This window comes from Aquimarina hainanensis (assembly GCF_042684685.1).
GTDB lineage: Bacteria > Bacteroidota > Bacteroidia > Flavobacteriales > Flavobacteriaceae > Aquimarina > Aquimarina hainanensis.
The window spans coordinates 461,372-519,042 of sequence record NZ_JBHULX010000001.1; the positions used below are offsets into that span (position 1 = coordinate 461,372).

Annotated in this window: 53 protein-coding genes and 1 tRNA gene (2 of these 54 running past the window's edge); 28 read left to right on the forward strand and 26 right to left on the reverse strand. The window is 35.0% G+C overall.

The annotated features are described in order from the left end of the window. Positions 1-277: the 3' portion of a carbon-nitrogen hydrolase family protein gene (locus ACFSTE_RS02060; protein ID WP_176027796.1), read on the forward strand. The gene continues 680 nt to the left of window position 1, outside the view; the window shows 277 of its 957 coding nt (coding positions 681-957); the start codon falls outside the window, past its left edge; the stop codon is at positions 275-277. A gap of 48 nt (positions 278-325) precedes the next feature. After that, positions 326-1,165: a pseudouridine synthase gene (locus tag ACFSTE_RS02065; protein ID WP_378258230.1), complete on the forward strand. Its 840-nt coding sequence runs from the start codon at positions 326-328 to the stop codon at positions 1,163-1,165. A gap of 645 nt (positions 1,166-1,810) precedes the next feature. Here ACFSTE_RS02065 and ACFSTE_RS02070 read toward each other — a convergent pair. The 6 genes from ACFSTE_RS02070 to ACFSTE_RS02095 all read right to left on the reverse strand — a co-directional run bounded on the left by ACFSTE_RS02070 (position 1,811) and on the right by ACFSTE_RS02095 (position 8,899). After that, positions 1,811-3,187, reverse strand: a complete 1,377-nt coding sequence (locus ACFSTE_RS02070; protein WP_378258232.1) for a glycosyltransferase 87 family protein — start codon at positions 3,185-3,187, stop codon at positions 1,811-1,813. Next, a complete protein-coding gene (locus tag ACFSTE_RS02075; protein WP_378258234.1) occupies positions 3,184-4,656 on the reverse strand; it encodes a cellulose synthase family protein in 1,473 nt (490 codons plus the stop codon). Before ACFSTE_RS02075 ends, ACFSTE_RS02070 begins: the two co-directional genes overlap by 4 nt. Beyond that, the gene (locus ACFSTE_RS02080; protein ID WP_176027792.1) at positions 4,656-5,348 is read right to left on the reverse strand and encodes a glycosyltransferase family 2 protein; all 693 of its coding nucleotides are present in this window, start codon (positions 5,346-5,348) and stop codon (positions 4,656-4,658) included. Before ACFSTE_RS02080 ends, ACFSTE_RS02075 begins: the two co-directional genes overlap by 1 nt. Continuing rightward, positions 5,349-5,849 carry a toxin-antitoxin system YwqK family antitoxin gene (locus tag ACFSTE_RS02085; RefSeq protein WP_378258236.1) on the reverse strand — a complete coding sequence of 167 codons (501 nt, stop codon included), beginning with the start codon at positions 5,847-5,849 and terminating at the stop codon, positions 5,349-5,351. Positions 5,850-5,956: 107 nt separating this feature from the next. Then, positions 5,957-7,555, reverse strand: coding sequence for a 4Fe-4S binding protein (locus tag ACFSTE_RS02090; RefSeq protein ID WP_378258238.1), 1,599 nt, complete (start codon positions 7,553-7,555; stop codon positions 5,957-5,959). A gap of 45 nt (positions 7,556-7,600) precedes the next feature. Next, complete coding sequence (locus ACFSTE_RS02095; RefSeq protein WP_176027789.1) at positions 7,601-8,899, reverse strand: NAD(P)/FAD-dependent oxidoreductase; 1,299 nt, start codon at positions 8,897-8,899, stop codon at positions 7,601-7,603. A gap of 300 nt (positions 8,900-9,199) precedes the next feature. Between ACFSTE_RS02095 and ACFSTE_RS02100 the strand changes: the two genes are divergently transcribed. The 5 genes from ACFSTE_RS02100 (at position 9,200) to ACFSTE_RS02120 (ending at position 14,092) form a co-directional block, all read left to right on the forward strand. Continuing rightward, complete coding sequence (locus ACFSTE_RS02100) at positions 9,200-9,910, forward strand: DUF547 domain-containing protein (RefSeq protein ID WP_176027788.1); 711 nt, start codon at positions 9,200-9,202, stop codon at positions 9,908-9,910. A 120-nt stretch (positions 9,911-10,030) separates the two neighbouring features. Further along, entirely contained in the window at positions 10,031-10,903 is an 873-nt protein-coding gene (locus tag ACFSTE_RS02105; RefSeq protein WP_176027787.1) for a hypothetical protein, read from the forward strand. A 120-nt stretch (positions 10,904-11,023) separates the two neighbouring features. Continuing rightward, entirely contained in the window at positions 11,024-12,028 is a 1,005-nt protein-coding gene (locus ACFSTE_RS02110; RefSeq protein ID WP_378258241.1) for a glycoside hydrolase family 113, read from the forward strand. Between the two features lie 55 nt (positions 12,029-12,083). Continuing rightward, on the forward strand, positions 12,084-12,836 hold the full coding sequence (locus tag ACFSTE_RS02115) for a hypothetical protein (RefSeq protein ID WP_254884104.1): 753 nt from the start codon (positions 12,084-12,086) through the stop codon (positions 12,834-12,836). 5 nt (positions 12,837-12,841) lie between these two features. After that, the gene (locus ACFSTE_RS02120; protein WP_176027785.1) at positions 12,842-14,092 is read left to right on the forward strand and encodes a POTRA domain-containing protein; all 1,251 of its coding nucleotides are present in this window, start codon (positions 12,842-12,844) and stop codon (positions 14,090-14,092) included. Here ACFSTE_RS02120 and ACFSTE_RS02125 read toward each other — a convergent pair. The 3 genes from ACFSTE_RS02125 to ACFSTE_RS02135 are packed head-to-tail and all read right to left on the reverse strand — an operon-like array spanning position 14,089 to position 16,440. Beyond that, positions 14,089-14,805 (reverse strand): TIGR04283 family arsenosugar biosynthesis glycosyltransferase, encoded by a 717-nt coding sequence (locus ACFSTE_RS02125; protein WP_176031037.1) that lies wholly within the window; start codon positions 14,803-14,805, stop codon positions 14,089-14,091. The genes ACFSTE_RS02120 and ACFSTE_RS02125 overlap by 4 nt on opposite strands. A gap of 29 nt (positions 14,806-14,834) precedes the next feature. Then, positions 14,835-15,548, reverse strand: a complete 714-nt coding sequence (locus ACFSTE_RS02130; RefSeq protein WP_176027784.1) for a DUF547 domain-containing protein — start codon at positions 15,546-15,548, stop codon at positions 14,835-14,837. Further along, a complete protein-coding gene (locus ACFSTE_RS02135) occupies positions 15,535-16,440 on the reverse strand; it encodes a sterol desaturase family protein (protein WP_378258244.1) in 906 nt (301 codons plus the stop codon). The genes ACFSTE_RS02130 and ACFSTE_RS02135 overlap by 14 nt, the downstream gene beginning before the upstream one ends. 267 nt (positions 16,441-16,707) lie before the next feature. On the opposite strand from ACFSTE_RS02135, the gene ACFSTE_RS02140 reads away from it, so the two are divergent. After that, positions 16,708-17,028 (forward strand): putative quinol monooxygenase, encoded by a 321-nt coding sequence (locus ACFSTE_RS02140; protein ID WP_176027782.1) that lies wholly within the window; start codon positions 16,708-16,710, stop codon positions 17,026-17,028. Here the strand turns inward: ACFSTE_RS02140 and ACFSTE_RS02145 are convergent. Further along, positions 17,012-18,052, reverse strand: a complete 1,041-nt coding sequence (locus tag ACFSTE_RS02145) for a hypothetical protein (RefSeq protein WP_378258246.1) — start codon at positions 18,050-18,052, stop codon at positions 17,012-17,014. The two genes, ACFSTE_RS02140 and ACFSTE_RS02145, sit on opposite strands and share 17 nt — an antisense overlap. A gap of 321 nt (positions 18,053-18,373) precedes the next feature. Between ACFSTE_RS02145 and ACFSTE_RS02150 the strand changes: the two genes are divergently transcribed. The 5 genes from ACFSTE_RS02150 (at position 18,374) to ACFSTE_RS02170 (ending at position 23,595) form a co-directional block, all read left to right on the forward strand. Beyond that, entirely contained in the window at positions 18,374-19,735 is a 1,362-nt protein-coding gene (locus tag ACFSTE_RS02150; RefSeq protein ID WP_378258248.1) for a class I tRNA ligase family protein, read from the forward strand. A 73-nt stretch (positions 19,736-19,808) separates the two neighbouring features. Next, positions 19,809-21,068 (forward strand): lysine N(6)-hydroxylase/L-ornithine N(5)-oxygenase family protein, encoded by a 1,260-nt coding sequence (locus ACFSTE_RS02155; protein WP_378258250.1) that lies wholly within the window; start codon positions 19,809-19,811, stop codon positions 21,066-21,068. A gap of 3 nt (positions 21,069-21,071) precedes the next feature. After that, a complete protein-coding gene (locus tag ACFSTE_RS02160) occupies positions 21,072-21,392 on the forward strand; it encodes a cupin domain-containing protein (protein ID WP_176027778.1) in 321 nt (106 codons plus the stop codon). Beyond that, positions 21,389-22,417 carry an FAD-dependent oxidoreductase gene (locus ACFSTE_RS02165; protein ID WP_378258252.1) on the forward strand — a complete coding sequence of 343 codons (1,029 nt, stop codon included), beginning with the start codon at positions 21,389-21,391 and terminating at the stop codon, positions 22,415-22,417. Before ACFSTE_RS02160 ends, ACFSTE_RS02165 begins: the two co-directional genes overlap by 4 nt. After that, the gene (locus ACFSTE_RS02170; RefSeq protein WP_176027776.1) at positions 22,414-23,595 is read left to right on the forward strand and encodes an MFS transporter; all 1,182 of its coding nucleotides are present in this window, start codon (positions 22,414-22,416) and stop codon (positions 23,593-23,595) included. The genes ACFSTE_RS02165 and ACFSTE_RS02170 overlap by 4 nt, the downstream gene beginning before the upstream one ends. A gap of 111 nt (positions 23,596-23,706) precedes the next feature. On the opposite strand, the gene ACFSTE_RS02175 is transcribed toward ACFSTE_RS02170, so the two are convergent. From ACFSTE_RS02175 to ACFSTE_RS02205, 7 genes are all read right to left on the reverse strand, one after another. Continuing rightward, a complete protein-coding gene (locus ACFSTE_RS02175; RefSeq protein ID WP_378258254.1) occupies positions 23,707-24,729 on the reverse strand; it encodes an inorganic phosphate transporter in 1,023 nt (340 codons plus the stop codon). A gap of 168 nt (positions 24,730-24,897) precedes the next feature. Beyond that, on the reverse strand, positions 24,898-25,869 hold the full coding sequence (arsM, locus tag ACFSTE_RS02180; protein WP_176027774.1) for an arsenosugar biosynthesis arsenite methyltransferase ArsM: 972 nt from the start codon (positions 25,867-25,869) through the stop codon (positions 24,898-24,900). 56 nt (positions 25,870-25,925) lie between these two features. Then, a complete protein-coding gene (locus ACFSTE_RS02185) occupies positions 25,926-26,738 on the reverse strand; it encodes a purine-nucleoside phosphorylase (protein ID WP_378258256.1) in 813 nt (270 codons plus the stop codon). Next, positions 26,735-27,385 (reverse strand): TIGR04282 family arsenosugar biosynthesis glycosyltransferase, encoded by a 651-nt coding sequence (locus ACFSTE_RS02190; protein WP_378258258.1) that lies wholly within the window; start codon positions 27,383-27,385, stop codon positions 26,735-26,737. The genes ACFSTE_RS02185 and ACFSTE_RS02190 overlap by 4 nt, the downstream gene beginning before the upstream one ends. Beyond that, positions 27,355-27,855, reverse strand: a complete 501-nt coding sequence (locus tag ACFSTE_RS02195; RefSeq protein WP_378258260.1) for a rhodanese-like domain-containing protein — start codon at positions 27,853-27,855, stop codon at positions 27,355-27,357. The genes ACFSTE_RS02190 and ACFSTE_RS02195 overlap by 31 nt, the downstream gene beginning before the upstream one ends. Before the next feature lie 11 nt (positions 27,856-27,866). Then, complete coding sequence (gene arsS / locus ACFSTE_RS02200) at positions 27,867-28,919, reverse strand: arsenosugar biosynthesis radical SAM (seleno)protein ArsS (protein ID WP_176027770.1); 1,053 nt, start codon at positions 28,917-28,919, stop codon at positions 27,867-27,869. A gap of 43 nt (positions 28,920-28,962) precedes the next feature. After that, positions 28,963-29,298, reverse strand: a complete 336-nt coding sequence (locus ACFSTE_RS02205) for an arsenosugar biosynthesis-associated peroxidase-like protein (RefSeq protein WP_176027769.1) — start codon at positions 29,296-29,298, stop codon at positions 28,963-28,965. A 233-nt stretch (positions 29,299-29,531) separates the two neighbouring features. Between ACFSTE_RS02205 and ACFSTE_RS02210 the strand changes: the two genes are divergently transcribed. Beyond that, the gene (locus ACFSTE_RS02210; RefSeq protein ID WP_378258262.1) at positions 29,532-31,202 is read left to right on the forward strand and encodes a glycerol-3-phosphate dehydrogenase/oxidase; all 1,671 of its coding nucleotides are present in this window, start codon (positions 29,532-29,534) and stop codon (positions 31,200-31,202) included. A gap of 12 nt (positions 31,203-31,214) precedes the next feature. Here ACFSTE_RS02210 and ACFSTE_RS02215 read toward each other — a convergent pair whose 3' ends face one another. Next, entirely contained in the window at positions 31,215-32,051 is an 837-nt protein-coding gene (locus ACFSTE_RS02215; protein ID WP_378258264.1) for a phosphatase PAP2 family protein, read from the reverse strand. A 183-nt stretch (positions 32,052-32,234) separates the two neighbouring features. Beyond that, a complete protein-coding gene (locus ACFSTE_RS02220; RefSeq protein ID WP_176027766.1) occupies positions 32,235-32,795 on the reverse strand; it encodes an RNA polymerase sigma factor in 561 nt (186 codons plus the stop codon). A gap of 90 nt (positions 32,796-32,885) precedes the next feature. On the opposite strand from ACFSTE_RS02220, the gene ACFSTE_RS02225 reads away from it, so the two are divergent. From ACFSTE_RS02225 to ACFSTE_RS02235, 3 genes are all read left to right on the forward strand, one after another. Beyond that, a complete protein-coding gene (locus ACFSTE_RS02225) occupies positions 32,886-34,040 on the forward strand; it encodes a FecR family protein (protein ID WP_378258266.1) in 1,155 nt (384 codons plus the stop codon). A 134-nt stretch (positions 34,041-34,174) separates the two neighbouring features. Further along, complete coding sequence (locus ACFSTE_RS02230) at positions 34,175-37,519, forward strand: SusC/RagA family TonB-linked outer membrane protein (protein WP_378258268.1); 3,345 nt, start codon at positions 34,175-34,177, stop codon at positions 37,517-37,519. A gap of 14 nt (positions 37,520-37,533) precedes the next feature. Beyond that, positions 37,534-38,916 carry a RagB/SusD family nutrient uptake outer membrane protein gene (locus ACFSTE_RS02235; RefSeq protein WP_176027763.1) on the forward strand — a complete coding sequence of 461 codons (1,383 nt, stop codon included), beginning with the start codon at positions 37,534-37,536 and terminating at the stop codon, positions 38,914-38,916. Between the two features lie 19 nt (positions 38,917-38,935). On the opposite strand, the gene ACFSTE_RS02240 is transcribed toward ACFSTE_RS02235, so the two are convergent. From ACFSTE_RS02240 to msrB, 4 genes are all read right to left on the reverse strand, one after another. Beyond that, entirely contained in the window at positions 38,936-39,475 is a 540-nt protein-coding gene (locus ACFSTE_RS02240; RefSeq protein ID WP_378258270.1) for a peptide-methionine (S)-S-oxide reductase, read from the reverse strand. A gap of 9 nt (positions 39,476-39,484) precedes the next feature. Then, positions 39,485-41,059 carry a protein adenylyltransferase SelO gene (locus ACFSTE_RS02245; protein ID WP_378258272.1) on the reverse strand — a complete coding sequence of 525 codons (1,575 nt, stop codon included), beginning with the start codon at positions 41,057-41,059 and terminating at the stop codon, positions 39,485-39,487. 93 nt (positions 41,060-41,152) lie between these two features. Further along, the gene (gene msrA, locus ACFSTE_RS02250) at positions 41,153-41,695 is read right to left on the reverse strand and encodes a peptide-methionine (S)-S-oxide reductase MsrA (protein ID WP_378258274.1); all 543 of its coding nucleotides are present in this window, start codon (positions 41,693-41,695) and stop codon (positions 41,153-41,155) included. Beyond that, entirely contained in the window at positions 41,688-42,137 is a 450-nt protein-coding gene (gene msrB / locus ACFSTE_RS02255) for a peptide-methionine (R)-S-oxide reductase MsrB (protein WP_176027759.1), read from the reverse strand. The genes msrA and msrB overlap by 8 nt, the downstream gene beginning before the upstream one ends. Before the next feature lie 704 nt (positions 42,138-42,841). Between msrB and ACFSTE_RS02260 the strand changes: the two genes are divergently transcribed. Next, entirely contained in the window at positions 42,842-43,717 is an 876-nt protein-coding gene (locus ACFSTE_RS02260) for a sterol desaturase family protein (RefSeq protein ID WP_176027758.1), read from the forward strand. A gap of 168 nt (positions 43,718-43,885) precedes the next feature. Here ACFSTE_RS02260 and ACFSTE_RS02265 read toward each other — a convergent pair. After that, positions 43,886-43,958 (reverse strand) — tRNA-Phe (locus tag ACFSTE_RS02265). 101 nt (positions 43,959-44,059) lie between these two features. On the opposite strand from ACFSTE_RS02265, the gene ACFSTE_RS02270 reads away from it, so the two are divergent. The 8 genes from ACFSTE_RS02270 to ACFSTE_RS02305 all read left to right on the forward strand — a co-directional run bounded on the left by ACFSTE_RS02270 (position 44,060) and on the right by ACFSTE_RS02305 (position 52,523). Next, positions 44,060-44,791 carry a type III pantothenate kinase gene (locus ACFSTE_RS02270; RefSeq protein ID WP_378258280.1) on the forward strand — a complete coding sequence of 244 codons (732 nt, stop codon included), beginning with the start codon at positions 44,060-44,062 and terminating at the stop codon, positions 44,789-44,791. Continuing rightward, the gene (locus tag ACFSTE_RS02275) at positions 44,788-46,029 is read left to right on the forward strand and encodes an OmpP1/FadL family transporter (RefSeq protein ID WP_378258282.1); all 1,242 of its coding nucleotides are present in this window, start codon (positions 44,788-44,790) and stop codon (positions 46,027-46,029) included. Before ACFSTE_RS02270 ends, ACFSTE_RS02275 begins: the two co-directional genes overlap by 4 nt. 17 nt (positions 46,030-46,046) lie before the next feature. After that, positions 46,047-47,417: a tetratricopeptide repeat protein gene (locus tag ACFSTE_RS02280; protein WP_378258284.1), complete on the forward strand. Its 1,371-nt coding sequence runs from the start codon at positions 46,047-46,049 to the stop codon at positions 47,415-47,417. Continuing rightward, positions 47,417-47,974 carry an LPS export ABC transporter periplasmic protein LptC gene (gene lptC / locus ACFSTE_RS02285; RefSeq protein WP_176027754.1) on the forward strand — a complete coding sequence of 186 codons (558 nt, stop codon included), beginning with the start codon at positions 47,417-47,419 and terminating at the stop codon, positions 47,972-47,974. The genes ACFSTE_RS02280 and lptC overlap by 1 nt, the downstream gene beginning before the upstream one ends. 6 nt (positions 47,975-47,980) lie before the next feature. Next, a complete protein-coding gene (locus tag ACFSTE_RS02290) occupies positions 47,981-48,178 on the forward strand; it encodes a hypothetical protein (RefSeq protein ID WP_254884103.1) in 198 nt (65 codons plus the stop codon). 3 nt (positions 48,179-48,181) lie between these two features. Continuing rightward, positions 48,182-49,450 carry a hemolysin family protein gene (locus ACFSTE_RS02295; protein ID WP_378258287.1) on the forward strand — a complete coding sequence of 423 codons (1,269 nt, stop codon included), beginning with the start codon at positions 48,182-48,184 and terminating at the stop codon, positions 49,448-49,450. Between the two features lie 184 nt (positions 49,451-49,634). Next, positions 49,635-50,288, forward strand: coding sequence for a lysoplasmalogenase (locus tag ACFSTE_RS02300; RefSeq protein WP_378297943.1), 654 nt, complete (start codon positions 49,635-49,637; stop codon positions 50,286-50,288). Between the two features lie 114 nt (positions 50,289-50,402). Then, positions 50,403-52,523, forward strand: a complete 2,121-nt coding sequence (locus tag ACFSTE_RS02305) for a peptidylprolyl isomerase (protein WP_176027751.1) — start codon at positions 50,403-50,405, stop codon at positions 52,521-52,523. A gap of 85 nt (positions 52,524-52,608) precedes the next feature. Here the strand turns inward: ACFSTE_RS02305 and galE are convergent, their stop codons facing one another. Further along, on the reverse strand, positions 52,609-53,625 hold the full coding sequence (gene galE, locus ACFSTE_RS02310; RefSeq protein WP_176027750.1) for a UDP-glucose 4-epimerase GalE: 1,017 nt from the start codon (positions 53,623-53,625) through the stop codon (positions 52,609-52,611). 48 nt (positions 53,626-53,673) lie between these two features. Further along, the gene (locus ACFSTE_RS02315; protein WP_176027749.1) at positions 53,674-54,129 is read right to left on the reverse strand and encodes a GAF domain-containing protein; all 456 of its coding nucleotides are present in this window, start codon (positions 54,127-54,129) and stop codon (positions 53,674-53,676) included. 146 nt (positions 54,130-54,275) lie between these two features. Between ACFSTE_RS02315 and ACFSTE_RS02320 the strand changes: the two genes are divergently transcribed. Beyond that, positions 54,276-54,686 carry an HYC_CC_PP family protein gene (locus ACFSTE_RS02320; RefSeq protein ID WP_176027748.1) on the forward strand — a complete coding sequence of 137 codons (411 nt, stop codon included), beginning with the start codon at positions 54,276-54,278 and terminating at the stop codon, positions 54,684-54,686. Between the two features lie 119 nt (positions 54,687-54,805). Then, positions 54,806-57,671, forward strand: partial view of an efflux RND transporter permease subunit gene (locus ACFSTE_RS02325; protein ID WP_378258293.1) — the 5' portion only. It continues 860 nt past the right edge of the window; the window shows 2,866 of its 3,726 coding nt (coding positions 1-2,866); the start codon lies at positions 54,806-54,808; its stop codon lies beyond the right edge, outside the window.

Consider the following 57,671-nt stretch of genomic DNA (forward strand, 5'->3'; position numbering starts at 1 on the left):
AGCTATTCCTCAGACGATTCCTCATGCTGATTATATTCGAGAAAAAGCCCCGGAGCTTCTTAGTAATGGAGGTTCGTGTATTGCAGGACCTGACGGAGAGTGGGTAGTACCTCCGGTAATTAACTCGGAAGGATTATTGGTGGAAACAATTGATTTTGGCAGGGTGTATGAAGAGCGCCAGAACTTTGACCCTGTAGGACATTATTCGAGACCGGATATTACAAAATTACATATAAACAGGGATCGTCAATGTACTGTATCCTTTGAAGGAGAATAATTATTAATTCTAAAAAGGAATAGAGTATCTTTGCACAAAATTTAAGATATGAATCGCGGAGGTAATTCAGGGAGTAGAAAGAATAACGGAAGACAAGGAAGAACACCAAAAGGGAAATTTGGAGGGAGAAATACAGCTCCTGATAAGAAAACAAATACAAAACAAGGCAAGGCTTCGGAGAAAGAAGAAATTCGACTCAATAAATTTGTAGCTAATTCCGGAGTGTGTTCAAGAAGAGAAGCTGATTTGTATATTCAGACGGGAAGTGTTTGGGTTAATGGTGCTCCTGTTACAGAAATGGGATATAAAGTAAAATTAACAGATGAGGTGAAGTTTGATGGAAGGTTAATTACCCCTGAGAAAAAAGAATATATCTTATTGAATAAGCCTAAAGGGTTTTCTACAACCACTAGTCTGGAGAGAAATAAAACGGTAATGGAATTGGTAGCTAATGCTAGTAAAGCCAGATTAAAACCAGTAGGAAGACTAGAAAGAAATACGACAGGGTTATTGTTATTTACAAATGATGTGGATCTGGAAAAGAAATTAACACATCATAAGAGTAATGTGAGGAAGATATTTCATGTAGAATTGGATCGCAACCTGAAATTTGATGATCTTCAGGATATTAAAGAAGGGGTTAAATTAAAAGAAGGGTTCATTAAAGCGGATGAAATTTCTTATGTAGATGGTGCTTCGAAAAAAGAAATAGGGATAGAAATTAAATCTTCTAAAAATGGAATTATTCGCAAGCTGTTTGAGCATTTTAATTACGATGTAATTCGATTAGACAGAGTTGTTTTTTCTGGACTAACCAAGAAAGATCTTCCAAGAGGTCATTGGAGAAAATTGACGGTACAAGAAGTGATTAATCTTAAGAATATGTAAGTTTTAGTACACAGTATAATTTAATTAAAAAAGAGGTTCTTCTATTAGTAGAAAAACCTCTTTTTGTTTTTCTTCATTCATAACATTATGAATAGAAGATATTTTTTAGTCGCTATTTCCTAGTTGTTTGAATTAGATATTATTGTGTTTGTTTGTGTAGGTTAAGGGGACAAAAAAAGACAATTTTTCACATCCTAATTAGTAATCAACTATCGGAGTTATCGACTAAAAAAATACTAGGGGGTTAAAAAGCTCTTTATAGTAAAAATCGAATACGAAATATGAAGTCTTATTTCTTGAAAGTCAGTGTTTTTTTTCTTGCTGCAGGGGCGATGCATTTAGTTGAGTTTTTGAGTTCTGGGGGGCAAATCTATAATGTTTTTTTCTCTAATCTAGTAAAATGTTAAAAATTAACGATTAATTATGTTTTTTGTGATTTTGTCTGATTATAAGTTTTGTTGTATACTGCTATGTTTCAGAGGGATTTCTTAAAATTAAGTTATAAAATACAAACCATAAAAGTGCTGGTTTTTGGATTTGTTTAACGGCTATAATTACTTGTAAATATTTTGAATTCAGGTTTTTATATGTTTTTATTGATCAATAAAAATACATAAACGCGTTTTTGTTCTAAACTAAGGGTAATTAATTAGTGGCTTTAGGTTTGAAAAAGACAGAAGAACTAATAAAAGATTCATACACGAATACACTGATAACCAAAATGTATTCTATAGCCACCATCCATAGGTTTTCTTTAAATCCAAGATCTGTATAAGCAGTATAACTAAGAATGATCAAAAAAGACCAGACGATTGGAAATCGATAGGGAGTAAAAATACAAAGAAAAAGAGGCACTGCGATATACCATGGATGTACTGTGGTAGACAGGAAATAGTATACACTAATACTGATCAACATGGCAGTGATAAGAGGTATTGTTTCCTTGTTTTTTCTAAAAAAAGAAAGGATTAATAAAAGACAAAGAAAGACAAGAGGGAGGATTTTTCCTGCTGTAGCAATAATATTCCATCCGATTGTTTGGTATCCAATCCATCGAATTATATAATAGATACTCGCATTGAATTCAAAATTTTGGAACCATAAAGCAATAGTAGTGCTAAAATTCTGAATAAATGTTTTGGATAAAAAAGGAATAAAAAGAAGAAGGGTGCTAATGAGCACAACACTGTAAAACCCACAGAGTTTTAGAAAACCGAAGAGGCGTTTTTTTTCACTAAAAAAATACTTTTGAAAAAATAAAGGAAGAAACAATAGTGGAATTAGTTTAACAGAAACAGATAATGCTAAAACGATGCCTGCCCAAAACCATTTATTTTGTACTATTAGATACAATGACCAGACGATAAAAAATATCATCAATGCTTCAAAATGGAGGTTGCCTGTTAATTCGATAATAATAAATGGGTTGAGGATATACCAGAAAATGCGATTTTCCTGAAGATGAAGCTTTTTTAATAGCTTTCTACCTATAAAGAAAATACCGATATCAGCACTTATTAATATAAGCCGGAATACAATAGCAGCTCCTAAAATGCTATTAGGAGATAGTAAAGCAGCAATAGCATATGCTAATTGGCTTATAGGAGGATAATTCGTAAAATGACTTCCATTTAATGGTCCCATTCCCTGGTATAACTCTATAGCTTGTGCTACGGGTGAATTCCCTGCTTTAATCCAGGTTTCTGGTAAACTTAAATAAGGATTCATTCCTTCTAACAACATTCTCCCATCCCAAATAAAGCGATAAAAATCCTGAGAGAGATTCGGGGTTGCAAATAAAAATATAACCCTAAATAAGAGCGCAGTAAAGGCTAGTAATTTGTAATCCCCTTTATGTAACTGAAAGATTTTATAAGAAAGGAAGAAAAGGGCACCCCATAAACTGAATACTTTTACAAAATCAGTTCGTAGCGTTGTATAGGCAAAACTGTAGTACAGTATAGCGCAAGTGAGAATAAGAACAAGTGAAGATTTGTTATATTTCCACAAGCGTGTAATCACAGTTTAGACGTAACAGATTTAAAAAATACAAAACCAAATCCCAAAAATAGCATGATATGAAATAAAAACAGACCGAAATCCTGTAGCTTAAAAGCACTGTATAAAGCAAAACCAAAATATCCGGTTAGTAAAGCTTCCAATATGGTATTGGCAGATATGTTTTTGTTGATATATTTATTCCCTTTCCAGGAATCTTTTAAAGAATTGATATTAAACTTTGGGGTGCGAACGAATTCACTCTTTTTTCCAAAATGTCCTTCCAAAACAGCTTTGGAATTATGAACAGAGAATCCCATTGCAATGGAGAAAAATGTGAAGAACATTTTGACATATTCTATAAAATTCCAAAAACCACTTCCGTGTATTTTTTTAAACGTGTACCAATAACAGAAAAAGAAAATAACAGTGCTTAGTGCAAAAGATGCAATCACATTAAAATACCAGGCAAACATAGGGTTATTGTTCTTAATGTATAATATAGGAACGCTGAGTATAGCTACTAATAAGACTAATAGAAACATACTGCTGTTCAGCAAGTGAAAAAAACTATGAAATTTTGTTTTAAACGGAACTGTTTTGTCTTTAAGAAGTTTCCAGTATAATTTTTGAAAATTCTCAGCAGCTCCTTTATTCCATCTAAATTGTTGTGATCTGGCAGCACTGATAACTACCGGCAATTCTGCAGGAGTTTCTACTTCTTCCAGGTACTTGAACTTCCATTTCTTTAATTGCGCTCTATAGCTGAGATCCAGGTCTTCTGTCAGGGTGTCTCCTTGCCAGTTTCCGGCATCTTCTATACATGTTTTTCTCCAGGCTCCCGCGGTACCATTAAAATTAATAAAATGATCTTTGTGATTACGCCCTACTTGTTCCATTGTAAAGTGAAAATCCAGTGCAAAAGCCTGAATCTTGGTAAGAATGGAATAGTCGCGGTTGATATGTCCCCATCGGGTTTGTACAACACCAATATTCTCATCCTTGAAATAAGGAATTGTTTTCTGTAACCAATTTTTTTCCGGAAGGAAGTCAGCATCAAAAATAGCGATAAACTCTCCTTTAGCTATTTTTAGCCCCTCTTTTAGAGCACCTGCTTTAAAGCCAGATCGATCTTCTCTTCGGATATGTTTAATATCCAGCCCTTGTCGCTGTAGTTTTTCGATATGCTTAGCTGTCGTAGTGACAGATTCATCTGTAGAGTCATCAAGAACTTGTATTTCCAGCTTATCTTTTGGGTATTCCAATAAGGCAATATTGTCCAGTAAGCGAGACATTACATAGAGTTCATTGTAGACAGGAAGCTGAATCGTTACCAGAGGGATTTCCTCTTCTCTGGTAAAGTCAAATACAGGGGCATTATCTTTTTGCTTTCTCGCTTTGAGATAATTGAACAATAGATTTAATTGCGCTAAACTGTATAAGAATATGATGAGTAACGCAATTGTGTAAATAATAATAATGGCAATATCCATTACGAAAAACTGTATTTAAAAATCCAACTTAAAATCTTAACGCCTGCAAAGATAGCACCTTTTATGGTTCCTGAAACTTTTGAGACACCAATTCTCTTTTTGTAAGGTACTGATACTTCGGTATAGGTGTATTTTTTTCTTAACACTTTTAACTGCATTTCTACAGTCCATCCATAGGTTTTATCCTCCATTTCTAAGGAGAGAAGTTTGTCATACTTAATTGCTCTAAAAGGACCAAGATCAGTGAAACGCGCATTGAAGAATAATTTCATAAGTCTAGTAGCAAGCCAGTTTCCGAATATCTGAGGGAATGTCATAGAACCTGCCTCTCGTAATTTCTTATCCCGGGCTCCGATAACCATATCAATGTCGTCATGAATTATAGGAGCTACAATAGTCGTTAGCTCAGCCGGATAATCACTGTAATCCCCATCTAGAAAGACAATGATATCTGTTTTTTCTTTTGAAGCGGCGATATAATCCATTCCTTTTAGACAGGCATAGCCATAACCCATCTGTTCTTCTCTCAATACAGTTGCTCCAGCTTGTTTAGCTACTTTTTCTGTTTGGTCGGTAGAGCGATTGCTTACCACAATAACTTCAGAAACCACTTCAGGAATTTCCTGAATTACATGCGCAATAGATTCCTCCTCGTTATAAGCGGGAATGATAACTTTTATAGTTGGATTCATTTATAGAAAAGCATTGGGATTGTCCTTTCTGAAAGAATACACATCTGTCCATTCTCCCATTTTTTGATCATTGATGTATTTTTCTGCTTTAAACAATTCATCATTTTTGAAAATCAGACAAAACCCATTTTTTTTATTGTTTTGATACTGGTATTTTTTTGTGATCCTAATAGTACTGTTATTGTCGGCAATATCGTAAATAATCCACCACTTTTCGGCTTTGTTATCGATAAAATGCCCTTCTTTGACTAGTTGGCGATCTTTTGTATAAAAATACCAATATCCATTCTTTTTGTCGTTTTTATAATCTCCCTTTTTTTTGATCTGCCCATTGGGGTAATAATAGATCCAGTATTTTGTTTTTGTAGCCCCCATAATCCATCCTTCTGCTTTTAGCATCCCGGATTCATAATATTCTTTGATATACTGTTTTTTTACCGTCAGGTTTTTTTCTAATGGGGCAAAAGAAAGTAAGCAAGCTATTATTATTCTTAAAATCATCAGTGAAAGGTTTTATAGAGCTTTCTTAGACGAGAAGAAATAAAAATGCTAACAAGAAAACTTCAAAATAATGCAAACTCATTACTGTTAATATAGGGTGTTTCGGATTATTTGTTATTTACGTAATTCATTAGATCGATATCATTTCCTAATAGAATTTCATTAGAATTGATTCTTCCGTTTAGGGAATCGTTTTCCAGTTTTAATACTCCTCGTGGGCAAACTGCAGAACAAACGCCGCATCCTACACAACTGGATCGAACAATGTTTTCTCCTTTTTGTGCATAAGAGCGCACATCAATTCCCATTTCACAATAGGTGGAGCAATTTCCACATGAAATACATTGTCCTCCATTGGTGGTAATCCTGAATTTGGAAAATAATCGTTGCTGAAACCCTAGAATTGCAGCCATAGGACATCCGAATCTGCACCAGGATCGATTCCCCAGAATAGGGTAGAACCCTGTTCCGATTACTCCTGAAAAAATAGATCCGATAAACAGCCCGTAAGTAGCGCGTAGGGTTTCGGATTTTATAAAGAAAATGGTAGTGTCGCTATTAAAAAAGTGAATACCGAATAAAGCAGCCAGAACCACAAAATATCCAATCGCTCCGTATCGGGCATCTTTGCCTAGTTCATTTCTTTTGAAAATCATTACTAAAGCGAAAACAATTGTCAAAATAGCAGCAACACTTAGCAGGAATACCGTCTTGGTAAACCAATATTTGGTATCATCGTAGCCCAGATAGGTACTTACCACGGCAGTGGTCATGATAACAACAAAGACTAAAACAGTATGGATTAACCAGCGTTCTAATTTCCAGGCGCTTAATTTTTTGCTGGATAGTTGTCTAAAAGCATCTCCGGTTGTTTCTGCGAGACCTCCACATCCACAAACCCAGGAGCAATACCATCTTTTTCCGAATTTATAGGTTAGTATTGGTGTAATAATAAAAATTGAAACAACACCAAAAATCAAAAGCGAAAGCCCGATTGTTCCTGCATTGATAAATTCATCAATTCGATACTGTTCGAAGTTATAATAATTCAAAGGCCATACATTCTTTAGGTCGTAATAAGGCAGCTTAAAAGTGTCTGAATTTAAACGTGCCATAAATTCTGGAATCAAGAAAGCAAACCCTAATTGAAAAAACATTACAGAAACAGTTCGTAATTGTTGATACCTGTTATGTCTGTATTTTAAAATAAACTTATACCCAAAAGCGAGAATTGATACAGTATATAATGTACCATATACAAACCACTGGCTGGCTGGGTTACCACTTAATAGTTTACTCAAAGGATCGAATAATCCGATTAAACCACTATTTGGAGCTCCATCCGTTCCTTGTCCTAGGAAGTGAGGGTAAAAATAAAGTACAATATAAAAGGTAGTTAATGCGACCCCTGTAAGCCAACCGATAACACCTCTGGAAGAGATTGATTTAAACCAGACTCCGTCATTTTTTATTCCTTCTGGTTTGGTTAGATAGGCATCATTAGCGTATATGATTGTTCCCAGGGTTATTAGAGCCAGTGATAGTGTTAAGAAAATCCCCTGGTTCGGAAAATTGGTGTTTGCTAGTGCTAGTATCAGAATAAATAATCCGATAAAGCCAATGCTCAAGGCGATTTTTTGTTTGGTAGAAACGCCTTTGGCATCAGGAGAAGCCAAGGACATACTATGTTCTAGTTTATTACTCATATTCAGTATTTTTTTCGAATCTTCTGGGGTAGAAGAGGTATATTTTTAAACAACTCGTAATTGATTTTTATAGGAAGCAAAGATTTCATCTTCAAAAGAAGAAAAGAATTCAGGGTCAAAATTTGCTTCTTTTAGGTGTGACAATACATAGTCTGCAGACCTTTTTTCGGTTAACCAGCGATCAAAGACTTCATGTCTCATGCGAATTCCAAATGTGTTGATTCCAAGGAATTCATTAGTCTCTTTGTGATAAGACATTGTAATACATTTGGTGTTGTCTGTATGTTTCCAGTGAAATTGTTGTTCGTATTCTTTTGGTTTGGCGAAAACCCATCCGTATGTTTGGTATTCGATATCCAGAAATTTAGCACTGTTAAACCAGTGTCCAGGTTTGTATTGGATTTTATTACCGCAAATAGTTTGTGCTACGGTTTCCCCCATCATTCTTCCGGTATACCATACAGCTTCTATAGGGCGTCTATTGCCAATGGCTTCATGTTGTTCAGCACAGTCTCCGATGGCATACACATCCGGGATGTTTGTTTCTAAATATCTATTGACCTTAACTCCTCTTCCTAATTCAATTCCAGAATCTTTGAGGAAATCGATATTAGGAGATACACCGGCAGTAAGACCGACCATATCACAGTCAATCACTTCTCCTGTTTCTTGTATAACTACTGCTTTTGCTTTTCCGTGTTCATCAGCAATTATTTCTTTGAGGTTAGAAGAAAGCCTCAGGTCGATATGATGATCGATAATATGACGATTGATCATTTCGCTTTCTCCTTTAGGAAGTACGCCATTCCAGAAACTTGATTCACGAACTAAAAATGTCACGGGAATATTTCTGGATCGTAGCATTTCTGCTAGTTCTATCCCAATGAGTCCGCCTCCTACGATCACGGCTCTTTTGCATACTTGATTATTAGGAGCGTAATGTTCAATTTTTTCCAGGTCTTGTTTGTGATACATACCCATCACACCGTCTAAATCCTGTCCGGGCCAGCCAAATTTATTAGGTTTGGATCCGGTAGCGATGATCAGTGTATCATATGACAGACGTTCTCCATTTTTAAATTCAATTTCTTTTTGATCCGGAAGTACTCGCTGCACGAAACCATTTTTTAGTTCAATTCGATTCTTCTTCCAGAACCAATCTTCATAAGGTTGTGTATGCTCAAACTTCATATGCCCCATGTATATATACATAAGTGCTGTTCGAGAAAAGAAATATTTTGTTTCAGCAGAGATGATAGTGATTTTCTTATCTGATTTTTTTCGGATATGCCTAGCGGCAGTTACACCAGAAATCCCATTGCCAATAATTACTACATGTTTCATAAGCATTCATGTTGGTAGGTTTTGTTATCTTAGAGAAGAGGTTTCTTCCATCTAGTCTGTCGTATATAAAGGTAATAACTTATCTAGCGCAAATAATTTAGAATGGGTCTAAAAACTGAGTGTTTTGTAAGGGTTGTACTAGTATTTCGAACGTGATATTTTTTGCAAATAAATAAAAAAAACTTGTAAGTAGCCTGTGGGATTCACGACTGAATGCTCAGTAATAAGATTCAAAACTTTAGAACTTATTACAAGTGATATAATTGGAAAAGAATTAATAAAAAATATAAAACCCAATCTATGAAAAAAATAGTCTTTACTATACTTATTATGTGTATGCATTTTGGTTTTTCACAGGAGAATCAAGCGTTTTTTTCTAAAGCAGATGCATTTTTTAAAACTTATGTTTCTAATGGACGAGTTAATTATAAAGCTATTAAAGAAAACCCTGCCAGTTTGGATGAGCTGATTTCTTTGGCAGCAAATAGTAAAGTAAGTACTTCTAATGCCAAGGAGTATCAAGCTTTCTATATCAACGCTTATAATGTAGCTGTGATTAAAGGAATAGTGACGAAATATCCGGTAAAATCGCCGTTGGACATAAAAGGTTTTTTTGATAAAAACACCTATACATTAGGAGGAAAGAAAATTACTCTAAATGATGTAGAGAATGTATTACTTCGAAAGAATTTCCCAAAAGAAGCTCGTTTTCATTTTGTACTGGTATGTGCAGGTTTAGGATGTCCTCCTATTATATCAGAAGCTTATACCCCTGATCTCTTAGAGAAGCAGTTACAAAGACAAGCGGTAAAGGCATTAAATAACCCCTCTTTTATCAAGGTAAAAGGGAATAAAGTGCAGTTGTCTCAGATTTTTGAGTGGTACAAGGAAGACTTTACTCATGAAGGAAACGAGATCACTTATATCAATAAGTTCAGAAAAGAACCATTACCAGTAAAAGCAAAAGTTTCATATTATCCTTATAACTGGTCGTTGAACAAAGTAAAATAATCCATATCTTATATATAATATAAAAAGCACTTCTTTTTTGTAAAATAAGGAGGAGAGTAACTGTAGCCCTTTACTAATAAAAAAACAGAAGTAAAGAATACATAAAAACACGAAAAACAGATGAAGAAAATAATTATCACTACCATAAGCCTTTTTTTAGTAACCTTAGGAGTTGCCCAAGAAGAAGAAGGATCCGTTATCCAGACATTGACACCATCTAAATTAATAGGAAAAGGACAATATGATCTGAAATGGTTTAATAACTTATATACACAAACCAAGTCGGCAAATTCTAATGGAGATGTCTCTAAAAATGAACCAAGAGCGACTTTCTTTACCTCTACATTGGAAGCATATACTGGATTAGGAAATAACAAAAGATGGAATGCAGGGCTAATCTTAGAGTTTAGATCTAATGTGGTGGCAGACAGAAATGCATTGGATGTGTTTAAATTTGATGGAGAAAGAGGAACTGCTCGATCAGGATTGACCTCCATAGCACCTTCTGTGAAATTTGTACCACTAGCTTCTGTAACAAACTTCTCTATTCAGAGTTCATTGTTTATTCCATTGGTGGATAATGAGGTGGAAGATGGTGTGTTTTTTGATCAAAAAGGATATACATGGCAGAATCGTTTTTTCTATGATTATACATTTACAGGAAACAAATTTCAGATTTTTGGAGAGTTGAATAGTGAATTTAATTTTGGGAAAGAAGGAGAGAGTTTTGCTAATAATAGCCTTCGTTTGACACCAGGAGTATTCCTGAGTTATTTCCCCAGCGCTAAGTTTACTGTTCTTGGATTAGTACAGCATTCTCAGTTAATCGATTTAGGCAATGAATTCGAACAAGATTTTACTGCTGTTGGAGGGGGAGCAAAATACCAATTGACTAAAGAATTAAATATAGAAGCGCTCTACACAAATTTTGTAAGAGGAAATGATACTGGATTAGGAGAAACATTTAACATCGGGTTGCGAGCTGTTTTTTAATCCGTAACTGTTTAAAAAAAAATAATTTCAGGAAGATAGTAGATGGATAGAGAACAGATGTTGTTGATTCCAACTGAAAAAAAGTGTACTTTACATGGCGCATTATAAGCGCGTAATGATATGAAATATATGTCTTTATTGTTGATCTGTGCTTTGTTTTTCAATTGTACAGGTCAACAGTCTTTTAAAATAAATGGAGTTAGTTTTGTTGCTTCCAGTACTCCGATTTCTGAAGCAGAAGTAACCCCTTTAGTAGCTGTAAATGCCAATTGGGCAGCGGTAATGCCGTTTGGGTTTTTAAAATCGTTGGAAGCACCTGTAATACAGTACAATGTTGATCGACAGTGGTGGGGAGAGAAAGTAGAAGGGGCAAGAGAGACAATTCGCTTGTTGAAGAAGCAACATATAAAAGTAATGTTAAAACCTCAGATATGGGTGTGGCATGGAGAGTTTACAGGAAATATTTCTATGGCAACAGAGAAAGACTGGCAAGCGCTGGAGAAGTCCTATGCAGCTTTTATTCTATGTTATGCAAAATTAGCAGAAGAGATGGAGGTTCCGGTATTTTGTATAGGAACAGAATTGCATTCTTTTGTACAGCAAAGACCCCAGTATTGGGAACAACTTATAGAAGATATAAAAACGATATATACAGGTAAGTTGACATATGCAGAGAACTGGGATCAATATCAAAAAGTTCCTTTTTGGAATCAGATAGACTTTATAGGAATTGATGCTTACTTTCCTCTGTCCGCATCTGAAACTCCAACGGTTGAAGAATTACGAAAAGGATGGAAGAAGTATAAAAAAGAAATGAAAACACTCTATGACCAAAGCGGTAAACCGGTTCTTTTTACCGAATATGGATATAGAAGTATTAACTACACTGCAAAGCAACCATGGGATTCAAGTAGCGTAGAAGGAGCAGTAAATCTTATTGCTCAGCAAAATGCATTACAGGTGATTTATGAAGAGTTCTGGAATGAACCCTGGTTTTTAGGTGGTTTTTTATGGAAATGGTATCATAATCATACTGCCGTAGGAGGGATGGATAATAATCGTTTTACGATTCAAAACAAACCCGCAGAAAAGACAATAAAAGAACTGTATAAAATAAACCAATAATTATAGTGTCGGTATGAATTAGTGAAGTATAACACTGTACCGGATAAAAAGACAGATGAATCGAGTTACATATATAGCAGTTTTGTGTAGTATCATAAGTAGTATATTAAGTGGGTGTACTGATGATGATGCAGTGATTGAAGAGAAAGAAAATTTGTTGATGAGTTTAGTGTCAAAATACCCATTAAAGAAAGATAATGTAATTGCTTGTGCAGCTTCTGATGCCTTAGAAAAAGATAAGGTATATGTGTATTTTTACCCCAGAGAAGGGGTTACAAATATCAGATATTATGAAACTCCAGATACTTCATATAATAAAAATGAATACAGTCATTACAGAGAGGTTAAGACAGACCAATCTGATGTGTTTAATGGATATTTGAAGCGATTCGAACGGGAAACAACTAAAGAAAAATGGGTGATTGTTAGTTTTATGGAGCAAGATACTTTGCATATTTCTAATCCGATACGATTAAAACATCAATCAACCCCTACCACATATACTGATGCGATACAAATAGAGGTAACGTCTTCTTCTATGCCCGTTTTTTCATGGCCTCAATTCGAAAATGAAGACAATAAAATATTTTTTCAGGTGGTTTCTGATAGAGAAAATAACCTGCTCTCAGGAACCTATACATTCGATACCCATTTTCAGTATTATAATACAGACAATGTTGTGTTGAATATTACGAGAGAACTCCCTCCTCCAGAACTTCTTCCATCAATGTCTTATTCCATTACTCTAATGGGAGTCAGTGAAGATAACTGGGTTAATTTATTTGCACAAAACCGTTTTACCCCATAAAACTCATGAAATACTTTTGGTTTTTACTTATAGTAGTGATTTCTTTTTCTGGATTTAGTCAAGAAAATAAAGTCTCTTCTTTCGAGATTCAAGGAAATAAAAAAACGAAAACAGCGGCTATAGCCAGACTGTGCGAAATACAACAAGGAGCACCACTGGATTCTATTGTTTTAGAGGAAGATATTAAACGATTAAAGCAGTTGCCATCCATATCTCATGCATATTATACAGTAGAAAAAGGAGGAAAGGTGACGTATGGAATTGAAGAAAATTTTACGACCATTCCTACAGCTAATATTTATACCACAAATGATGATGAGTTTGCATTTCGTATCGGGTTATATGATTTTAATGTATTAGGTCGTAATATTATTTTTGGAGGGTTTTATCAAAATGATATTTATAATTCATTTGGAGTCAATCTCAGAATGCCATTTTTATTTAGTAGAAAAGCAGGATTAGCAATTAATTATCAAAATCTGACAACTCAGGAACCTGTATATCTAGATACGGGTACTGCCGATTATAAATACAATAATACTTCACATGAACTATTGGGGTTATATCGGTTTAATTTTCAAAACAGAATTGCAGTTGGGGTTAATTATTTCAAGGAGGAGTATGACTATAAAAGAGGAGCGACAAGTGATCAGGTTCCATTGACATATAGTATAGATAAAATTTTGTTTAAATCAATTTATGAATATAATAATCTGGACTATTATTATCAGTATGTTGCTGGTTTTAAGAGTATTCTTAACCTGCAATATGTAGTGAATTTAAAAAAAGAGGTAATTCCTGATTTTATTATCGGATGGAATGACTTTCTTTATTATAGCAGGGTTAAGGAAAAAGGAAATCTGGCATTTAGACTTCGGGTAGGGTTATCCACAAATGATACATCCCCTTTTGCCCCTTTTGCGGTAGATAACAATATTAATATTCGAGGAGTAGGGAATACTATAGATAGAGGAACAGGTGCTATTGTTCTGAATTCAGAGTACAGACATACACTATATGAGAAGGATTGGTTTGTATTACAGAGTAATATTTTTGTCGATGGAGGAACCTGGCGTAATCCAGGAGGGACATTTGATGATTTTGTAGAGAAAGATAATATAAGGATATATCCCGGACTTGGGTTACGATTTATCCATAAACGTATTTTTAATGCTATTTTTAGAATTGATTATGGATATGGGGTAACAGAAGGGGCTACACATGGATTGGTATTTGGGATTGGACAATACTTCTAACCAGTAATGTGTTTTTTGTAGTATTGATACAGAGCTTCAGGAGAGGCTCCTAACCATTTTTTGACATAAATAGCCCAAAAGTGATACTGTAGTTTCCATACCCCATTGGTATGATATTTTCTGGCGGATGTAATAAGCCATTTCTGGATAACAACAAATTCATTACGTGCATATAACTTATTAATTAGGTCATTGTCTTCGTAGATCGTATATGCTTCATTATACCTTCCTAATTCTTCGAATAATTCCCGGGTAATAAATTGACTTTGGTCTCCGCCTCTGCATGCTCTGTATTTGAATTTTGTAAGCCATCCGGCAAGACGAAGCCACCAGTGAGTATCATCGAACTTCATTCTGAAACACCCTGCTAGTTTTTGTTGCTGTACCTGTTCTATAATATGTTGGTCATATGCTGTGGGAGGAAACGAATCAGCATGAAGGAAATATAAAATAGCTCCTCTGGATAAGGCAGCAGCAGTATTCATTTGTCTGGCGCGCCCTTTTGCAGAGGAGATTAGTTGAATCAATCTGTCATTCCGAGATTTTTTAAATGCAGTAATCACTGCCTGTGAACCATCTGTACTACCCCCATCAGCAATAAGAATTTCTTGTATGTTCTCTTTTTTATAGGCAGATGATAGTAAGTGATCTAATAATGAATCAATAGTAGAAGCTTCGTTTAGAATAGGAATGATGATTGATATTTTCAATATACAGAAATTACGATGTAAAGCTATATAAATTATTCATTTAAACTCCAATCATAGGTCTTATATCCTTTTTTAGATTGGTTGATGATTTTGGTAGTAGCATATTTATTGATAAAATCTACGACATTTTTTCCATCAATTTTAAAATCTTTTTTATACCAGGAAAAGATTTTAGAAACACTGACTACATCTTCTGTTATTGTATTTCTAAGAGGGTCGTTTATGAACTTTTTAGTTTGATTTTCCAGGGCACTTTCTACATTAGCTCCTGTATAGGCTCTATTCCATACTACAGGACAAGAAAAAGAAGCACAGTTTATAGCAAAATGAATTCTGGGATCATTCATTTTTCTGAGAATTTTGTGTTCCAGGTCATTAAGACTGTACCATTCTCCATTGATTTTGAAAAACTTTTTATTCCAGGGGTCTTTGATGTCTTTAATACTTGAAATAGGGTAGCTGTCAATTACCAGTTTAATGGTATAAGCATTATAGGCATTAATCCAATATGCCAATTTTTCCTCTTTGCTCCATTGTTCTGTAGGAGGATTTTGAGATAAAAGAGTAAAATATTCATATAATTGAGAACTATCTTTCATAAAACCGCCGTAGTTTACTTTCCCATCTTTAGTGACGTTGAGAAGTAAGATTTGATCCCAAATAGAATGATCAAATTTAGTTTGTGCTTTTGACTGGAAGGTCAATAAAAATAGTGATACAAATATAACTGCTCTAGGGGCTTTCATTCTTTTTAAACTTTAAGTTAATAGGATACATTTCTTGGGATATAAAATCCTTAGGGAATGTTTCATCCCCTTCAAATCCCAGCTCTATGTTTTTCCCGTCTTCCGGGATATAGCTGGTTTTGAATAAGTAATCCCAAATACTTAAAGTTAGTCCAAAATTTATACCATACCTTACGGAGGGAGGCATTTTTTTTGCGTGATGCCAGATGTGCATCTTCGGGTTATTCAAGATGTATTTTAGAATTCCGTAATCCCATCCCAGATTCGCATGATTTATATGACCGATGATGAGGGCAAAAAAATGAACCAGGGCAACATCCTGTGCTTTGTAATCCCCTATAATAGCAATAGGAATATACAGGATTGATTTATAAACAACTGGCTCCATCCAATGATATCGAAGATGTGCAGAAAATCCCATTTGTTTTACGGAATGATGTACTTTATGAAAATTCCATAAAAAGGGAATTCGATGTAATAAACGATGCGTATTCCATTGAATAAAGTCACTGATTAAGAAAAAGATGAATAAACCAATAGGCTTAGGAAGTATATTAGTGTCAAACAATTGAATATCTGTTATAGAAAGATGTATGCTTTTTAGCAGTTCATCAAAAAGAGTAATGGCTGTATTCGATAAGGCAATAAGAATAATAAGGTTGAGCAAAAAGAAATTAAAAAACATATAAAATGTATCCAGCCAGAAATCTTTTCTAAAAATAGCTTGGTCTTTCCTCCAGGGGAAAATAAGCTCTAACCCCCAAACAATTAGTGAAATTAGAATCAATCCATAAAAATAATTATCCCAATCGTTCTGAAGCAGGATTTCATTTTTTAGATATTGCCAGTATCCCGAGTATGAATCAGAGATAATTTGAAGGTATTTTTTCACAAGGATAAAGATACGGAATCACTAGAAAATCAATAGGGATTACTGTTAGGTGTATGTTGTTGATATTCAGTATTTTTTAGTATATTAGAGTATGAGATGTGTTGTAAGGCATTGATGCTTACATTTTTTTAACGTTAATGAATCTTCTTCCCCCTGTATTATAGTATTTGATATTTTTTAGCAGTGAAATGAGTACAAGTAATGTTGTATAAGAGTTTGTGCATAGTGTACAGACAGGTACAAATGGTTCAATTTTAATAATTATATATGGATATTTTATTGAAAGAGGGGTACTTTATTACCGCAGAGATAAAGATTAAAGATTTAACAAAAACAGTTATTGCGCGTAGGGCTTTGTCCAATTTACAAAAAGCCTCTCTAATGGAAGCCGGTTGTAGCTTGTTTAGTGTACAGCAGGTTTTTAATGATCCTAGTCGGTTTATTCTTAGAGAACGGTTTGACGATGAGGAAGCATTTAAAAAGCATTTTGAATATTCACATACTAAATATTACTTGGAGCAGAACTTAACAGAGGTTGTACAATATTTTCAGATGGATGTTCCTGTAGCTCCTATTTCTTCCGAATAGTATTTTTTACTTCTAGAATGTAGTTAATTACTGATTGAGAAGGGTTTTTATAAGCTAGAAGCTGACGTATTTCGGGCTGATATGCATGAAGAAATAACAGATCACTCTGGGAAATGTAAAAAGAAGTATGTTTTTCTTTAGAGAAAGAGGTGTTTTTGTACTTGGTTTCTAATTTCCGGTATGTGTGATTCCATTGATATTCAATATATATACTGTCTTTAGCGATAGGGTGTTTGATAAGCGGGTTTTCTGAATCAACTAACTGTTGTTGGTATTCTATGTGCATAGTTAAGGGCGTCGTCTTGCTGATTTTGGAATGTAATTCGATAATTCTCGAACTCCAGGGAGGTTGAAGATTAGCAATAGCAATTTCGCTTAATATAGGACGTAAACCATTCTTTTCATATTGATAAAAGTTAAAATGATATTCCCAGGTACCTGATCCGCTTATTTGATTTTGTGTATAATAAATGATTGTTTTTTTTGAAATATGGTCGGTATAAAATTGAATATCCAATGCATAACGATGGGATATGTGATGTCTGGAAAGCAATGTGTCTTCTGAAAAAAAATAAACATCGCTTTCTCTGCTTATATTAGAATCGTTAAGAGCGATGGCATATTGCGTTATTACTTCCTTTTTCTGACCTAATGTAAAGAAAGTTATGGGGATTGCTCCGTGTTGTATATAAGTACTATCGATTGGGATATTTCCAAAAATACTTTTAACGACTGTAATAGGCATTTCTTTATTCTTAATGGCTTGTTGTAGCTTTTCGAAATCAGATGGGGACAAAATTTTATTAATGTTTCGCTGATTAAGATGAATAGAATCTGTAGTAGCGGTGATTTCGTCGATTAATTTTTTTGTATTCAATGACCGGATACTATCTAAAAAAAATAAGGCTTCTTGTTTTTTTGAGTTTTGAACCCAAAACTTTTCAGAGGTTTTTGTACGCTCCGGATAGAATAATAAAGATATTGTCAAAAGAAAAAAAGAAGCAATAGCGAATAGTGTTTTCATTGTAGGCATTTAATATGATTAGCAAATCTACAAGGAATACAGATTCGTTTTCTTCTCCAGAATCCATTCACTGATTTTTTGTGAAAAAATTTAGAAAATAAACGTATTGAACTTCATTATTATTCATTAACTAAATGATATTTTTCTTTTAAAAACAAACAAATAAAACCTGGCAAAATACCTTTTATGAAAATAAAAAACCTTTAACTACTTAATTATTTTTTTAGAATAAAAAGGGGAGGTTTGCCACGTCGAGTTTTTTAAAGCTTAACCAAATTTTTAAAAGCTTGCCTAAATCTCTTAAAACCTAAACTTCAGAAAATGAAAACATATTTTCTTAGCCCAATTATGCCTACTCCTAACGGGGCTTTGCATCTTGGACATATTGCGGGACCTTATCTCAAAATGGATGTTATAAGACGCAATGTAATCAATAATAATATGCAGGCGTATTGTTATTCAGGAGTACATTTTACAGAATCTTTTGTATTACTTCAGTCTTTTATAGAGTCGATGACTCCAAAGGAGATATGTACAAAAAACTATAAAAAAATACTTCGTTCTTTTGAGAATCTAGATATTGTTTTTGACGAGTTTGTTAATCCAGCAGATAATCCAGAGTTTATAAAACAATTACATTTTTTTTCAGATGCTGTTTTTGGTAACTTCATTAACAATGCTTGTTTTTTATATGAAGAGAAGCATCCTTATGATGCAACATATGGCTTTTTGCCGCCGAGTATTATTTGTGGGGAGTGTCCGGATTGTGGTACTGGTATGAGGGGATTTATATGTGAATCATGTGGAGTTAGTATACTTCCTGAGAATATTAAAAACAGCTACCCATCTCATGTTTGTGATACTTTTGAGTTAAAGAAGGTTCAGAACTATTTTTTAGAAATGTCAGAAGGGAGTAAAAAGAATATGTATAGAGTTACATCTCCTTCTCCTAAGGAACACTGGGGTATACAACATGATAATATTAGACACATTAATCCATATTGTGATGGTTTTTCATATTTTATCTGGTTGGGAGAACGTTGTAGAGAAAAATATGGATTATCTGAAAACCCTTTTAATAAGGAGAGCAATATTGATACAGTAATAAGTCTGGGATTCGATAACAAAGAAATATTAGATGTAATAAAAAGAGTATTTGATTACGGAGAAGTTTATAAAACATTTGACGTAATCCTTGATAATCATTTTTTGTTATTGAATGGAGAAAAGTTTTCTACATCAAAAGGGCATGCTATATGGTGTGACACCCTGGATGAAAAAATAGATAAAGGCTTTTTGAGATTATTCCTGCTTAAGGAAAACGCAGATATAGATGCTAATGACTTTAATGTTTCCAAATTCGTCAGTTTTTATAATCATTACATGGATTTTTTTATGGATTATAAAGCGTTGAATCACAAGGAAGCAAAAAGTTCTTCTGCCTTGAAAAGACAATATATAGAATCGAAGAAAAAAATAACACATCATTTAATGCCAGAAAGCTATAACGGGAAGAAAGCTTCTAAAATCGTAATAGACTGGATGGATATGTATTTATCTATTGAGGATACCTATAAAAAACAGTGGTTCGAATCATTTAAAGAACTATCAAATCCGATTATGCCTACTGTGCTTTCTGGGGATTTTTACAAGCGAATATCAAATGATTTGATTCTTGTATAAACTAAAAGATACTACTATACCCCATAGTATATCAATTCACATACTTAATTTAAAAAAACACATATTATAGATCATGAAAGACCTAGATTTTATTTGTATAGGTGCAGGCCCATCTGGTTTGAGCCTTGGAGCGTTATCGTCAACTGTTCCAGGATTAAAAGGAAAAATACTGGAAAGAAAATCTAATTTTGAATGGCATGGAGGGATGTTAATTCCTGATGCTAAAATGCAAATATCTTACCTCAAAGACTTGGTGACCTTAGTAGATGCTACCAACCCTTTTTCGTTTGTCAATTATTTATCTGTAAATAATCGATTATATCAATTTATAACAGCCAATTTTGGAAGTGTTAATAGAGAGGAATATAGTGACTATCTATCTTGGGTATTGTCTAGTTTAGATAATGTAGAGCAAGATACCTTAGTGAGAGAAGTTGATTACAAAAATGGTTGGCTGGAGATTGAAACTGATAAAGAGAAGTACAGAACAAATAATTTAGTTCTTTCTACAGGGCTTTCACCAGTAATACCAGAGGTTTTTGATGATCAATTAAAAGTAGATAAAAATAGCTTGTTTTCCAGTTCAGAATATATGTACAAAAGTCATGATTTTTCGGGGAAAACAGTGTCTGTAATAGGAAGTGGGCAAAGTGGAGCTGAGATATTTTTGGATTTGATCAATCAAAAGACGAATGCACCTGAAAAAATTAATTGGATTACCGAAAGTGATAATATATTCCAATTAGATGACTCCCCATTTGTTAACGAGATATTTAATCCAGGATTTGCTGAGTATTTCTACAATAGTAGTGAAGAAGAAAAGAAGCAACTTCTTTCCACGTATAATTTTGCTAATAATGGAGTTTCTGAGCAAACTTTGGTTGAAATTTACCAAAGCCTATATAAAGAAAGGTATATAAAGAAAGAAGCTAAAACGAGAAGTAATTTATTGATAGGGCATACCTTGAAAAAAGTGTATAAGGACAATAAACAATATGTTCTAGAAATGAGAACAAAAGAGGAGACTAAGAAAATTACTTCAGACGTTGTTATTTTTTGTACAGGTTATAAGTATAAGACTCCTTCTTATCTCGAAAAAATCAAATGTCTTTTTAATAGAGATGAAGACAATTTTTTGATTAACTCTGATTATAGTGTTAATTGGAAGCATCAAGATGAATGTTCTGTTTATATACAAAATGGAGCTATTCATACACATGGATTATCAGACCCTAACTTATCACTAAGTTCTAGAAGAAGTGCGATTATTATAAATAGTATTATCGGATATGACTTTTATAAAGATTTAAACGCTCACTCATTTATTTTTTAAGATATGAAGTTAATAGAAAAAAAAATTACTGAAAATCTAGACGGAGGAATATCACTTCACGAGCATCTTTTATCTGATATTTCCTGTCCGGTTAGTAGCTCTATTTTTATTGTTCCTCCGAAATTGAATACTCCTGTAGATCAGCATAAAGTAGCTGAAATATGGATGATTGTTGGAGGTAAAGGAGAAGTGATTTTTGAGGATAAAAAAATAACATTAAATAGGTTTGATATTCTTTATATCGAAAGTGGCGAAAAACATTCAGTAGTCAACACAGGAGAAGAAGACCTTATTATAACCTCTCTATATTGGAATGTCATATGAAATACGATATTGCAATAATAGGTATGGGAATTACAGGATTAACAACAGCAAATTTAATTCATAAAAGATTCCCTGATAAGAAGATGTTATTAATAGAGAAACAGGAGATCGGACAAGGAACATCCTATTATTCTGCTGGCTTTAATCCACCTTTGTCTATCTCTGATCAGGCAAAGCAGTCCTATAAAACATCCAGTACACTTATAAAAACTTTGGCAAAGGAAGTAGGGTATGTATTACCTGATACTATAGATGTTGTTTATATGACTGAAGATAGAAAGAGTCTTATAGAGAAATATTGTAAACCTGCAGGACACCTTAATGATACATCTACAGTTCCTGCTGGTTCTATTAGTCATTTTTTTAAGAAAGAAATTGGAGGCTCTTTCTATATAGGGAAAGGGGATGGTTCATATGTAGATGCTAGGTCGTATTGTGAGAAATTAGCAAATAATCTAACAGCGAATGGATTAGATATAAATACACAGACATATGTTACAGAGTTTAGTAAAAAAGGAGATTACTTTCAGATAATTACCCATCTTTCAGCAATATATGAGTCAAAGGATGTTATTGTGTCGACAGGTCCTTTCCTAAATACTTTCGAACCGAATAAAAAAATAAGTAGGAACAAAAAAGTATGTGCTTTTTCTATAAATATAGAACCAGAAAAAAATGATTGTGCATTTATATTTTTAGATGATGAAGCTTTTTTATTACCTCTACATAAAGAAAAAAAGTGGCTTTTGTCTATCACTTCTACAGAATGGGGTATAGATCCAGATAAGAAAATCACAGTAACATCAGAAGACTTTGTAATGGCTAAAAAAGTCTTGAACAAGTACACGAATGCTTTGGATGAGTATATAGGAGAGGCGATTGTTTTTGCGGATAATTATTCTGATCAAAAGGAAATAAAGGTGGAGAAAAATGAAGCGATTTATGTAAGAGGGACCTCTGGAGGAGGAGTTCGGTATGCTCCAGCTACGGGGCTAAAAATAATTGAAAAACTAGGATACAAATGAAACATTCGGAAACAAAAAGCAATATTTTAAAAATTTTTATAGCAGCTATTTTAATTTCCATAGCATATGGGACTCTTTTTATTATGCCGATTTATATAAAGTCACTAAATGGAGATACGGCTACTGCAGGTTACCTGTTCGCTATAACTGGTATTGGGGCAATGGTTTCTATTCTTTTTACGAAAAGGCTTGTTTATCAATATTCTGGAAATTATTTACTTTTTGTAGGAGCACTTTTTTTTTCAATAGGAGTTATAATATTTGGAACGTATCATCAAGTTGATGTTTTTTATTTTATCGCATCAGCATTTACAGGAATCGGTTGGGGAATTTACTACAATGTGTCCCCGATTATGTTGATGGCTTATAGTGATAATTCTGATAATAGAGTCACATTGTTTGGATATTTGTCTGCTTTTAATGTTATTGGAATTAGTTTAGCGCCTATTGTGATAGACATCATTTATGGAGAAAATATTAACTATTTTATCGTTTTTGCAATTACAGGGGGGGTGTGCTCATTTTGTGCAGCATTTTTATTTCTTTCAATCTCTAACAATGTAGCTGTAAAGGATTCTGAAAAAATAAACCCTAAAGATAAGATGATTACTGATGAAAAGAAAAAAGGATATATATATCCTTTGTTAATGGTATTTTTAGGTGCTTGTACCTTATCTTTAATGTCTAATTTTCAAACAGTTTTTTCAAAAGAACTCGGGGTAAATTATTTCTATTTCTTTTTGTCATTTTCATTGTCAATGGTTTTGTCTCGTCTTTTATTGAGTGCTTATATTGCGAAATTAAATAGGTATTATACAAATACGTTTTTTCTTCTTTTTATGGTCATCTCTTTGGTCTTATTCTTTTTTGCAGAAGAAGATGTTTTGATTTATGTACTAGCCTCTTCTCTATTTGGAATGGCATATGGGTTAGTGTATCCAATTATACAGGATTTAGCATTGTTATTATCTTCTCCGCAGATTCATAAAGATGTACTGAGCTATTTTTCTTTTTCCTATTTTATAGGATTATATCTTTTTTCTGCGATATCAGGAGTTGTTATTGATATTTATGGTTACTTATTAGCACTTTTTGTCATTGTAATACTTGCCCTTATAGAATTATTACTTTCCGTCATACTTATTAAAAAGTTTAGCAAAGAGTATAGACAGACATAGTCTAGAGTAGGGAGTGTATTTTGTAATACTAAAGGAAGTCTTAGAAAAGAATTATTGACCAAAATAATAACGAAAAAGTTTAGTTCGTGTTTAAACAACTAAACTTTTTTGTTAGTAACAAATCATTCTTAAAAGTAGAAATAAAGAACCGCTAAGCAATGCTGCAATAGGTAAGGTAAGAACCCATGATAATACAATCTTAGAAATTGTTTTCAGATCAGCTTTTTTAGTCAATGTCCCTATACCGAAGATTGCCCCAACAGACACATGAGTTGTCGAAACAGGGAGACCATGAATACTAGCTGTAGTTACGAGTAAGCCGGTAATCATATTTGCAGTTAATCCCTGCCCTGCATTCATAGGAGTTATTTTTTTACTCATTGTTTCTCCAACTTTTTTAGCTTTTGCTAGTCCACCAATCGCCATGGTTACAGCGATAGCAATCATGCTCCATTGAATATCCAGAACTTTGATAATAAGTAATAAACCGACAATTTTAGGGGTGTCATTAAGACCTCTGGCAAAACTGACAACACCAGAACTTATATAATGGAAGAAGTCCACTATTTTTTGAATAGAAAGCGAGAGAAAATTCCCTTGATATGTAGTAATAGCACCTTCGTTTTCTTCTGTGGTAATACGACATATTTTTCTTCCGGAATGGAGTATAAAATAACAGACTAAACTAAGAATAGCAGCAATTAGAGGACTCGCAATTAATGGCATTAGGAAGGTATTGCCCAGTTTTTGAAAGTTAAATTCACTTCCTACTGCTATAACTCCTGTTCCGAATAAGGCGCCGACTAAACTATGTGTTGTAGAAATAGGCATTCCTATTTTGGTAGCAATGTATACTGTAATAGCAGCTCCCATAGCAATAGAAATAGCAAATACAGGAGTTTGTATAAGTTCCTGAGGTACTAAACCTTTTCCAGAAAAGTTTTTGACTAGTTCTTCAGCCAGAAAAACAGCAGCAATAGATCCGGCAAGAGTGGTTAGTGTCGCCCAGTTAATTGCTTTTTTGTAATCAGTTGTTCCGCTACCGAAAAGGGTTGCGACTCCTTTAAAGTTATCATTTGCTCCATTACTGAATGCCAGAAAGCATGCAGCAATAAATAAAATGCTTAGTGTCATATGTTGATTTGTGTAATATCACTGTCATTATGATACAGTGGTTGGTTAATAAATTAAAAGTAATTGTGGTGGTTTTAATAGTATTTTATAAATGTTAAAAAATATCAAATAATAGAATGTTGATTTTTTGATATTATTGTGTGATAATCAACATTCTATTCATTTTTTTTAACAACAGCCTCCGCCATCGTAATGATACGTAGCATCACTGATATAGATGTCATTTCTCTGTAGATTAGCAAGAGCTTTTGCAGTTTTATCACAGATAGCTAGTGGTTGATTTTTGAGGAGTACGTGTCCTTTTTTATCATCGAAATAGTCTTCAGCCCCATAATAAATAGCAGTTTTTCCGGTAAAAACACAAGGACCATCAGCAGGCATAGGATCTTTAATCGCAGCAACCTCTATAGATTCTATATAGATGAGTTCTTCTGTGTTGTAGTGAACCGGATCTAGAATACGATAAGGTTTTCTAGCTCTTATTTCGATAGTTCCGAATCCAATATCGGTTAATGCCTTAACATAATCGGCAATGGGAATACTACCGCTGAGACATAATGCTCTCAGTTTTTCATCATTGCGAAGCGCTTCATTCATAGGTTGTTCGCATGTAGGATCACTCATAACTAACCGACCATGAGGTTTTAAAACCCGATACATTTCTTCTAGGGCTTTTTTTAGATCTTCTGCTTTAAAGATATTGAAAAGGCAGTTTTGAGCAGCTACATCAATACTATTATCATCAACAGGTAGGTTTAATGCATCTCCGTATTTTAGATCGACAAAATCACTTTTAAACCATTCATTCTGCTTTTCTGCTTCAATAAAGTTCTTTTTAGAAGCATCTAACATTTCCTGTACAACATCGACACCGATAACTCCTCCTTTTTGACGAGAAAAGTAAGAGAATTGAAGCAATTCCATCCCGCCACCAACTCCTACATACAATATTTTTGGATTGTTTGTCAGGTCTCGGGCATTTACTGTACTACCACAACCATAATTCATCTCTTGCATGATTTTAGGGATTTTTAATCCAGGTAGTTCCCATATAGGGTTTGTAGTACAGCATAATCCCACATCAGGGGTTAAGGCTGCCTGTTTGTATACATCTTTTGTGGTGTCTAAATAGTTATTCATATAGTACGTAGTAAATTAGATATAAAATAAAGCGCTTTTAAGAGAATAAATACGAGTTATAATTTTTTAATTACTTCTCTAAAGAGTGTAATCATTACAGGTTCCGCCTTCGCTGCCATAGCAATAATTTCTTCGATATTTACAGCTTGTAAGTTATCAGGATCGCACTCATCTGTAAGTACAGAAATAGCAGATACCGGTAGGTTGAGATGGTTGGCCACGATAACTTCAGGTACAGTACTCATTCCTACAGCATCAGCACCAATAGTTCTCAGGTATCTGTATTCAGCTCTTGTCTCTAACTGCGGTCCTAATACAGAAGCATATACTCCTTTGTGAAGGGTGATATTATGTTCTCTGGCAATCGCTTCCAGATGTTGATTGATATGCAGGTCATAAGGGGCACTCATATCGGTAAACCGCGTTCCTAATTCTTCTACCCCTTTAAAAGCCAGCGGAGATCCTCCCTGTAGATTGATATGGTCATCAATAAGCATTAATTCTCCTTTTTTGAAATCGAGATTGATCGCTCCTGAAGCATTAGAAACTAATAACGTTTTGATTCCTAATCGGTGCATGATACGCACTGGATATGTGACATCCTGAAGGGTATATCCTTCATATAGATGAAAACGCCCCTGCATAACAACTATCTTTTTCCCTTCTAATATTCCGTAAATAAGTTTTCCCTTATGGAATTCTACGGTTGCCGTAGGAAAGTTAGGAATATGATTATAGCTTACTTCTTTAATGATTTCAATATTATTGATCAGCTGCCCTAATCCGGTTCCGAGAATAATTCCTATTTCTGGGTTTTCAAAACCTTTTTCTAAGAGGTATTCGGTGGTTTCTTTTATTTGTTTAATCATTTTTTTATTTTTTGTATAAGTTGTTGAAAAACGTCAATACCTTCGATATCTTCATAATAATCGATGTCATTTCGTTCTTCTAGTATTTTAACAGCTTCGTTTTGTAAGTCGAGCAAGGTGTCTTTTAGTACGGAATCTGTACCCCATGTTTTACGGCTAAAAAGAGAGGGGGTTAATTTGTTCATCCCCAGCAGGTAATATCCTCCGTCTTTGGCAGGACCGATTACATAGTCATGCTTTTTTAAAGATAAGAATGCTTTCTCTATATCGTGTTGCTGGAGGTCGTATATATCACTTCCTATGATAATAATATGTTGATAACCATTGGCGAATCCTTCTTGAAAAGCAGCAAGCATCCGAGCCCCTAAATCGACCCCGTTTTGTTTGTATTTGATATAAGACGCTGTGGACCAGATATCGTTATCTCGTATTTTTTCTGAGTAATATACAGCTTTATCCGCAGAGAGTTTTTCTGTAATTGATACAGTATGATTCAATAAGAATTTATATACTTCCAGTGCTGCGTGGTCTCCAATAGTAGCAGCTAACCTCGTTTTGCATTTCCCTAATTCGGGATTTCTGGTAAATATGAGAAGTAAGTTTTTTTCTTTCAAGATCAATGTTTTTTTTTTCCTTTCAGAAGCCATTTTCCCCATTCCTTTGAGAATACATGAATGGAGTCGGTTTCTTGTTCATGTTTATTTACAACGGGAAAGTTTTTGTTCTTCCACTCAAAAATTCCTCCGTATAAATTAAAAATGTTTTTATATCCTTGTTTTTTTAGTTTTTCAGCAATTCGCTCAGATCGGATGCCTAAACTACAATATACCACAATCGGACTATCTTTTGAAAATTTTTTCTTTGTAATTGTATCTATAATAAAATGATCATACCCAACATGGATTGCATTTTTGAGGTGGCTGATCTCAAACTCTTTTTCCTCCCTTGCATCAAGTAAAATAAAATGGTCAGTTTTCTGTGCAACTTCTTCTACAGAGATAAAAGGAATACTGTTTTTAGTATGTTGATCCAATAGTTGTTGTAGTGATGTCTGTGCAGTTATAAAATAACTGGCAAACAGACAGCCAATAAATATATAGTACGTTGTTGATCTCATGTACTTAGGTGTTATGCGACAGTTCCCTGACAGCTGCTTCCTGCACCGGCAGTACACCCGTAACAGTGCTGCGAGATAATGATATCCCGATCGAGAAGGATATCTTCGTTATATTCACTAATATGCTTTATTTTACTATTGACTTTGAGACCCAGCATTTGATTAAAATCACAGTCGTATAGCCACCCATCCCAACTGACAGAAATAGTATTAGTACACATGACATTTTCTACTGCCGTAGGATTATATGCATCGACTAATTGATACATATAGTCTTCATAATTATCAGAAGCAATAAGATAATCCAGAAATCGACTGATTGGAAGATTGGTAATAGCAAAAAGATTATGAAAATGAATTCCAAAATCATCAAATAATGCTTTTTTGAAATCTTTTTCCATAGCCATTTGGTCTCCAGGAAGAAAAGCCCCAGAAGGATTGTATACCAAGTCTAACTTTAAAGAACTATCAGGCATCCCATATCCTCTTTTATTGAGTTCCAGTAAGGCCTCAATAGACTTGTTAAAAACGCCATTCCCTCGCTGTTTATCTGTTTTTCCTTTGGTCCAGTGAGGCATAGAAGAAACAACATGAATGTTATATTTTTTGAAAAAATCAGGAAGGTCGTAATATTTTTTATTAGCTCTGATAATCGTCAGATTACTACGGACAATAAAATCTTTAATTCCTGCTTTACTTGCTTCTTCTACAAACCACCTAAAATTAGGGTTCATCTCAGGAGCTCCTCCGGTAAGATCCAGGGTATGAGCTCCTGTGTTTTTTATGACATCAATACATTGCTGCATTGTTTCTCTGGTCATAATTTCCTTGCGATCAGGACCAGCATCCACATGACAGTGTTCGCAAACCTGGTTACACATATATCCAACATTAATTTGCAGGATTTCCAGTTTTTTAGGGCGTAAAGGGAAATGTCCCGTTTTTGCAATCTGATCTGCAAATTTGGGAAGTTCTCCATTTTGAAAAATCCCATTACTCAGAATTTCCAGTTGTCTATGAGAATTTGCTAATTCATTATTTCTTTTCTTCAGGGACTTGGTCATATATTTAATTCTTAGGTGATACTAATGATCCTAAAAAGTAAACTTACATAGATAGTTTGTCATATTTTTTCATCATTTGCACTCCATGTACTAAGGTAGCGCCGCTTTCGATAGCAGCACCAGCATGAACAGCTTCCATCATTTCTTCTTTGGTGATTCCTCGTTGTAACCCATCTTTGGTATATGCATCAATACAATAAGGACATTTTACTACATGAGAAACAGCGAGTGCAATCAAAGATTTTTCACGGGCGCTTAAAGCTCCTTCTTCGAATACCTTTCCATAATAATCGAAGAATTTTTTTCCCAGCTCTTCGCTCCATTCTGTTATTTTTCCAAACTTTCGTAAATCTGCGGGATCATAATATGTTTTTGACATGCTGCGTTCTTTATTAATTACAGGCATATATATTCTGTCGTTAAACTTCTATATGCTTACAATAAAATTACTTTAATATTTTAATAAAAGCTAAAATGATTAAAAAGCTTTTCTAAAACAAACAAAAGCATTTATTTTTTAAGAAGCACTGTCTCCAAAAAAGAAAAAGAAGATTTGATATATTTTACTTAGATTAGTGTGGCATTGTTCGATGGTTTATAGTAGTATTTTTAATGAAAAATAAAAGACAGTTCTCAGTACATGAGCGGGCATCTCAATTAAAGCGAGTCACATCTCGGTTGTTTGATGTCGTTATTATTGGAGGAGGGGTGACAGGAGCAGGGATAGCGCTGGATGCCATTTCCAGAGGATTATCTGTGTGTCTGATAGAGAAAAATGATTTTGCTTCTGGTACTAGTAATAAATCAACTAAATTGATTCATGGAGGACTTAGGTACCTGAAACAACTGGAGATTGGATTGGTTCGGGAATCGGGAAGAGAAAGAGCTATTGTACATAAACTAGCTCCGCATTTGGTAGTACCAGAAAAAATGTTACTTCCTCTTTATGAAGGAGGAACCTATGGGAAATTGATGACTGCTATCGGACTAAAAGTATATGACTTTTTAGCAGATGTGTCGGGAAATGACCGAAGGAAAATGTTAAGTGTATCAGAGACTATAGAGCAAGAGCCTTTATTAAAAAAAGAAGGACTTCAAGGAGGAGGGTATTACGCAGAATACAGGACTGATGATGCAAGATTGACGATTGAATTGCTTAAAAAAGCACATGTTCTTGGAGCAGAGGTGTTGAATTATTGCGAAGTAGTTTCTTTTGGATATACCGAAGAAGGGAATATGGATACAGCACATTGTTTGGATCATATCACAAATGAAAAGTTGATGATTAGTGCCAGATTTTTTGTATCGGCTACAGGTCCCTGGAGTGATGTAATCAAACAGTTGGATACTTCAAAAAAAGAAAAGACATTGCAATTGAGTAAGGGAGTTCATATTGTGATTCCCAGAGATAAATTATTACTTAGACAAGCGATCTATTTTGATGTGGATGATGGTAGAATGATTTTTGCAATTCCAAGAGGAAAGGTAACGTATATAGGTACTACAGATACAGTATATACCGCCAGCCTGAAACGTATTGTGATTACTAGAAAAGATGTGAAGTACCTGATCGATGCGGTGAATAGGATGTTTCCCCTGGCAGAATTAACAATAAGGGATGTCATTTCTAGTTGGGCAGGAATACGTCCTCTGGTATACGAAGCAGGTAAAACTCCTTCGGAGTTATCAAGAAAAGATGAGATTTTTATTTCTAAAACAGGTTTGGTTTCTATTGCAGGAGGGAAACTGACAGGATATAGAAAAATGGCAGAGAGGATTATGAATACACTATTTTCTATAGATGATTCTATAGGGAATCGAGCGACAAAAGGAGCATTGACAGATGAGATTCCTTTAACCAATTATCCGTTACAAAGCAGAGAAGAAGTTGTGCTGTATCGAATGCAATTAAAAGAAAGACTGGCGTCTTTAGGGGTAGAGGATGAATATATTTGTTGGTATTTGGTTAGTACTTATGGTAAACAAGCTGACAAGATTCTTGAAAAAATAACCCATTTTAATAATGAAGAAGTCATAGAAAAGCTTATTCGGGCAGAGCTTTGGTATGGTGTTCATCATGAAATGGTAGTTACCTTATCAGATTTCTTTGTTCGTAGAACCGGCTATCTTTATTTTGAAATAGAAAAAATAAAGACCTTTAGAACTGTAGTAGCTTCCGATCTCCAGAATTATTTGGGGTTTGATATTGCCGAAATGGCACATCAACATCAAGTATTAGATCAGTTACTAACAGATGCTACCACTTTTTATGAAACAGAATAAAGGTTACATTTGTTAGAACGTGCCTACAATTCCTAACTGTCCGGGGGTAAGCTTTAAATTCCATTTGATACTTACTTTATTTTTATTATAGGTGTATCGTTCTGTTTTGTTTAAAAAATTGTCAATACCGTCGACAATAACAACACTTAACACAATCCCAAGACTAACATCTGTTAGCCAATGTGCCCCTGCCCATAATCTGGACACAGGAGTAATCATTCCTACGGCGTAGATTCCTCCTTTGATAAACGGGTTTTTGAACTGTTTGGCAATAGCATGTGCTGTAGTAAATGATAGGATCGCATGTCCGGAAGGAAAAGAATGGTATCCAGCTTCATTAGAGTAAAACCGGAAACTGTCATGTCCTTCATTCATTGTTGGTCTGGCACGACCTACTAATGTTTTACTTACAGTTTGGATAATACCACCTGCAGTAGCAGAGGCAATTAATAAGACCCCGGTTTTTCTGATTTTTTCATTTTTTGTTAAAAGACCAAGAGTATATACTCCAGAAGTAAGACCGTAATTCACTAAGGGTTTTCCAAAACGAAAGCCAAACTCCTTAACAATGTGGGGAATGTCTTTTTCTTGTTTTGTGAAATATTCATTAGCCGGTTCATCAATAGCATAAAGTATAGAAGTCCCGACAAGGATTGTACCTAGGGTAGCAAAATCCTTTCCTTTCCACTTAAAAGGTTGCGTGTAGGCATGTTTAACTCCTTTAAAAACAGAAACTCCGTCATATTTTAGCATGCTCCAGGTAGATTCTTTTTTAGGGGCTTCTTGTGCAATAATACTTCCGCAAAGAAGGAAGCTGATAACGAATATGTATATTTTAGCGAAGGTCATAATATAGATTTGTCGAGTAAAAATAAAAACTTCTCAAGAGAAAAAAAGGGAAAAAGAAGGATTGTTCCTTTTTGCCGGGTAATCAGCATCTAAATGCTCAAGGTGCAAGTCTTGAAATTAATATCCATTTTTTATTAGTCCCCGGAAGACCTAAAAGAAGGCATTATAAGGTGTAGAGAAAAATCAAAAAGAGAGATTTGAGTTTTTTAAAGCAACTCTGATTTTTTGATATGCAATCCCTATTTGGTTTTCTACCGTTTTTATAGAGATTCCTAATTCATCTGCTATTTGTTGATATTTTAGCCCCCTCATTTTACTGAGTAGGAATATTTCTTTGCACTTGGGAGGAAGTTGCTCAATAATTTGTTGCAATATTTTGATTTTTTGACTCTCATGCTGCTGTTCCTCTTCTGTATAGAGAGAATTTAGTGCGCTTAACCGAATTGTGTCTAGGATCTCATACCTCTTTTTTTCTCTTCGGTAATTGTCTACAAATCTGTTGTATACAGCTTGGAAAAGATACGATTTTAAAGAAGTATTTATTACGATGGATTCTCTTTTTTGCCAGAGTTTTAATAAAGTATCCTGCACAATATCTTCAGCCTCTTCTCTGTTAGAAGTAAAATTAAGGATGTAAACACATAAAATTTCATAGAAAGTACTGTAAATGAACTTAAATGCTTTTTGACACCCCTTCTTTAAGGCGGTTAATAATTTGATATCGTCATTTAAAGAAAAATCCACTTGATTTATTTTTTGTAAAATTGGGGGTATTTAATAGAGACTAACGTCATATAGGTGAAAAAGTTATTTTTTTTCATAAAATAAGTTAAAATGAACGAAACAATAAAGAGAATTATTAATAAATATCTTGCAGATGACTTAACAGAGGAGGAATCAGAGCTGTTAATGGAGTGGTTAGATGATGCAGAGCATAAAAAGATATTTGAAGAATACATTAGGTTAGATGGTGCCATCAATAAAAGCCTACATAGCTTTGATGCTCTTGAAGCATACCAAAAGGCAATTCCATCTGCGACCAAGGTGGTTACGTTTCGTTATGAAAATGTATTTAAATATGCCGCAATTCTTATGTCTCTCGTTGGGATTGGATATATGTGCTATCTGCAGCTCAATATTCCTGATCCTACTAATTCAGGCTTAAAAGTTGTAGATAAACCTGTACTACTCAAAAAATCAAATGGAGAAATAGTACAGATCGATATAGAGAAGAATCAAGATTATAAAGAGGGAGGAAATATTATCTGGAGGCAAGAAAAGAATAAGATTATTTATGAGGATCAATTAGCTACAAATGTAGTGTATAATGAAGTTGTTGTGCCAGAAGGGAAACGTTTCAAAGTTGTGCTTTCAGATGGGACATTGGTCCATCTTAATTCGGGAACAACCTTTAAATATCCGGTGGATTTTGTAGCTAATAAGAACCGACAAGTATATTTAAAAGGAGAAGCTTTTTTTGATGTAAAGAGAGATGAAGAAAAACCATTTATGGTTGAGGTAGATCAAATGAATATCAGGGTTTTAGGTACTCAGTTTAATGTGGCAATGTTTCCGGAGGATCAGGAAGTTAATACTGTGTTAGTAGAAGGGTCAGTCGCCTTGTATGCAACAGGTAAAGAAAAAAATGGAGTAAAGTTAACACCAAATCAAAAAGGTGTTTTCCAGAAAGGAAATAAAAAGATTACTGTAAGTGATGTAGATGTATCTGATCACATTTCCTGGATGAAAGGTCGTCTAATTTTTAAGAAAACAGCGTTTAAAAAAATCATAAAGAAACTAGAGCGGTTTTATAATGTAAAAATAGTGAATAATTATCCAGAGCTAGATAATCACGAATTTACTGGAGTTTTTGATACAGAAGAGGAATCGATTTTAGATGTGCTCGAAGTTATTAAGAATTATTCCCCTATCGAATGGCATCTAAAAGATAATACAATTGTGATTACTTCCCAGAGGGAAATTGAATAATTTAAGTGTTTTTTGTTAAAAAGATAGGAAGATTTAATTTAGTTTTGTGCTTGGTTGTTGATTTTTAGAATAGTGATAGAATAAACTTCTTAAAAACTAAGAAAGACAATCGTCAATCGGGAGAGGAATTTTATATGTTTTCAGGAAGCTTTAGGAATTTTCGTTATATCTTTTTTATTTTTTTATTTTTTTGTGGAAGAGTTACAGCTACAACTACGAGTTACGACCATGAAAAAATAAGTCTTGATCTTACAGACGTTTCTTTATTACAGGTTTTTAAGGAAATAGAAGGGAAGTCGTCATATAAATTCTTTTTTAAAGATGAGGATATTGACCTGGGAAAACGGTTTAGTATCAAAGTAAAAGATAAAAAAATAGATATTGTTTTATCTCGAATTTTAAAAAACACATCCCTAACTTTTCATATTCATAAACATCATGTAACCATAAAGCCAAAAGGAGTTGCAAAGAAAGTAACTGAGCGAATAAAGGTAAAAGGGAAAGTGCAGGATGAGAATTCACTTCCTATGTTAGGTGTAAGTATACTCATTAAAGGAACTCATAGAGGAATCTCTACCGGAATGGATGGAGAGTATGAGATTGTTGTCAAAAAAGGAGACATATTGGTGTTCTCTTATTTGGGATATGTAGATAAAGAGAAAGAAGTACAAAGCACTTCAAGTCTTGATGTGCAAATGGTAAGAGGGGATACAACATTGGATAAAGTAGTTTTGGTAGGTTATGATTCAATGGAGAAACACAATGTTACTAGTCCTGTTGCCTCGGTAAAAGGAGATGAGTTGGGGCTCCCGGGAATAAGTACTTTCGATCGTTTACTGGGAGGAAGAATAGCAGGATTAAGTGCCTTACAGGTTTCAGGAAAACCAGGAGCAGGGGCAATTGTCAATATTAGAGGAGTTACCTCGTTTAGAGGGGCGAATCAACCTTTGTATGTTATTGATGGTACCCCCTTAGTAGTAGAAGATAATTTACCCGCTTATTTTAATAATGGATTTGGAGGGGTATACAGAACACACCCTTTGGAATTAATAGAAGCATTGGATGTAGAAAGTGTGGATGTACTTAAAGATGCTGCCGCAGCCTCTATTTACGGTTCGAGAGCAGCAAATGGAGTGGTATTGATTACAACCAAAAGAGGAAAGAAGAACAGAAAACCAAAACTAACTTTTAATTACCGTTATTCTTGTAACAGCCCTATTCGAAAAAATGAAATGTTGGATGCCGCAGAATACAAAGAAATGTTGATCGGAGCAGCAAGAGCAACACAAAAACATAATATGTATAATGGGTTAGCAGCATTAATTGTAAATCCAGAAACAAATAAAGTTAACGAAGGTTATTTTGGTGATGCAGATGTAGCTTGGCAAGACGAAATCACCCGTTCATCTGCTGATGTTCATGAGATTAACACTAATTTAGTTGGAGGGAGTAAGAAAAGTACATATTATTTTTCATTAGGAAAAACAATGCAAGAAGGGCTTTTTGTTGGAGAAGATTATCTCAAAAATAATCTGAGAGCTAATTACGATTTTGATCTTACGGATAAGATAAAATTAGGAGGGGGATTTAATTATCAAACATCCATTTCTAACTATTCTCTTTTATCTTCTCTGGATCAGGTGTTCTCGACCAGACCCGATATCCCCGTCAGAAATAAAGATGGGAGCCTTAATGAGGATGCTAGGTATTCTAATCTGCTGGCTTTTGGTAATAGCACTAAAAATAAAGATGAAGCCATTAATTTCATAGGGAATGGCTATGCAAAGTTTACGTTTCTTAAAGATGTCACTTTTCGAACAGCCATGCAATATGCAATTACTGATAGTAAAGGCTATAAGTATTATAAAGTTCGTCCCTATAGTCAGCGAACAGATTATGAGACAAAAACGTATAACGCTACCTGGGATAATACACTGCAATATGCGAAAACTTTTTCTCGTCATTATACAAGCTTATTGATAGGAACAGCATTTGATTATAGGAGATTGGATCTTACGGGGGCAATTTATGTAGGATTGCCTACTGATGTGTTTTCTGATGTGATTAGTTTGGCAGGAGGGGTTTTTAATGCGTATGATCATTTGACAGAGAGTAGACTACATTCTTATTTCTCAAGATTAAACTATAATTATGACCGACGGTATTATGTAATGCTTTCAAATAGACTAGACGGATATTCTAAGTTTGGTCCGAACAAAAGGTGGGCTTATTTTCCCTCGATTGGAGTGTCTTGGCAAACATCTAATGAAGCATTTATGAATAATATGGATGTGATCGATGATTTGCGATTTCGATTTTCTATAGGGCGAACAGGAAAGGCAAATTTACCAGATTTCTTGCATAGAAGATTTTATGGTTCCCCTCTGGAAGATAGTCCAACTATTATAGGAGGAGAAACAGGAATAGGATTAGCTAATGTAGCAGATAAGGCTATTGGATGGGAGAAAACAGAAGAATATAATGTAGGGATGAATGTTTCATTGTTTGATAAAAGGTTTTCACTTTCTACTGATTATTTTAGCAGGTTGACATCAGGGATGATCATGTATTTACCTAATCTTCCTTCTTCTGGTTTTAACAGACGGTTAAAAAGTTCTAATAGTTCAATGGAGAACAAAGGTTTAGAAGTTACATTAGAGGCTCAATTGTTAAGGAACAAGGACGTACAATGGATTAGTGCGCTTAATGTTACATTTCTTAAGAATACTATAAAATCTGTAGAAGGAAACCTGGGACCATCACTAAGCCCGCTTTTGGAAGAAGGGGTTTCATTAGGGTCTATATATGGATTGGTTGCTGAAGGGATCTTTAAAAATGAAGATGAAATAAAAGAACATGCAATCCAGGAAGGGGCAAGAGTAGGAGATTTAAAGTTTGTAGATCTAAATGGGGATGGGGTGATTAATTATAGAGAAGATGCAAAGGTATTAGGAGATATACAACCAGATATATATGGCGGGTGGAATAATCGATTTATTTTTAGAAATTTTGAAGTAGGGGTCGATCTTCAATTTTCTTTTGGACTAGAAAAAAGATGGGCACCTTTGGAACGAATTACCACTTATGTGAATTATGGAAATAATATTACAAAAGAAATGTATGAAAATTCCTGGAAACCAGGTAAAGGGGATACTAAATATCCAGAATTAAGGTTTGATAGATATGGAGGATTGTATAGTTATCCAAGTACAGCAAATGTAGGAGATGCTTCATTTGTAAGGTTAAAGAATATATCATTTCAGTACCACATCCCGAGGCGGTTACTTAAAAAATTGAAAATAAGCAGTGCTAGTATCTATACAAATTCTACTAATTTATTGACTTGGACGAAATATCCAGGGGTGGATCCTGAAGTAGTAAGTACTTCTGGTTTTAACCTGAATAGTAGAGATTCAAGAGATTATTTAGGCTATCACCTCCCTAAAACAATGTCTTGGGGGATTAGGCTTTCGTTTTAAAAAAAGAAATGATTATGAAAAGTAAATTTTGGATTTTAGTAATCAATATGATCTTTTTTTCTTCATGTGAGACTCTTGGAGGGTTGGATAATGTGGAAATAGATGGAAGAATTCCGGTCGAACAGGCATATGAAAATGAAGGGGTTATTGAAGCAGCTATTATTGGAGCGTATGCTTCTATTAGGAATATGATTCCTATGCCGGCAGTATTGTCTGGTTCAGGGCTCTCAGGGCAATTATCTGTTCGGGACTTCGGATTAGGTGCTACTTTTGTAAATCATACGGTAAGATCTAATAATATAGCGATTTCAGATATATATGGAGGAGGATATAGAGCACTAGCAAATGCAAACGAACTTATTATACGATTGCCCAAAACAGGTGAAGAAGTATTGTCAGAAGCAAAACGAAATTTTTATTTGGGAGAAGCAAAGTTTATGAGGGCGTTGAGCTATTTTTATATGTTACGGGTTTATGGGGAGTTTTATAATCAGAATTCTGAGTATGGAATTGTATTAGGACCTATAGAATATGATGAAAATAACAATCCCATACCTCAAAAACGAGCGACAGTTAAAGAGAGTTACCGGTTTATATTAGAAGATATTAATGATGTGTTAAATAGTGGAATTCCAAATTCTGGAGATGCTTCAAGAGCAACAATAAAGGCGGCAAAAGCACTAAAAATGAAGGTGTTGTTGTATATGAGGCGATATGATGAGGTTGTGGAAATAGGAAAAGAATTTGTAGGAAGTGAACTGGAAAGTAAATATGAGAACATATATGTCAGAGGGCATACAGGAGTGGATATTATTTTTGCAACCCCGACAGATTTTGTATTCTCTAATTATGAGGGAGGTGGGTACACAGAAGGAATTATTCCAGGTTCTGTTTTTTTAAACACATTACAAAAAAAAGAAGGAGATTGGAATAGGATATCAAGGACTTTACCTTCTGATACACACCAAACAGGATTCAAATGGGCTTTTACGTACCCAAACCCACCCGCCTGGATGCACTTGAGAATCCCAGAGGTATTACTGATATATGCAGAAGCTAAGGCAAGAGTGGTTAAAGCAGCTTCAGGGACAATAGAAGAATTGTCTGTAGAGGTAAGTGAATTGAATAGAATAAGAGAAAGAGCAGGAGTAGTACCTAAACAACCAGAGAATATTAATGAATTCTTAAAAATAATTAGATTAGAAAAACTAATGGAATTGTATTACGAAAATGGAGAGGATTGGTTTGATTTGGTTCGGTATCATATAGAGGAAGATCTCAATATTTTTTTGATAAAAGATAAACTGGATAGTAAAGAAAACTTCGTTTACCCTATCCCGGAAGAAGAGATTATGATTGGAGGGGGGATTATTGTGCAAAATCCAGGGTATGAATAATCTTATCGTTTGAAAAAAATTAAGGGCTGTTTTTGTGAGGGATAGGAGGTAATAGTTCACGTTTTTGAGGATGAACGTTTTTGGAGAAATGTTTTAGTAAAAGCAGAAGCTTAGGAGTGATAAAATTTTGGCAAAAGGGTCTTTGAGGATTTGTATAGTAGTAATTTGTGATTGCTTCTCTGGAAGGTTTAAAAGCAACAAAAGGATATGCTTTGGTGACTAGTGGTTTTTTAAAGTCAATTTGTAATTTCTGTAAGATATCCAGTACCTCGATATGTTGTTGTTGCGTATAGAAATAAATAGCAGAACGGTACTTTTTACGCATTGTATGTGCTTCTGTACTTTTATGGGTATATAAGTGTATCTCGACTAAGGTGTGTAAAGAAATTTCTTCGGGATAAAAGTGTACAATGACAGCTTCAGAAAAATTGTGGTCCTCTCCTTTAGAAGCAACATATCCCTGTAATACCTTTGAAACTCCTTTTAGGGATTGGAAGACTGCTTCAGTACACCAATGACATCCTCCGCCTAATGCTATTTTATCATGTTTTCTTTTCATGAAATTGTTTTAAGAGCTACAAGATAACATGGAGCAACCTGCCTTATGTCTTGCCCATTCTGGTCGTTTAGCAAACCATTTTTGGGAATCTGGTTGTGTTTTATAGGGGTTTTTTAGAAGCGTGTAGAATTCTTCTATTAATGAATAATCTCCTTTATCAGCAGCCTCAATAGCCAGTTGTGCCATATAATTGCGTAAAACATATTTAGGGTTTACCGCATCCATTTTTTTCTTTCGTTCAGAGTCTGAAAGCGGTTCTTTTTGCAATCTGTTCAGGTAGGAGGTTATCCATGTTGTCCAAGAGTTAATCACTTCCGGGCTAAGTGTATCGGGATTGTAAATAGCTTCTTTGATATATTGAGGAATGATTTCTTTTGATGTTAGGGAGTGATTTTTCGTCAGGGAGCTGAGGTTTCTAAAGAAAATTGTCATATCTGTTTCTGCTAATTGCAAAGTTTCTTCTAGGTGTTCAATAAGCTGAAGATCCTCAGGAGCTTTTTCAAAAAGTCCTATTTTGGCTTTCATCATTTGTAGATAGGTCGACTCAAATGTGTCTTTATATCCGTTGAGAATTGCCTCTAGAGGTTTTGCGTCCTGAATTAGAGGGTAAAGGGCATTGGCTAGTTGTAGTAAATTCCATAAACCGATATGTGGCTGATTCCCGTAACGATAGCGTTTGAATTGCCGGTCAGTTGTATTTGGGGTCCATTGCGGGTCATACCCTTCCAGCCAGCCATAAGGACCGTAGTCAATAGTTAATCCTAGTATAGACATATTATCAGTGTTCATTACGCCATGAACAAATCCGACCCGCTGCCAGTCGATAATCATTTGCAAAGTCGTATTGCAGACTTGTTGAAAAAATTGAAGATAGGCATCTGGTGCAGTAGGATTGATTGAAGGAAAGTGATGTTTAATGGTGTAATCAACCAATGCTTGCAGAGTATGTGTGTCTTGTCTGGAGGCGAATATCTCATAGCTTCCGAATCGCAAAAAAGAAGGGGCTACTCGACAGACAATAGCGCCTTTTTCATATGCAGGATTTCCGTCGTATAGCATATCTCGTAAGACTTTGTCACCACTTAAGCAAAGTGACAACGCTCGTGTGGTAGAGATTCCCAGATGGTGCATTGCTTCACTACAGAGGTATTCCCGGATTGAAGATCGTAAGACAGCTAATCCGTCAGCAGTTCTGGAGTAAGGGGTTTCTCCGGCTCCTTTTAATTGCAAAGAATAAGATTGATTTTTGTGTCTTATGGTTGTTAAGTTGATTGCACGTCCATCACCCAATTGTCCAGCCCAGTTGCCAAATTGATGACCTCCATAACACATAGCATAGGGATTGGTTTCGGGTAATATTGAATTTCCGGTAAAAACCTGTAGAAAATCATCAGAGATAATGTCAGCTGATGTAATACCTAATAAAGCAGCGGTTTCCTTAGAAGCATGAATAAGAGAGGGAGCTGTTGTCTTTTTAGGCGTTACATATGAAAAACAAGCATGAGGAACCTGTCTTCGGGTGTTTTCCATAATTGGATCAGCCGGAAGCTCTTGTGTGAAATGATGGATGTGCGTTAGTTTCATGGGATTGCTGTCTGAGAATTAATAGGTTCGATAATCGAACTTAAAATTGATGTCCTACACAGTACTTAATAATTAAGTACTGTGTAGGTGTTGCTATTTTTTTAATTTGTCCGTGTGGAGCTTTCGTACTTTAGCAATCTTAGGTGAGATTACGGCTCTACAATACCCTTGACCACTATTTTCTGCGTAGTAATTCTGATGATATGTCTCTGCTTCAAAGAAGGTTTCTAGAGGACTTAGTTCGGTCACAATAGGAGTGTCATACAGGGAGGCAGATTCCCTGAGAACATCTTCTGCAATCTTCTTTTGGGCAGGGTCATGGTAGTAAATAACGGATCGGTATTGAGTGCCTACATCTGCTCCTTGTTGATTAAGAGTAGTAGGGTCATGGCTCGTCATAAAAATAGTCAATAGTTCCTTATATGAAATAATAGTCGGATCAAAGGATATTTGTACAACTTCGGCATGTCCGGTAAGTCCTGAGCAGACTTCTCTATAAGTAGGTGTGCCGGGTACTGTGCCACCACTATAGCCGGATACAATGCGATCGATTCCTTTAATTTGTTGGAAGACAGCTTCTACACACCAAAAACATCCGCCTCCAATAGTAGCTAGTTTTGTTATTTTATTACTCATTGCGATCGATTTTTATGGATTCTGAATTAATACAAAAGCGCAACCCGCTTGGTGCTGGTCCATCAGGGAAAACGTGTCCCAAATGTGCATCACAAGTATTGCACATGACCTCTACGCGAATCATCCCATAGGAGGTGTCTTTTTCATATTTGATAGCGTTTTCTTTAATAGGGGCTGTAAAACTTGGCCACCCTGTACCGGATTCAAACTTAATTGAAGAATCAAATAGAGGAGTGCTACAGCAGATGCAGTTATACTTCCCTGCATCATGGCTGCTGCAATACGCACCACTATGAGGAGCTTCAGTTCCTTTTTTTCTAGTGATTCTGAATTGTTCCGGGCTCAGAAGAGCACGCCATTCTTCTTCTGTCTTTTCTACACGTCTGTCCGGAATCGGATTGCCATGTGTAGCAAATGAAATAACATCTTTCCATGTGATCATATTCAATAGATTCTTTTTGTGTTGCTGTACAAAGTTACAATTACCCTTAGGAAAAACCATGTCCATATTACCTGTAAATAGGAATGAAATACCTTTAAGGCATGTTGAGGTAGATAGTGCTGGATTCTAATAGTTATTTTTTAATAGAGCGAGTGTATGTTTCTTCATGTGGTTTACCTCGCTTGTAAGAGATGAGAAAAGGTCAGAAATCATATTGACATGGTTTCTGGGGGCAAAATTTCCTAAAAAAACAAAAGCCTTTTTGCAATCAAAAAGGCTTTTTATTTAAGATACAGAAAGGGATTCTGGTATTAACGGCAATGATGCCTGGGACCTCTAACACATCTAAAGTTTATGCAAGTGCAGTTCCCATTTGTATTGGTAGAACAGTCCATTGATAATATACCAAATTGACATACTGTAGGATTGCTCCCTTTTCCATTAATGGATTTTTTTTGCTCACGAGTTAGTTCGTGAACATTGTCTAGTTTCAGGATTTTTTTTAACATACTATATTGGTTTTAAGATAGAATACACTATTGATTCTGTAGTAAATGTACTATGAAAAACAAATAAATAGGGTGAGGTAAAAAGTTAAAATAAAGCAAAATAATATTGAAAAAAGATTCTGTCCAAAATGAACAAGTATTGAAGTAAGAATCAGATTTACTTTTGTGAAACCGTCTATTAAAGAATTGTATACTATGAGTTTTACCGAGTTATTGTTTTTATTGGAGAAGGCGTCTGTTATGGAATATATAGCTTTTTTCTTTGTTTTTAATCTTTCACTTATTGCAGTTGAATTACTGTTGGATGTTTGTACTGCTAAAAAAAGACGGTGGGGGGATACTGGAGCTAATATTGCTATTTTTATTATGAATCAGTTATTGGATAAAACAGTGGTTGGTGGGATTGGAGTCATTGGGTTGCTTCCGATTAGTCTATTGACACCTCTGGAGATACCTCATACAATTTGGAGTTGGGTGCTTGCGTTTTTTGTGGCGGACTTTACATACTACTGGATGCATCGTTTGGAGCATGAACATAGAATTCTATGGGCCAGCCATAGTGTGCACCATTCTTCTGAGGATTATAATCTTACTATAGCCATGCGATTAAGTATTGTAGAAGGCTTGTTTGAGTGGATGTTTTTAATTCCAATGGTGTTAATAGGTTTTAGTCCTTTTCAGGCAATTGTTTCTCTGATACTGGTAGCGCAGTTTCAAACCTGGATTCATACCGAAAGAATAAAAAAACTGGGATGGCTGGATGAGGTGTTTAATACGCCATCGGTACATAGAGTGCATCATGGTTCTAATGACAAGTATCTAGATAAGAACTATGGCGGTGTATTAATTATATGGGATAAACTATTCGGAACTTTTCAAAGAGAAGAAGAAAAAGTTGTGTACGGGCTGACCAAGAATATCAAATCTAATAATCCGATAACTATCAACTTTATTGAGTATAAAAATATCTGGAAAGATGTGAAGCGCTGTCGTAATTGGAAGGATCGATTTCGGGTTGTTTTTGGAGATCTGCAATGGCGTCCTTCCTATTTTAAAGAAGAGAAGGAATAGGTGTGTTGTTTCAGGATTTAGGTCCCTTATTTTGTTGTTTTTCGACCTGATTTTTTATAAAAGATCAGGTTTTTTGCAATGAAAGCAAGAGTAGGTTGTAAAGAGAAAAGAGAATGTAAATAGGAGCAAAAAAACAAAAACCCGAACATATGTTCGGGTTTTTTAAGGTGGTACCTCCAGGAATCGAACCAGGGACACACGGATTTTCAGTCCGTTGCTCTACCAACTGAGCTAAGGTACCAGTTGCATGATTGCGGGTGCAAATATATAACCCTTTTTTAAATGCACAAAGAAAAAAAATAAAAAATTCATTTTGTACCTTAGCAACTCATAAAAAAAGGCATGAATTTAGTCGTTGATGTAGGGAATACATATATAAAAATAGGGGTATTTGATTATTCTGGCATCTTATATAAAGAGGTTGTAAAATATTTTGACTTTAAGAGAGTTATAACTAAGATCGAAACCCGGTTTCCTGAAATTGGACAGGCAATTGTTTCTTCGGTAGGGAATATGAAAAGTGAAGATGTTAAATTTTTAGAAAAAAAAATAAAAACATTGTTTTTGGATCATCAAACAAGGAAACCATTCGATAATTTATATAAAACTCCCATGACATTAGGAGTAGATAGGATGGCGTTGATAGCAGCAGCAGTAGATCAGTTTCCGGATAAAAATGTATTGGTTATTGATGCAGGAACTTGCGTTACCTATGATTTTAAAAATAAAAAAGAAGAGTATTTAGGAGGAGCTATAAGCCCCGGAATACGATTGAGATATACGAGTTTACACAATCACACGGCAAAATTACCATTGCTGACACTGGAAGAGCCAAAAGCACTTGTAGGTGATACAACAAAAGAGGCGATTCATTCTGGAGTAGTTCATGGAATTTTATGTGAAATAGATGGGGTAATAGAAAAATATTGCAACATCTATGGTGATTTAACAGTTATTTTAACCGGCGGGGATGCACATTTTTTGTCTAAAAGATTAAAAAATAGCATATTTGCGACCTCCAATTTTTTGTTGGAGGGACTAAATTATATTTTAGCTTTTAATAATACTCAATGATAAAAAGAATTTTAGTTACTATATTGGTAGTCACTACCAGTGTGTTATATTCACAACAAGGGACCTCTTCGCCATACTCATTTTTTGGACGAGGCCTTCAAAATTTTAAAGGGACTATAGAAAACAGATCAATGGGGGGATTGAGTATCTTAGGGGATAGTATTCATTTGAACTTGCAGAATCCGGCTGGATTTGGAAATTTAAAACTTACTACCTATTCGATAGGAACAACCTATACCACCTTATCCGTAAAGGGAGCGGATGAATCCTATAATACAGATAATGCAACACTGGAATACCTGGCAGTAGGAATTCCGGCAGGGAAATTCGGATTTGGATTCGGATTAATTCCATATAATCTGGTAGGATATAGATTGACAGAGATAACAGAAGAAAAAAGAAATCAGTTTACGGGAAAAGGAGGAGTGAATAAAGTCTTTCTAAATGCCGGATATCAGGTTACAGACGAATTGAGTATTGGGGCTGATGTCAGTTATAGTTTCGGAAGTATCGAAAACAAAGTTGTTTCCGGGAGGAAAGAGGTCCAATATGGAACCAGAGAAATTACAACTTCCAGACTTTCAGGTTTAGGACTTTCTTTCGGTCTTATGTATAATAAGATGATAACAGATAAACTTCAATTACGATCTTCCGTTGTTTCTTCTCCGTCTTTTGAGATTCGATCCAAAAATGAACGAGAATTAGCAACAATTACTATTGATCAACAAGGAAGAGAATCAGTAGTAGATAAGCAAGATATTACTATTGCAGACAGGGATATGGATATTCCAGCCAAATTAGAAGTAGAATTAGGGATTGGACAACCTAATAAATGGTTTGTAGGAGGAGAGTATGGGTATACGAACTCTGATGATTTTACAAACAGAACAGTAAGCCTGGATAATGTAACCTATGAGAACGCATGGAAATTTGGAGTGGGAGGGTTTTATATTCCTAAATACAATGCCTTAACCGGCTATTTTAAAAGAGTAACCTATCGTGCAGGATTTCGATATGAGGAAACACCGCTGCACATCAATAATCATTCTATAGATGAGTTTGGCATATCTTTTGGAGTAGGTCTACCAGTTCGAAACGGATTTTCGAACTTGAACCTTGGATTTGAATATGGTCAACGAGGAACAACAGACTTTGGCTTAGTGAGAGAAGATTTCTTTAATTTCTCGTTAAGTTTGTCGTTAAATGATAAATGGTTTAGAAAAATAAAATTTAATTAACTAGAATCAATACAGCTATGAGATTTAAAATTATGTTTACAATAGCAGCAGGACTAGCTTTAGGCGCATCAAGTGCTAGTGCTCAAGCTACAGACTGTGCTACAACAGCTTCTATAGCATATGAACATGCTAAGGTAAAAAATTATGATGCAGCAGAGGAGCCGTTATGGAAAGTAAGAAAAGAATGTCCTACTTATAGTGTGGCGACATATCAGTTCGGTGAAAAATTACTAAAACATAAGCTGAAAAAAGCTCAGGGAGCAGATAAAACAGCAATTGCTAATGAGTTGATTGCTCTTATGAAAGAGCGTTTCCAGTATTTTCCTGCTAAAACCAAAGTAGGAGCAATGCACTCTGATATCGGACAGGTGATGTACGATACTAAAATAGGAACTACTGAGGCTCAGTTTGCAGAATTTCATAAAGCGTATACGACAGATAAAAAGAATTTTAAAGGAGCTAAAAAACTATATACATACTTCTCTTTGTTAGTAGACTTGCAAGATGCAGGTAAGAAGAAGTTGCAAGATGTTTTTGAGTTGTATGATGATATCACAGAAAAAATTGAAGATGAAGAAAGTGCTAAAGCAAAAACGATTGCTACACTGACAGAAAAGGAAGAGTCAGGTACGGCATTGTCTTCTAAAGAGAAAAGAAAACTTAAAAACGCAGGCATTAACCTGGCTGCTTATAGTAAAGTAAAAGCAGGAATTAACCAGAAGCTGGGAGCAAGAGCTGATTGTGATAAACTGATTCCTTTCTATAATGAGCAGTTTGCAGAAAAAAGTGGAGATGTTAAATGGTTAAAAGGAGCGGCAGGAAGAATGTCAGCTAAAGAATGTACAGCTGATCCGCTATTCTTCAAGTTAGTAGAAGCCCTTCATAAAGCGGAGCCATCTGCAAAGTCGGCATACTATCTTGGAATCTTAGCGATGAAAGATAAGCAAAGATCAAAAGCATTAGAATATTTCAATCAGTCTGCTGAGTTGGAAACTAAGGCTAGTGATAAGGCAAAAGTATATTTCAAAATAGGAGAAGTGTTAAAGAAGCAAGGTAGCTATGGAAAAGCAAGATCATACTACAAAAAAGCATTGCAGCAAAAACCATCTCTTGGTACTTCATACCTGAGAATAGCAAGTATGATTGCAAGTAGTGCGAATAACTGTGGGACAGATGTATTTAGTAAAAGGGCTGTGTACTGGTTAGCTGCAAACTACGCTAACAGAGCAGCAAAGGTAGATCCTAGCTTGAAGTCAGTTGCAGCAAAAACTGCAGCTAACTATAGAGCAAAAGCACCTTCTAAGACAGATGTCTTTAATAATCCGGGAATATCTTCTGTTAAGATTGGATGTTGGATAGGAGAGACTGTAAAAGTGCCTAAATTATAATGCGAAATAAGAATATTCAAATATTAATAAACATTGTCACAGTTTTTACTGTGACAATGTTTTTTTCATGCCAATCTAACACAGATAACATACAAGTGGCAGCAGGAGTGGAGGATATCCCAATGGCGGAAGGAATCGAGTTAAATCTTAAGTATACGGATTCAGGAAGGCTAAAAGCGATCCTGAGAACACCGAGAATTCTGGATTTTACCAATAGGAATTTTGGATATCATGAATTTCCGGAAGGAGTAGTGCTCGATATTATTGATGAAGAAGGAAAAGTGAGTGTGGTGACTGCTGATTATGCAATATCGTATAAAGAAACAGGACTGATTGATATGAGAGGAAATGTGGATATTCGTACTGCGGATAGTACACATCTAACAGCAGAGCAACTGTATTGGGATCAGAAAATTAGCTGGGTTTTTACCGATTTTCCTTATACAAGTCACCTGCCCGATGGTACCGTTAATAAAGCAGATGGCTTTGATGCTAATCAGGATTTTACTATCTTGAATTCTCGCATCAATGATGGTGTAATGTTTATAGAAGAGTAATGTGATATGATGAAAGTTTTTAAAATTTTTGAATTTGCTTATCTGGGAATAATGATCTTTTTTTTATATTCTGCTTATACTGAGTGGGGAGTAGAAGGAGGAAAAGGACCCCTATATTTGTTATTTGCCGGAGTAGCACTTTTTATGTTTTTCTTTAAAAGAAAATTTAGAAAAAAATTTGAGGCGAACAGAAAGCCTAAATAACCTATGGAGGTAGATATCCTTGTCATTGTTTTCTCGTTAATTCTTTCTGCTTTTTTTTCAGGAATGGAAATCGCATATGTGTCATCTAATAAAATACATATAGAAATAGAGAAAAAACAAGGAGATTTCTTGTCTAAAATCCTAACCAGACTTACTAAAAAACCTTCCAGATTTATAGCTACTATGTTAGTGGGGAATAACATCGCACTGGTTATTTATGGTTTGTTTATGGGAAAGCTGCTAGTGGGGGTTTTGTCGGGGTATTATCCAGAGGTAAGTCCAAGTTTATTATTGTTGTTCCAAACGATTATTACTACTGGGATTATCTTGTTGACAGCAGAGTTTCTACCCAAAGTGTTTTTTCAGATATATTCCAATACCTTGTTAAAGGTGTTTTCGTTTCCTGCCTATGTGTTTTATGTGGTTTTTACGCCTATTTCCTTATTTGTGATTTGGGTATCTGATGTAGTATTGAAAACGTTTTTTAAGACAAAAGGAGATGATGTTCGATTAGCATTTAGTAAGACAGAATTGGGAGATTATATCACAGAACAGATGGAAACAGTAGAAGAACATGATGAAATAGATAGTGAGATTCAGATATTTCAGAATGCGTTGGAATTTTCAGACGTGCGATCAAGAGAAGTCATGGTTCCCAGAACAGAGATCATCGCAATAGAAGTAAGACAGTCAGTAGAAGAGATTAGTAAACTCTTTATAGAGACTGGGCTTTCTAAAATTATTGTGTATAATAGTACGATTGATGATGTTATAGGATATGTTCACTCTTTTGAACTGTTTAAAAAGCCTAAGTCTTTAAAATCGGTTTTGATGCCGGTTGTTTTTGTGCCGGAGACAATGTATGTCAAAGATGTACTTAATCTATTGACCAAGAAACATAAAAGTGTTGCAGTGGTAATTGATGAGTATGGAGGAACAAGCGGGATTATTACGATAGAGGATATTGTAGAGGAGTTGTTTGGGGAAATTGAAGATGAGCACGATACTGTAGAGAAAGTAGAAGAACAATTAGAAGAACGTAAATATCGTTTTTCGGCTAGATTAGAAGTAGATTACCTTAATGAAACATATAAGCTGGATCTTCCTGAGAGTGAATATTACGAAACTCTCGGAGGGATGATTGTGAATCATACAGAAGAAATACCTGAAGAAGGTGATGTTGTGCGTATCGGGGATTTTCAAGTAGATATCATAGAAACCTCAAATACCAAAATTGAAATTGTAGAGTTGCAATTAACTCCCGAAGAGTAGTTTATTGAAAAAAGAGTGTTTGCTCGATTATTGGGGTTTGTATAGTAATGCGAAACCTGAGTTAGGATGTTTTGCTGCAAGGTGAAATTGTAACAAAAACTCATGCTTGGGAATATAATAATAGGGTATGAGGTTGAAAATATCTTCAGCTGTTTTCGGGATAGTTTATCTGTTGTTTGTACTGATGGACTTATTAGCAATTTATGCAGCAATCCATGTGTATAGGTGTATAACAAAGCCCTTAATAATGTTTTCTCTTATCGTTTGGGTAGTTTTTTGTAAATCCAAATTGTCTGATATGTTGAAAAAACAAATGGTTTTAGCGTTGGTTTTTTCACTTTTAGGAGATGTATTCCTGTTGTTTGATGCCTATTCAAATTTATACTTTTTAGCTGGTTTGTTTTCTTTTTTATGTGCGCATCTTAGTTATATTTTTATTTTTTGGAAAAAAAGAGGTAGAAAAAAGAAGCAATACTTTTTAATATTAATGACGCTCTATGGAGTAGGGTTGTATAGCTTTTTGTTTCCATATTTGGGAGAAATGAGATATCCAGTACTGGTTTATACATTGGTTATCTTAATGATGGGATTGACAGCTTATCATAGGCGTAATGAAGCATTCATTAGTTACAAGAAGGTAATGATTGGTGTAATCTTATTCATAATTTCGGATAGTATATTGGCTGTGCGATTATTTGTTGTTGACTTTTTTATGGTTGATTATTTAGTGATGATTACGTATGCACTGGCACAGTTTTTTATAATTTTTGGGATCTTAGCACAAGAAGATAAGGACTTTGGTCGTTATCAAGGAAAAATAACTAAAGAAATGAAGTAAAATATAGTGGATTGAAAGGTTTAAAAAGGTTCTTCAGACTTTTTAATCTTTAATTGGTATTATTCTAATAAAAATGGTATTTTCGCCCACTGTATTTCAATAAATCAACTTACAATGGCAGTTTTAAATAAAATCAGACAGCGTTCCGTTTTTTTAATTGTGATTATAGCCTTAGCGCTTTTCTCATTTGTTTTAGCGGATTTATTCCGTAATGGAGGTGCAATATCTCAAAAAGATCAAAACACAATCGCAACAATTAATGGAGAAGATATTGATAGAACTGAGTTTGCTAGAAAGGTAGAAGCCGCTTCCAGGAACTTTGGTGCAAATGGTTCCAGTATTCAGGCAATGAATTATGTTTGGAATCAAGAGCTGAGAGAAGTGATTTTAGCAGAGCAATTTGATAATTTAGGAATTGCAGTAGGTCCTGATGAGGTGAATGAGTTATTAGCGCAATCATTGGCTAGTAATCCTACATTTCAGAATGATGCAGGAGTTTTTGATAAAGCAAAACTACAGGAGTATGTAGCGAATATCAAAGCAACTTCTCCTCAAGCGTACCAGCAGTGGTTAGATTATGAAGCTTCTGTGAGCAAAGGAGCTAGAGAAGCTGCTTATATGAATATGATAAAGGCAGGAGTGGGAGCAACGCTAAAAGAAGGAGAGTTGGCATATAAAATGGAAAACGATAAAGTAGACATTAAGTATGTACAATTGCCATATTCAAGTATTCCTGATACAGAAGCAGAAGTTTCTGATTCTGAAATTAAAGCGTACATAAGTAAACACCCAGAGTTGTATAAAGCAGAAGCTTCAAGAAGTATTCGTTATGTGATGTTTAAAGAAGAAGCAAGTAAAGAAGATATCGATGCAATCAAGGGAGAAGTAGCTGCTTTATTAGATGACAAAGCAGAATTTAATAGTAATACCAAACAAACAGATACAGTTGCTGGGTTTAGAAATACTAAAAATGTTGAAGATTTTGTAAATGCAAATTCTGCCGTAAAATATATTGACGCATACTCATTCAAAAAAGACTTGCCAGCTTCAATTGCCGATACTCTATACAATACACCTGTAGGAGGGATATACGGACCATATGAGGATGGAGGTTTCGTAAAAGTGACAAAAGTCGTTGCAGAGCGTCAAATGGTTGATTCTGTAAAAGCAAGTCATATTCTTGTTGCCTGGAAAGGGTTAAGCACCGGAGCAGGATTAGAAAGAACCAAAGAGGATGCAAAAAAATTAGCAGATAGTATTCTGGGGGCAGTAAAAGCAGATAAATCTAAATTTAAAGATTTGGCAGCTCAGTATTCTGCGGATACTTCTAATAAAGATAAAGGAGGAGATCTGGATTATTTTACATATAATAGAATGGTTCCTGCATTTAGAGATTATTGCTTTGATAACAAAACTGGTGACATGGGAGTTGTAGAAACTTCTTTTGGGTACCATGTAATAGCTATCGAAGATCAAAAGAATGAGCAGAAAGTACAAAAAGTAGCTACTATCGCGAGAAAGATAGAGCCTAGTGAGAAAACGATTAACGATATATTTACAGAAACTACAAAATTCCAGATTGCTACTAAAGATGCTGATTTTGAAGAAGTGTCAAAAAAGAATAATGTAGAGGTAAGACCTGTAAATAAAATCAAAGAATTAGACGAGAATATTCCAGGAGTAGGAGCACAGCGATCAATTGTACAGTGGGCATTTAATGAAGATAGAAAAATCGGAGATGTAAAACGATTTGATATTAAAGACGGGTATGTGGTAGCACAATTAACAGAGAAATCAGAAAAAGGAGTAATGAGTGTAGCAGATGCTAGTTCGTTAGTAAAGCCTATTCTGGTAAGAGAGAAGAAAGCTGCTGTTCTAAAAGGGAAAATTTCCGGAACGACACTGGATCAGATTGCAAGCGCACAAGGGCAAACGGTAAAGAGCGCTCTTGGAGTAAATATGAAAACTCCAACTATTAGTGGTGCAGGAAATGAGCCAAAGGTAGTAGGAACAGCATTCGCATTAGAAGTAGGAAATGTTTCTAAACCTGTAGTAGGAGCTAATGGAGTGTATGTTATTGAAGTGACTAAAAAGACTCCTGCCAATGGATTGGATACTTATATGAGTTATGCATCTCAGGAGACAAAATCCAGAGAAAATGCGGTGAACTCAAGAGTGTTTAATGCATTAAAGGCAGCAGCAGAAATTGAAGATAAACGAGCGAAGTTCTACTAGGAACAGATTTGCTATAAAGATATATAAAAAAGCGCCTTTACAATGTAAAGGCGCTTTTTTATAGGTGATAATGGAATTTTGTTTGTTAGTTTCTTACTTTTTGTTCCCATTTCCAGGCAGAAGCCAGGGCTTCATCCAAACTACTTTGGGCTTTCCATTCCAATTCATTATTAGCTTTGGTAGTATCGGCATAAGCAGCAGTAATGTCCCCAGGTCTTCGTTCTACTATTTGATGTTTTAGTTTTTGTTGAGCTACTTTTTCAAAAGATTGAATAACTTCCAAAACAGTACTTCCTGTTCCTGTTCCAACATTAAATACTTCGTAATTTTCTTTGTTTTTGTCATTAACCAGTCGTTGTAAAGCAGATACATGAGCTTTTGCAAGGTCTACTACATGTATATAATCTCGAATACAAGTTCCGTCTTTTGTAGGGTAATCATTTCCGAATACAGATAATTGTTCTCTCATACCGATCGCTGTCTGTGTAATAAAAGGAACAAGGTTTTGAGGAACTCCTATAGGAAGTTCTCCGATTTCAGCAGTTGGATGTGCTCCAATTGGATTAAAATATCGCAAAGCAATTGCTTTGACATTCGGAGTAACTTTGCAAGTATCTTTGATGATCTCTTCTCCAATTTGCTTGGTATTCCCATAAGGAGATTCTGCTACTTTCACAGGAGCATTCTCTGTGATGGGTAATTCGTCTGCCTGTCCATATACAGTACAAGAAGAACTGAAGATAAAATTAGCAGTGTTCTTTTTTTGTAATTCCTGTAGGATATAAACAAGTGTAGAAATATTATTTTCATAATATAATAATGGGTTTTCTACACTTTCTCCGACTGCTTTGGAAGCGGCAAAGTGAATTACACCTTCTACATCAGTATGTCTGGAGAAAAAATCCTGAACCTTGTCTTTTTCTCTAAGGTCAATTTTTTCAAAAATAGGTTTCTTTCCTGTGATGTTGGTAATTCTGTCAAGTACATCAGGAGAAGAATTTGAGCAGTTGTCTATGATAACAACTTCATATCCTTCATTTTGTAATTCTACAACGGTGTGAGACCCTATAAATCCCAATCCACCAGTAACTAACATTTTCATAGTAGATAATTTGTTTTTCTTTGAATGAGAGAGACGAAGGAACGATATTTATAAGATTTTAGCAACTTCTTGATTTACAAATTCTAAAAAACGTTCATCTTCTTCTGTAAATGGGTCAGGAGTTTCTGAGTCAATATCGATCTGACCGATGTTCTCTCCATTTTTAAACAGAGGAATTACTATTTCAGACTTTACAGAGATGCTACAAGCGATATAATTGTCTTGTGCCTGGACATCAGGTACAACGAAGTTTTTATTAGAGACGGCTACCTGCCCGCAGATACCTTTTCCAAAAGGAATGATCGTGTGATCAGTCTCTTCTCCCGCATACGAACGAAGCTTTAATTCTTCTTTGTCTCCATTTTTAAAATAAAACCCGACCCAGTCATAATATGCTATAGCTTCTTTTAACAACTCGCATATTTGCAATAGTTTGTTGTCTGTTGTTTCCTGTGGATTTGTTGCAATAGCTTGTACTTTTGGGCGTAATTCTTGAAACGTCATGTAATCTAGTTTTTTGGTAAAATTATCTAATTATTTATTAAAAATAGTACTCAATTTGATTTACTCTTGTTAAATCATAGTGCGCATTGTGTTAAATAGTTATGAAAATATAAGTATTATTAACTATTTTTGTAGCGATGACTTCTATGTTACATAAAATAGGATCTTTTGTTTTAGCATGCATTGTATTGCTATCTACTATGTCGTTTACTGTACATAAACATTACTGTGGTAAGATTTTAGTAGATGCTTCTTTGTACACAAAAGCAAAAACTTGTGGTATGGAAGCTATGTATGACATACAAGAAGGGCAGAAGTCATCTATGGAGAAAAAATCCTGTTGTTCTGATGAGACAGTAGTAATTGAAGGTCAAAACGAGCTAAAAACTTCTTTTGATCAATTAGACATGCCTCAGCAACTTTGGATTACCTCATTTGTATATACCTATATAAAAAGATTTGTCGATGTAGAACAGCAGCCATTATTGTATCTGACACATTCGCCTCCGGAGCGAACCAGAGATATTGTTGTTCTTTACGAAACTTTCCTGATTTGATTTAGTACCTATTAATAAACTCTTACTGATTATTGTTAGTAAGAGGAAATTGTATTCTTTATTTTTAACTATAAATAAAGGACGCAGAGTATATTAATAATTACTAAATACTTTTATCTATGCTTAACAAGGGCATTAAATTTTTAATAGAAAATAAGCTGATAGCCTTTTTGTTTCTCATTTTCTTTGTAGGGTGGGGACTAGTACATGCTCCTTTTGATGGGAAGATCACTTTTCTTCCTTCGGATCCTGTGGCAGTAGATGCAATTCCTGATATAGGAGAGAACCAACAAATTATATATACTGTCTGGAAAGGAAGATCCCCTAAAGATATAGAAGATCAGATAACATATCCCCTGACAACTTCGCTGTTGGGGATTCCTGGGGTAAAAACAGTACGTAGTTCATCCATGTTTGGATTCTCTACCATTTATGTGATTTTTGATGAAAAAATAGAATTCTATTGGAGTAGGAGTAGGATTTTAGAAAAATTAAATTCTTTGCCTTCCGGTTTATTGCCAGAAGGAGTTTCTCCCTCTTTAGGACCGGATGCAACAGGTTTGGGGCAGATTTTTTGGTACACTATAGAAGGAAGGGACCCAAAAGGAGAAGTGACCGGAGGATGGGATCTTCACGAAATAAGAAAGGTGCAGGATTATTTTATTAAGTATGCTTTATCTGGAGTAGAAGGAGTATCAGAAGTAGCCTCTATAGGAGGATATGTACAAGAATATCATATTGATATTGATCCGGAATTAATGAAGCAATATAATGTGCAATTAGATCAGGTTGCCAATGTAGTAAAACAAAGCAATCAGGAATCGGGGATACAAACATTGGAAATTAATAAGGTAGAGTATATTGTTAGAGGGCTCGGATATGTAAAATCAATAGAGGATATAGAGAATACAGTGATACGCTCGGAAGGGTATACTCCAATACGGATTAAAGATATCGCCAAAGTATCTTTAGGACCGGCGTCCAGAAGAGGGATATTAGATAAGGAAGGAGCAGAAGTTGTTGGTGGGGTGGTTGTGTCGAGATTTGGAGCTAATCCAATGCAGGTAATCAAAAATGTAAAAGAAAAAATAAACGAAATAGCACAAGGGTTGCCTGTCAAAACCTTGAAAGATGGGCGGGAATCTCAATTAACTATAGTGCCGTTTTATGATCGATCAACGTTAATCGCAGAAACACTGGATACATTAAAAGAAGCGTTGACATTAGAAATATTAATTACCATTTTAGTTATTGTAATAATGGTGTTTAACCTCAGAGCCTCTGTATTAATTTCCGGAGCATTACCAGTTGCAGTGTTGATGGTGTTTATAGCGATGAAGCTATTTGATGTAGAAGCCAATATTGTCGCCTTGTCAGGAATTGCAATAGCTATTGGTACGATGGTAGATGTAGGAGTTATTCTCTGTGAGAATATCATTCGGCATATAAAAGAAAATAAGGAAAAGCATCCTGTGAATGCAGTGGTATATCGTGCAACTTCCGAGGTTTCGGGAGCTATTCTTACAGCAGTTTTAACAACTATAATTAGTTTTATTCCTGTTTTTACGATGATTGGGGCAGAAGGTAAACTGTTTAGACCGCTGGCATTTACCAAAACCATGGCTTTAGTAGCTACATTATTTGTAGCACTGTTCTTTATTCCGCCATTCGCTTCATTTTTGTTTGGGATCAAAGGCGTTAAAAAACGAATGCAGTATGGGTTTAATATTGTATTGTGCCTATTGGGGGTATGGGCAGTTGGAAAAGGATATTTTATAGCAATATTCCTTATCGGTTTTGGAGGAATAGGGATTTTACATTTACGAAAAATAATCTCTTCAAAAAGAGGGGAACTTATAAATGTATGTATGGCAGCACTGGGAATCATTACATTATTAGCGATGTATTGGCGACCTTTGGGGGTGCAATTACATTTCGTCTGGAGTTTTTTGTTTGTAGCGATGTTATGCCTCGGAACTTTAGGAAGTTTTATGATCTTTAGAAATTATTATACGAAGATATTATATTGGGCTTTACAGCATAAATCATTGTTTTTGGTGTTTCCGATAATGATTCTATTTTTTGGGATATATGTTTGGAAGCAAACAGGAAAAGAATTTATGCCAGCATTGGATGAGGGAGCATTCTTATTGATGCCGACTTCGATGCCACATTCGGGAGTTTCTGAGAATAAAAAAATAGTGCAACAATTAGATATGGCTGTTGCCGGAATTCCTGAAATAGAGACAGTGGTGGGGAAGGCAGGTAGAATAGAATCTGCTCTGGATCCAGCACCCTTGTCAATGTATGAAAATATCATTATCTACAAGCCGGAATATATAGAAAATAAAGAAGGAATTCCACAAAAGTTTAGGATTGATGAAGAAGGAGCTTTTTTATTGAAGAACGGAGGAGTGACTAAGAACCCTAATAATGAAACTACAAAAGGGGTGCAATCTGTAGATTTTCCAGTGGCTCAGCGAAAACTAATCCCTGATGAGGAGGGAGCATATTATAGAAACTGGAGACCAGAGATCACGACTACACATGATATATGGAATGAAATTGTCCGAGTAACGAAGCTTCCGGGGGTAACCTCAGCACCCAAATTACAGCCTATAGAAACTCGCTTAGTGATGTTACAAACTGGGATGAGGGCTCCGATGGGGATTAAAATAAAAGGACAAAACTTGGAAGAAATCGAAGCCTTTGGAATTCAGTTAGAAACTGTATTAAAAGAGGTGGAAGGAGTAAAAACAGAAGCCGTTTTTGCAGAACGAATCATAGGGAAACCCTATCTTCTGATTGATGTAGACAGAGATAAGATCGCTCGTTATGGAATTACTGTAGCAGCAGTGCAACAAGTATTGGAAATAGCTGTAGGAGGAAAAATACTTACTCAAACTATAGAAGGAAGAGAACGCTATGCTGTTCGTGTACGTTACCCCAGGGAGTTAAGAAGTCATCCTGAAGATTTAAAAAATG

What these genes read in the sequence shown, in the direction of transcription:
- ACFSTE_RS02270 (WP_378258280.1), top strand. Translation starts at nt 44,060, where the DNA reads ATGAATTTAGTCGTTGATGTAGGGAATACATATATAAAAATAGGGGTA.
- ACFSTE_RS02145 (WP_378258246.1), bottom strand. Translation starts at nt 18,052, where the DNA reads ATGAAAACACTATTCGCTATTGCTTCTTTTTTTCTTTTGACAATATCT.
- galE (WP_176027750.1), bottom strand. Translation starts at nt 53,625, where the DNA reads ATGAAAATGTTAGTTACTGGTGGATTGGGATTTATAGGGTCTCACACC.
- ACFSTE_RS02245 (WP_378258272.1), bottom strand. Translation starts at nt 41,059, where the DNA reads ATGAAACTAACGCACATCCATCATTTCACACAAGAGCTTCCGGCTGAT.
- ACFSTE_RS02090 (WP_378258238.1), bottom strand. Translation starts at nt 7,555, where the DNA reads ATGAGTAATAAACTAGAACATAGTATGTCCTTGGCTTCTCCTGATGCC.
- ACFSTE_RS02185 (WP_378258256.1), bottom strand. Translation starts at nt 26,738, where the DNA reads ATGATTAAACAAATAAAAGAAACCACCGAATACCTCTTAGAAAAAGGT.
- ACFSTE_RS02225 (WP_378258266.1), top strand. Translation starts at nt 32,886, where the DNA reads ATGAACGAAACAATAAAGAGAATTATTAATAAATATCTTGCAGATGAC.
- ACFSTE_RS02280 (WP_378258284.1), top strand. Translation starts at nt 46,047, where the DNA reads ATGAGATTTAAAATTATGTTTACAATAGCAGCAGGACTAGCTTTAGGC.
- ACFSTE_RS02085 (WP_378258236.1), bottom strand. Translation starts at nt 5,849, where the DNA reads ATGATTTTAAGAATAATAATAGCTTGCTTACTTTCTTTTGCCCCATTA.
- ACFSTE_RS02075 (WP_378258234.1), bottom strand. Translation starts at nt 4,656, where the DNA reads ATGGATATTGCCATTATTATTATTTACACAATTGCGTTACTCATCATA.
- ACFSTE_RS02295 (WP_378258287.1), top strand. Translation starts at nt 48,182, where the DNA reads ATGGAGGTAGATATCCTTGTCATTGTTTTCTCGTTAATTCTTTCTGCT.
- ACFSTE_RS02065 (WP_378258230.1), top strand. Translation starts at nt 326, where the DNA reads ATGAATCGCGGAGGTAATTCAGGGAGTAGAAAGAATAACGGAAGACAA.
- ACFSTE_RS02305 (WP_176027751.1), top strand. Translation starts at nt 50,403, where the DNA reads ATGGCAGTTTTAAATAAAATCAGACAGCGTTCCGTTTTTTTAATTGTG.
- ACFSTE_RS02155 (WP_378258250.1), top strand. Translation starts at nt 19,809, where the DNA reads ATGAAAGACCTAGATTTTATTTGTATAGGTGCAGGCCCATCTGGTTTG.
- ACFSTE_RS02080 (WP_176027792.1), bottom strand. Translation starts at nt 5,348, where the DNA reads ATGAATCCAACTATAAAAGTTATCATTCCCGCTTATAACGAGGAGGAA.
- ACFSTE_RS02175 (WP_378258254.1), bottom strand. Translation starts at nt 24,729, where the DNA reads ATGACACTAAGCATTTTATTTATTGCTGCATGCTTTCTGGCATTCAGT.
- ACFSTE_RS02275 (WP_378258282.1), top strand. Translation starts at nt 44,788, where the DNA reads ATGATAAAAAGAATTTTAGTTACTATATTGGTAGTCACTACCAGTGTG.
- ACFSTE_RS02210 (WP_378258262.1), top strand. Translation starts at nt 29,532, where the DNA reads ATGAAAAATAAAAGACAGTTCTCAGTACATGAGCGGGCATCTCAATTA.
- ACFSTE_RS02315 (WP_176027749.1), bottom strand. Translation starts at nt 54,129, where the DNA reads ATGACGTTTCAAGAATTACGCCCAAAAGTACAAGCTATTGCAACAAAT.
- ACFSTE_RS02260 (WP_176027758.1), top strand. Translation starts at nt 42,842, where the DNA reads ATGAGTTTTACCGAGTTATTGTTTTTATTGGAGAAGGCGTCTGTTATG.
- ACFSTE_RS02195 (WP_378258260.1), bottom strand. Translation starts at nt 27,855, where the DNA reads ATGAGATCAACAACGTACTATATATTTATTGGCTGTCTGTTTGCCAGT.
- ACFSTE_RS02205 (WP_176027769.1), bottom strand. Translation starts at nt 29,298, where the DNA reads ATGTCAAAAACATATTATGATCCCGCAGATTTACGAAAGTTTGGAAAA.
- ACFSTE_RS02170 (WP_176027776.1), top strand. Translation starts at nt 22,414, where the DNA reads ATGAAACATTCGGAAACAAAAAGCAATATTTTAAAAATTTTTATAGCA.
- ACFSTE_RS02240 (WP_378258270.1), bottom strand. Translation starts at nt 39,475, where the DNA reads ATGAAAAGAAAACATGATAAAATAGCATTAGGCGGAGGATGTCATTGG.
- arsS (WP_176027770.1), bottom strand. Translation starts at nt 28,919, where the DNA reads ATGACCAAGTCCCTGAAGAAAAGAAATAATGAATTAGCAAATTCTCAT.
- ACFSTE_RS02300 (WP_378297943.1), top strand. Translation starts at nt 49,635, where the DNA reads ATGGACTTATTAGCAATTTATGCAGCAATCCATGTGTATAGGTGTATA.
- arsM (WP_176027774.1), bottom strand. Translation starts at nt 25,869, where the DNA reads ATGAATAACTATTTAGACACCACAAAAGATGTATACAAACAGGCAGCC.
- ACFSTE_RS02120 (WP_176027785.1), top strand. Translation starts at nt 12,842, where the DNA reads ATGAAATACTTTTGGTTTTTACTTATAGTAGTGATTTCTTTTTCTGGA.
- ACFSTE_RS02165 (WP_378258252.1), top strand. Translation starts at nt 21,389, where the DNA reads ATGAAATACGATATTGCAATAATAGGTATGGGAATTACAGGATTAACA.
- ACFSTE_RS02105 (WP_176027787.1), top strand. Translation starts at nt 10,031, where the DNA reads ATGAAGAAAATAATTATCACTACCATAAGCCTTTTTTTAGTAACCTTA.
- ACFSTE_RS02095 (WP_176027789.1), bottom strand. Translation starts at nt 8,899, where the DNA reads ATGAAACATGTAGTAATTATTGGCAATGGGATTTCTGGTGTAACTGCC.
- msrA (WP_378258274.1), bottom strand. Translation starts at nt 41,695, where the DNA reads ATGAGTAATAAAATAACAAAACTAGCTACTATTGGAGGCGGATGTTTT.
- msrB (WP_176027759.1), bottom strand. Translation starts at nt 42,137, where the DNA reads ATGATCACATGGAAAGATGTTATTTCATTTGCTACACATGGCAATCCG.
- ACFSTE_RS02215 (WP_378258264.1), bottom strand. Translation starts at nt 32,051, where the DNA reads ATGACCTTCGCTAAAATATACATATTCGTTATCAGCTTCCTTCTTTGC.
- ACFSTE_RS02230 (WP_378258268.1), top strand. Translation starts at nt 34,175, where the DNA reads ATGTTTTCAGGAAGCTTTAGGAATTTTCGTTATATCTTTTTTATTTTT.
- ACFSTE_RS02160 (WP_176027778.1), top strand. Translation starts at nt 21,072, where the DNA reads ATGAAGTTAATAGAAAAAAAAATTACTGAAAATCTAGACGGAGGAATA.
- ACFSTE_RS02150 (WP_378258248.1), top strand. Translation starts at nt 18,374, where the DNA reads ATGAAAACATATTTTCTTAGCCCAATTATGCCTACTCCTAACGGGGCT.
- ACFSTE_RS02235 (WP_176027763.1), top strand. Translation starts at nt 37,534, where the DNA reads ATGAAAAGTAAATTTTGGATTTTAGTAATCAATATGATCTTTTTTTCT.
- ACFSTE_RS02290 (WP_254884103.1), top strand. Translation starts at nt 47,981, where the DNA reads ATGATGAAAGTTTTTAAAATTTTTGAATTTGCTTATCTGGGAATAATG.
- ACFSTE_RS02190 (WP_378258258.1), bottom strand. Translation starts at nt 27,385, where the DNA reads ATGGCTTCTGAAAGGAAAAAAAAAACATTGATCTTGAAAGAAAAAAAC.
- ACFSTE_RS02110 (WP_378258241.1), top strand. Translation starts at nt 11,024, where the DNA reads ATGAAATATATGTCTTTATTGTTGATCTGTGCTTTGTTTTTCAATTGT.
- ACFSTE_RS02140 (WP_176027782.1), top strand. Translation starts at nt 16,708, where the DNA reads ATGGATATTTTATTGAAAGAGGGGTACTTTATTACCGCAGAGATAAAG.
- ACFSTE_RS02100 (WP_176027788.1), top strand. Translation starts at nt 9,200, where the DNA reads ATGAAAAAAATAGTCTTTACTATACTTATTATGTGTATGCATTTTGGT.
- ACFSTE_RS02320 (WP_176027748.1), top strand. Translation starts at nt 54,276, where the DNA reads ATGTTACATAAAATAGGATCTTTTGTTTTAGCATGCATTGTATTGCTA.
- ACFSTE_RS02115 (WP_254884104.1), top strand. Translation starts at nt 12,084, where the DNA reads ATGAATCGAGTTACATATATAGCAGTTTTGTGTAGTATCATAAGTAGT.
- lptC (WP_176027754.1), top strand. Translation starts at nt 47,417, where the DNA reads ATGCGAAATAAGAATATTCAAATATTAATAAACATTGTCACAGTTTTT.
- ACFSTE_RS02130 (WP_176027784.1), bottom strand. Translation starts at nt 15,548, where the DNA reads ATGAAAGCCCCTAGAGCAGTTATATTTGTATCACTATTTTTATTGACC.